Genomic DNA, 41,391 nt, shown 5'->3' with positions numbered 1-41,391 from the left:
TACGGTCCCGTCCTCCACCAGCTGCTCCCCCGTGTCCGCAACCCGTCCCGTCCTCCACCAGCTGCTCCCCCGTGTCCGCAACCCGTCCCGTCCTCCACCAGCTGCTCCCCCGTGTCCGCAACCCGTCCCGTCCTCCACCGACCTCCCCTTCCCCGATCGTCTTGCCCTCCGGCGGCCTCCCCTTCCCAGATCGTCTTGCCCTCCGGCGCCTGCGCCCCCCGCGGCGGGTCTCTCCGCCGCACGCGTCTCATCCTCCGCCGCTTTGCGGCCTCCAGCCGGGCCTCCCACCTCTTGAAGCAGACCTGTCCTCCACAAGCCGCTCCCGGCCTCTACACCTGTCCTGTCCTACACAGGGCCACGCCGGCCGTCATTTGTGCACATACGTCGAACACCTGTTCTACCCGAAGCTTGCGCTGCGTAGCGTTGAAGCATGGCAGCGGACCCGTTGGACGAGGCGCAGGAGCCGGAGGAACACTCCGGCTCCAAAGCCGCGCCCGACGGAGTGTCGAAAGTTGTGCACGGCGCCGAGCAGGAATCGGAGCATGACTCCGAGCCGGAGGCTGAGCTTGCCGCCGAGCCGGTCCCCAGTCCCGACGGAACCGCCCCTGCTCAATCTGCAGCCGATCCTGCCACAGCGGAGGACGGACTCCCATCAGAACTTGCTGCCTGTGGAACTGCCCCGGCAGCCGCCGATTCTCCGGTCGCCTCCGGCCCGGAAGGTGATATCCCGGAAGGGGTGCCGGCGGGGCGGGAGTTGTGGGAGGAGGACTGGCGGGAGCTGGAACCGGCGGAACTGGCCGGGCTGCTCGCCGGCACCGACCCCGAGGCCCTGGATGACTGGTCAGTCCTCGAATACCTCAAAGCCGTCCGCAAACACGAGGCCTGGACCCAGTCCCGCCGCACCCGCGGCCTGCACCGGATGGCCGTGCTCCGGCCCGCCACCGGCACCGATGCCGGGGCGCCGGACGGGATCTCCCGGCACGCCGCCCAGGAACTTGCCCCCATCCTCGCCCTGCCCTGCCGGCAGGCGGCCGCGGACCTGGCCGACGCGCACCAGATCGCCACCCACCTGCCCGCCACCCTGGCCGCCCTGGATTACGGCGCCATCGACCTGCCCCGCGCCGCGGCGATCGCCCGCAAAGGCGCCGACCTCCCGCCGGACAGCCTGGCCGAGTTCGAGCACACGGTCCTGGACGGCGCCGGGACCATCACCCTCGAATCCGTCCAGGCCCGCGCCCGCACCGCCCGCGACCGGCTCCACCCCCAACCCCTCGAGACCCGGCACCGGGCCGCGATGGAACGGCGCACCGTCCAATACCTCCCGCAGGACGACGGCATGGCCGACCTCTACATCCGCACCTCCGCGGACAAAGCCCTGCTCGCCTACAACCTGTTCCAAGCCCACGCCAGGAAACTGCAAACCGCCAAAGAGAACCGCACCCTCGGCCAACTCCGCGCCGACGTCTTCACCGACATGCTCCTGCGCTACCCCGACCACGCCTACCAACCCGCCCCCACCACCGGCAACGGCACCACCACCGCAGCGCAGACAACAACACCGGAAGCCGCAGCCACGCCCAAACCCGAAACCGCCGCCACGGAGACGGCCGCCCGGGACACTGCCACCGGCAACGGGGCCGCCGGCCAGGGCCACTGCACCTGCTGCGGCGCGAACACCACCGCCTCGGCCGCAGTCACCGCGCCGCTGACCACCCTGCTCCGGCTGGCCGAAGACCCCGGCGAACTCACCGGCTACGGACTCATCCCGCCCGAAATGACCCGCAACCTCACCGCGCTGGCCAAATCCTGGCTCCTCGTGCTCACCGACGACCACGGCCAAGCCATCGCCGCCGCCAAAGACCTGCGGATCCCGCCCGAATGGCTCAAACGCCTCGTCCGGCTACGCGACCGGCACTGCCGCGACTTCGGCTGCACCGTCCCCGCCGACCAATGCGAGATCGACCACACCATCGCCTGGGAAGACGGCGGCAAAACAGTGGCCGAAAACCTCGGCGCCCGGTGCAAACCCGGCCACAAAACCAAACACCACGGCGGCGGAACCGTCACCCAAGACAAGGACGGAACCCTTCACTTCACCACCCGCTCCGGCCACACCCACACCACCACCCCCGACGAAGGCTGGGCCATCACCTACCCCACAACCGAAGACCAAGCCGATACTCCAGCCGAGAACGAGCAGGGCGAACCACCATGCGACGAAACGCAGCCGCCCTTCTGAAAGCCGGATTCGAGATCACGCAGGAAAGGGACCGATAGTGAGTAGACGCAACCAACCTCAGCCGACCGTCGACGAAGTTCTCCGGGACTTCTTCGCACAGCAGCGTCGATCCCGACCGATTCGGGAGGATCGTTCTCAAAGGCTCGAGGCGCATTTACGGAGGTGCATCGAAGCCTGCGGCCCTGCCTACGTCTCCGAGGAATGGTGGTTGATGTTGCAGATTGAACAGTGCTTTGAGCCGAAGGACACGTTTGCCAGGCTTTTGCCAGCAGACTTTCTCCTGCCGCCAATGCACGATTTCTTGTCGCCGGAGTGGCTGCTGGACCATGGCACCGACCGGCTGGTGCAGGTGAATCACAGCTACCGCTTGGTCTGCTGGTTATGCAGCAGCGGCCTGGTCAATCTCCGTGCGCTGCGGCCGAGCATCATCCAATTCATGATCCGGCACGAAGAACTCGCCGCCCGCCCACGGGGCCGCAAAGTACCACAACGCCTGCTCCAACCGGCAGATGCCCCGATCACTCGCGAAGATCTGCCGTAAGAACCTATGCCAGAGGAGGAAGGGCTACCCCGACAGCCTCACACTGCTGGATGACGGCGTTAGAGGCTGCACCCGATCAACAGAGGCTCGGGCTGAAGCCGAATACCAAAGGCATGTTCAACTCCGTCCCGTACCGCACGGGCGATGGCCAGAATGTCTTCTGCGCTGGCTTCACCACGGTTGGTGATTGCCAGTGTGTGCTTGGTCGACAGGGACGCGCGTCCGCCGGCCAAAGCGTCCCCTCTGAGGTCACCGTTTGATGTGCCCTCGAGACCGAAGCCCTTGGAGAAGCCGGCTTGGTCGATGAGCCAGGCCGCGCTCAGCTTGATCTGGTCACCGGCCGGCCACCGCGGTGCACTCGCGGGAAGTCCTTGCGCGGTTGCGGCATCGACAATGGGATTGGTGAAGAAAGATCCCGTGCTGAATGTGTCCCTGTCGTCAGGATCGTGGACCATCCCCTTGGACGCTCGCAGTCGGAGTACTTCCCGTCGAACGTCCGAGGCCTTGGCTGTTCCACCGATCTCGACTCCCAGCACGCGGGCTAATTCGGCGTACCGGATCGGAAGGCTTTGCCGCCCCGCCGTCAGCCGGAACTCTACTTCCAGCACTACGAAGCGCGGCGAACCGTTGACGGTGCTTCGCTTCAAGACCGAGTCCCGATAGCCAAACGCGAGGTCGCTGTTGTCGAATTCCTGGATCGAACCAGCCCGCCGGTCCCATGTTCGGACCCGAGTGATGGTTTGCGATACGTCGGATCCGTAGGCGCCGACGTTCTGTACCGGCGTGGCACCCGTTAGCCCCGGGATACCGGAGAGCGCTTCCAGCCCGGCCCAGCCGTTGGCGACGGTCAGTGCCACGAGGTCGTCCCAGGGCTGGCCGGCTTGAACCGTCAGCGCCACGGTGCCGCCCTGTTCATGAACGGTGTAGCCGGTGTTGGCGACACGAATAACGCTTCCGGGGAAGCCGTCGTCGGAAATCACGAGGTTGGACCCGCCGCCGACGATCAGAAGGTCGTCGCCGGAGCCGTCGGCAGCCTTGACGGCATCGACAATCTGGGACTCGGAGCCGGCCTCGACATAACGCCGGGCCACGCCGCCCACACCAAGCGTTGTCAACGGAGCAAGAATCGTTTCTGTCACGGCGCCGGCCTCTCCGCTGCCGGGTTCAGGGCGAGTCACCAAACCTTGACGACCGCCTGGGCTTTGACCAGCACCTTCACACCCGCAGCGGTGACCGTCAGGTCCACTCGCGCCGTCCCGTTGTCTTCGTCGATGGCTCCGATGGAACCGCTGACTTCGATGTTGGCACCGGGGCCGTCAACATCCTCCACGAGGACTGGCTTAGTGAACCGTGTCTGGTAGTCGACGACGGCGGCCGGGTTGCCGATCCAGTCCGTCACCAATTGCACGGCAGCACCCATCGTGAACATGCCATGCGCTATGACGCCGGGAAGTCCCACCTGCTCGGCGAAGCGCCCGTTCCAATGGATTGGATTGAAGTCGCCCGAGGCACCGGCGTACCTGACCAAGTCTGCGCGGGAGACCTCAATGGCTCGTGAACCGATGTCCTGTCCAACAGTCAGTTCGTTCAGTTCAACGCTCACTGGCCTTCCCCTCTCACCAGGATTGACGACGTGGTGGTGGCCGTTTTCTCGCCGGCCACGGTGCTGATCTCGGCGCGGGTGGTGATCATGGCCCCGCCGCCCATGGCGCGAACTTGGTCCACATGGAGCTCAGCGACGAGCTCGTCGCCGGCGACGATCGGCCGGTGATGGACGAACCGCTGGTCGGCGTGGACGACGCGGGAGAAATCGATGCCGGAGTCCGAATCCTCGATCAGCTGAGCATCTGCCCGTTGGGCCACGATGATGGCGAAGGTAGGCGGCGCCACCAAATCGGCGTAGCCGAGTGCGCGCGCGGCTTCAACGTCGAAGTGCGCGGGGTGCGTGGCTTTCACCGCCGAGGCAAACTCCCTGATTTTCTCGCGGCCCACAGTGTAGGCAGCGCCGGCCGGGTACACGCGGCCGGCGAGGTCGGGGTTGACCCCGGCTTGCTCGGACATGGATCTCCTTCAGGTGGAGCGGGCGGGAATGGACTAACGTCGCTTGGACGGAGGGGTGCTGCGCGGATTTGCGGCCGCCTGCCTGGCACGGGCGTCGCGGAATCGAACCAACAGCCCCGCCAGATGGGTCAGCAGTCCCGTGGCGATGACCGCGATGGCCGCCCAGATCAGCCATTGGATGCTGGCCGAGGCGCCGATGACAGACAGCAGGATCCCGAGGCCGATGAGCGCCATGGCAGAGATCACCAGCTTGCGGTACAGCGGCGAGCCGAGGTCCCAAGGATTCATACTTCAAGGTTACCGGCCGCGCCGCTACCGGCCGAACCGTGGGGCTGTTGGCCGTGCATAGGCCTCGGTCCAGATGGTGGCTAGAACAGTTGTTCCTGCATGGCGGGCAGCTCGGAGACGAAGTCCCCCAGTTCGATCCGGCGGCCCTTGAGTCTCCCGAGGTCCGCCAGGAAGTGCGGGCCACCCTCCGTCAGCTGTGCCGCCGCGACGCTGCCCAGAATGCCCTGCACGGTGAGTCCATGGTCTCCTGAATCAAAGTTGCTCGGGTAGCTTCTCCTGATGCCATCCGCCAGCACCGGCGCCGCGAGCTGCGGCAACGGCCACTGCTCGTCGACGACGTCGAAGCCTTCCAGGTGAGCGGCAGGCAGCAACTTGCGGACAGTAGCGGCGTGGCTCGCGTTAATCCGCTCCAAGTCGTCCACAGGCAGCGGGGTCAGGAGCCCGGCATACTTGGCGGCGCCACGCACGGCTTGGGTCAGCTCAGTAGATCCCGAAACCATGTCCTCCAGCACCCGGACCACCCGCCCATCACGCGTCTTGGCGACGTAACGGGCGACCACGGCGCCTTGCTCGGCCAACCGCAGCGACTTTCGTATGTTGGCCGCCGTGCCCACCTTGCTGGCGCCGTTGGCGAACGTCGCCACGTAGAGCCAGTGTGGCTGCGCGAGGTACAGCAACAGCCCCTCAGGCGCACGGCCGCTTCGATGGCTGTCATGCAGGAAGCGCAAGTCGTCATTGAGGAAGCAGTTAACACACTGGTAGCCGCGCTCGGCCGGCGCCTGCAGCCGGCACGGCACATGTGTCCGCTCGTCTGCGGACTGCACCCGGTGGCTGCCCAGGCAGAAGACCTGTGGATCCAGCACGTGGAAGCCCAGACGCGTCCCGACTCTTACTGGAATGCCCTCCGGGGTGCCATTCGGGGAGGCCAGGCGCAGCTGGGGCCCTGCAGCGGTCCAGACGATGCCGTGGGCAAGATAGAGGGCGGGCATGGCGTCCACTCTAGTAAAGGGATGCGCAGCACGGCCCGGTGGACAGACGGCTGCAGCACGGCCCGGTGGACAGACGGCTGCAGCACGGACTAGCGGACCCCTTAACAAGCTGAAGGACCCGTACGAAACCGTAGTTTCGATCGGGCCCTTCAAGGCTTTGTAGCGGTGCCCGGACTCGATCCGGGGACCTCACGATTATGAGTCGTGCGCTCTAACCAGCTGAGCTACACCGCCACGAATGGGAGCGCCCGCGCTGCGTCTCGCGACGCAGACGCGGGCTTTACCATTCAGAGCCCCCCACCGGAATCGATCCGGTGACCTCGTTCTTACCAAGAACGCGCTCTACCACTGAGCTAGGGGGGCAACGGAGAAATACATTACCAGCAATTTGCCTCGGGATGAAATCGAATTGAGGCCCCGTGGTCAACGCCACACCGCAGACTCCGGACTGGGCTGCGAACGGGCCTCGGATGTACGGTCTTCGACCATGGTTCTCGCCCTTGGAGACGCCGAAAACGGAGCCGGAACCGTGCAGCGGAACGGAAACTGCCGATGCGGAACTCCGCCGGCAAATTGCAGCGAAGATCACATGAAATCAGGCGTGAACCGCGGGCTAGTGGGTAGTCTGGGGACACCATTCGAAAGGAACCCATGCAGGTTTCCCAGTCATCCGCGTGCCGGGATGGAATCGTCTCCCGGCTGCGTGCCGCAGGCTGCGTATTTGCTGAGGAAGAAGCGGACCTGCTGCTGGCCGACGACCGGCACCCGGAAGTCCTGGCTGCAAGGCTGGAACAGCGCGCTGCCGGCATGCCTTTGGAACAGGTCCTGGGTTGGGCTGAGTTCTGCGGCTTGCGTGTTGCCGTGGCTCCTGGGGTCTTCGTCCCGCGCCGGAGAACGGAGTTTTTGGTCCAGCGTGCAGCCGAGGTTGCCCCGGCGGGCACCGCCGTCGTCGTCGACCTGTGCTGCGGCTCCGGTGCCGTGGGAGCGGCACTGAACAAGCTGCTGGCACCGGCCGAACTGCATGCCGTTGATGTGGATCCGGCGGCGGTTACTTGTGCGCGCCAGAACCTGCCGGCCGCGCAGGTGCACGAGGGCGATCTCTTCGACGCGCTGCCCTCGGGGCTGCGGGGTCGGGTGGATGTGCTGGCCGCCAACGTGCCCTATGTGCCCACACGGGAGATCGCCCTGCTGCCGGCCGAGGCCCGCCTGCATGAAACGGCGTGGGCGCTCGACGGCGGTGCGGACGGTTTGGCGGTCATGCGCCGCGTTGGGGCGGGCGCACCGGAGTGGTTGGCACCGGGAGGGTCGGTCCTAGTGGAAACGAGCGAGCGCCAAGCGGAGGCTGCTGCCGGCGTCTTTGAGCGCTGCGGGCTGGCAGCCGCCGTGGCCTACTCCCCCGAACACGGGTCCGCGGTGGTCGCCGGTACCCGGAGGAGCTCCCGTAGCGCCCCCTGGAGCCCCTGCACGCGCTGATGTGAGGACGGCCCGATACCGGAACGCACGGAAGCCGGGACCGTCCGGCGTGCGCTGACTGAGCCGGCGTGCGCAGGCTGAGAGAGCGTGCGCGGGCTGAGCCGGCGTGCGCGGGCTGAGCCGGCGTGCGCGGGCTGAGGGAGGCCGGTCAGTCGTCCGGAAGGCGGGTTAAACGCCTCCGGGGCACCTGTCCATGACAGATGCCCCGGAGGGTGGCTAAGAGATCCGGTGGGGATCAGCCGCGGGTGTGGCGGGGCTTGCGCGGGCCGCCGAAGCTGCGCTCGCCGCCGAAGCCACCGCGGTCGCCGCTGAAGCTGCGTTCGCCGTCGTTCTTCTTGTACGGACGATCCCCGTCAAACTTCTTCTTGTAGGGGCGGTCGCCGTCGGACTTCTTGGTAAACGGCCGGTCTCCCCGGTCGCTGCGGAAGCCGCCGCGGTGGCCACCGCCAAAGTCGTCGCGGTCCCGGCGCGGCTTGCGTCCGGAGTCGAGCTCCAGGTGAATCAGCTCGCCGCCGATGCGGGTCTTGGACAGTGCGCGCAGCTGGTCCTTGCTCAGGTCCGCGGGCAGCTCGACCAGCGAGTGGTCCGAGCGGATGTCGATGCCGCCGATCTGCGCGGCCGACAGGCCGCCCTCGTTGGCGATGGCGCCGACGATGGAGCCGGGCATCACGCGGTTGCGGCGCCCGACGGCGATCCGGTAGGTGGCGTTGCCCTCGGTCAGGGTGCGGGACGGACCGCGGGAATTCATGCCGTCACGTCCGCCGCCGGCACGCTCGCGCTGGCCCTTCGGTGCTTCCGGCAGGTCCTGAACTAGCAGCGGGCGTCCGCCCTGGGCCATGACGGCCAGGGCAGCGGCAATTTCGGCTGCCGGAACGTCGTGCTCGGTCTCGTAGTTCGCGATCAGGTCGCGGAAGATCGAGACGTCTTCGGAGGCCAGGGTCTCGGTGATCTTTTCCGCGAACTTGCGCATCCGCAGGTTGTTGATGGTCTCGGCGGAGGGCAGGTGCATCTGCTCCACCGGCTGGCGGGTGGCCTTCTCAATGGCGCGCAGCAGGTACTTCTCGCGCGGCGTCATGAACAGGATGGCGTCGCCCGAGCGGCCGGCGCGGCCGGTGCGGCCGATGCGGTGCACGTAGGACTCGGTGTCGTGCGGGATGTCGTAGTTGACCACCAGGGTGATGCGCTCCACGTCCAGCCCGCGGGCGGCAACGTCGGTGGCGACCAGGATGTCGATCTTGCCGTCGCGCAGCGCCTCGACGGTGCGCTCACGCTGCTGCTGCGGGATGTCGCCGTTGATGGCGGCGGAGCGGTAGCCGCGGGCCTTGAGCTTGTCGGCCAGGTCTTCGGTGGCCATCTTGGTGCGCACGAAGGCGATCACGCCGTCGAAGTCTTCGGCTTCCAGGATCCGGGTCATCGCGTCGAGCTTGTGCGGGCCCATGACCTGCAGGTAGCGCTGGCGGGTGTTGGTGCCCGTGGTGGTCTTGGCCTTGACCGTGATTTCGGCCGGGTCCTTCAGGTACTTCTTGGCGATCCGGCGGATGGCGGTCGGCATGGTCGCCGAGAACAGCGCAACCTGCTTATCTTCGGGGGTCTTCGAGAGGATCTGGTCCACCTCTTCGGCGAAGCCCATGCGCAGCATCTCGTCGGCCTCGTCCAGCACCATGTACTGCAGTTCGGACAGGTCCAGGGAACCCTTTTCGATGTGGTCGATCACGCGGCCCGGGGTGCCGACAACAACCTGGGCGCCGCGGCGCAGTCCGGCCAGCTGCGGGCCGTAGGCGGAACCGCCGTAGACCGGCAGCACGGTGAAATCGTCCATGTGTGCGGCGTAGGACGAAAACGCCTCCGCCACCTGCAGGGCCAACTCGCGGGTGGGTGCCAGCACCAGGATCTGGGTCTTCTTGGTCGGCGGCAGTTCGGCCATCCGGGACAGCGCCGGAACGGCGAAGGCCGCGGTCTTGCCGGTGCCGGTCTGGGCCAGGCCCACCACGTCGCGGCCTTCAAGCAGCACTGGAATGGTGGCGGCCTGGATCGGCGAGGGCTTTTCGTAGCCGACGTCGGTCAGAGCCGCGAGCACGCGGCCATCGAGGCCGAAGTCGGTGAAGAGTACGGTGTTCTCGTCTTCGACGGCCGGAGCGGCGTCGGTGTTTTCGGGCAGAGTGTTAACAGTGTTTTCGGACACGGGGCAGTTCCTCGTATTCAGCTGGGGACCGGTGGCCGCGGCACATCAATGTCCGCGGTCCTCTGACTCAAAGCCCGGCGCTATTACAATCCCGTGGCAGGGCTTTCCGCCGCTTCGCTGGCTGCCCGCATTGTGCGGGGAACCTGGCGGCGTTTTCTTTAGCCGGCGCTCCCAAACATGAAACTGCCCGCCGTTTAGAGGCGGACCCACACACCAATCAGACGCTTCGACAAGACCATGAGTGGCATTATCGCGCAGAACTAAGGGAATACCGACAGTGGGGGATGCATCCAGTGTACGTCATGCGGGCGGCCCATTTCTGCGGGAAAGCACGACGACGGCCGGTGACGTTCGGCACAGCCGGTTACCTCGGGGCGCCGGTCGCTTGATCGGCCGCCGCTGCAGGCTGCAGCCCCAGGGTTTGTTCGGCCCACTCGATCCACGTCTGCTCGAACATGATCCCGGCCTGCAGCACGGCTCTCTGCAGACGGTTGGCGTCGTCCCAGGTGCCCCGTTGGTCCAGCTGTTGATAGGTGGCCAACTGGGCGCGGTGCAGGCCGAGATGCCGCTCCAGCTCGTCGGCGAGGGGGACATCGCCCAGCACCGAGGAGGCACGCAGCCGGATCATCAATTCCTCGCGGACTGGACGTGGCTCCTGCTGCTCCAGCGTCCAGCGGCTCAATTCTTTCCGGCCGGCGGCGAGCACGGTGTAGTCCTTGGCCCGGCCCCGGCTGGAGTCGCGGCCGCCGGATTTGACCAACCCGTTCAGTTCCAGCTTGGCCAGCTCGCGGTAGATCTGTTGGTGGGTGGCCGGCCAGAAGAAGCCGAAGGACTTATCGAACCGGCGGGCCAGTTCCGCCCCGGAGCCGGGTTGTTCCAGCAGCGCGGTGAGGATGGCGTGCGGCAGGGACATGGTCCAGTTCCTTCCGCTACAGCGCCGCGGCGAGCCGGGTCGCTTGGTTGATGGCGCGTTTGGCATCGAGTTCGGCGGCGACGTCCGCGCCGCCCACCAGATGGACCGGCAGGCCCAGGTCCTCCAGCGCCTCCAGCAATTCGCGCTGCGGTTCCTGCCCCGTGCAGAGCACCACATTGTCCACGGCGAGTATCGAGTCGGTGCCGTCGACTGTCAGGTGCAGTCCGTCGTCGTCGATTTTGCGGTAGGTAACGGCAGAGATCATGTGGACGCCGCGGCTCTTCAGCTCCGCCCGGTGGATCCACCCCGTGGTCTTGCCCAGCCCGGCGCCGATCTTGGCTTCCTTGCGCTGCAGCAGATGCACCGCCCGGGCCGGGCGTGCGGGCCTGGGTTCGGTGAGGCCGCCGCGGACGGCCGGGTCGTCGTCGATCCCCCAGTGCTCCCGGAACCGTTCCGGCTCAAGCGTGGCGCTGGGACCGGCCTGGGTGATGTACTCGCTGACGTCGAAACCGATGCCGCCCGCGCCCAGCACCGCCACCGTTGCGCCGAGCTCCCGGTGGTCGCGCAGCACGTCCTGATAGCCAAGCACGCTCGGGTGGTCCACGCCGTCCAGATCCGGGATCCGGGGCACCACACCGGTGGCCAGAATGATCTCGTCGAACTCTCCGTCGGCCAGTTCCGCTGCCGTCGCCCGGGACTTGAGCCGTACCTCGACGCCGAGCAGCTCCAGTTGGCGGCCGAAGTAGCGGATGGTTTCGTGGAACTCCTCCTTGCCGGGAATCTGCTTGGCCAGGTTGAACTGGCCACCGATTTCTTCCGCAGCCTCAAAGAGCGTGACCCGGTGTCCGCGCCCGGCAGCGGTCACCGCACAGGCCAGACCGGCGGGCCCGGCGCCGACCACCGCCAGCGACTTCGGCTCAGCCGCCGGCGCTATCACCAGTTCGGTTTCGTGGCAGGCGCGCGGATTGACCAGGCAGGAGGTGACCTTGCCGGCAAACGTGTGGTCCAGGCAGGCCTGATTGCAGGCGATGCAGGTATTGATTTCGTCCGCCTGTCCCCGCGATGCCTTGAGCATAAACGCCGGATCGGCGAGCAACGGCCTGGCCATGGAGACCATGTCCGCGGACCCGTCGGCCAGAAGCTGCTCGGCGGTGTCCGGGTTGTTGATCCTGTTGGTCGCCACCAAGGGAATCCCGACGGCGCCCATCAGCCGGCGGGTGACCCAGGAGAAACCCGCCCGGGGCACCGAGGTGGCGATGGTCGGCACCCGGGATTCGTGCCAGCCGATGCCGGTGTTAATGATGCTGGCCCCCGCCGCTTCCACACCGCGGGCAAGCTGGGCAACTTCCTCGAAGGTAGACCCGCCCTCCACCAGGTCCAGCATGGACAACCGGTAGATGATGATGAAATCCTCCCCCACGCGCTGGCGGGTGCGGCGGACGATTTCCAGCGGGAAGCGGATCCGGTTGGTGTAGCTGCCGCCCCAGCCGTCGGTGCGCTGGTTGGTCCTGGCCACGATGAACTCGTTGATCAGGTATCCCTCGGAGCCCATAATCTCCACGCCGTCGTACCCTGCGTCGCGGGCCAGCGCCGCAGCGCCGGCGAAGTCCTCGATGGTCTGCTCAATGTCATCCTCGCTCAGTTCGCGGGGACTGAACGGGCTGATCGGCGCCTGCACCGGACTGGGCGCCACCGGCTCCGGATGCGCGGCGTAGCGGCCCGCATGCAACAACTGCAGCGCGATGCGCCCGCCGTCGGCGTGGACCGCATCCGTGATGCTGCGGTGGCGGGCGGCCTCCTCCGCCGTCGTCATCATCGCCCCGCCGGGCTGCAGCCTGCCGTCGGCATTCGGGGAGATGCCACCGGTGACGATCAGCCCCACGCCACCGCGGGCTCGTTCGGCGTAGAAGGCGGCCATCCGCTCGAACCCGCCGGGCAGTTCCTCCAGCCCCACATGCATGGAGCCCATCAGCACCCGGTTGGGCAGGACGGTGAAGCCAAGGTCCAGCGGTTCGAACAGCTTCGTGTAGGCCACAGCCATACTGCACTCCTTTGCACAACAAGTTGCATAAAGACTACGGCTCGAAGGGTCGGTGAACAACCACTGGATGGCGGGAGATTCATTTGGTCCGGAACGCAACATTCATTTGGGCCCGCGTGGACCGGTGGTCGACCAAGCGAGCGCCAGCGAGCGCGTGGAGACCCGGGTGCAGAGCGAAGGCGGCTAAGCGCGGTCAGGCGTGGATCCGGCCTGGGTCCAGAGCCCTGCGGACCGCTTTGCTGACGTTGCCGTGCAGCACAATTTCGCCGTTGGCCTCGGACTCCCGGAGCGCCTGCGCTTGATCCGGGGCGAGACCCAGCGACGATTCCGCCACGCTGACGCCGTGTCCCGGCCGGAAGAGGATGTGGATTCCATCGCTGGCCGCAAGGGAGCCGGTCGCGATGACTTTGAGGTATGCGCCGGGCAGCCCCTTCTGCAGGAAGCGCTTGACCCACTGGGGCTCGTCCAAGTGCCGGGCGAAGGTGGCGCAGGGAATCCGCGGCATGGTCACTTCGACGACGACCTCCGGGCCGATTTGCCACCGCTCCCCCACCAGCGCGCCGCTGACCTGAACACCGGCGGTCCGCAGGTTTTCGCCGAACAGCCCCGGCGGGATGTCACGCCCGAGTTCGGCAGACCACGCGTCGGCATCTTCCTGGGCATAGGCGTAGAGGGCCTTCAGCTCGCCGCCGTGGTTCCTGCGGTCCGCTTGCACATCCGCGCGCAGCCCCAACGAGTGGACCGGGATCCGCCCGTCGACCGGCCGTTTGTCGATGCCCGTGATTCCTACCTTGCTGGCATCGGGTTTCAGGGCGTGCAGCCGGCAAAGGGCCAGCAGGGATCCGGGATTCATGCAGTGATCATATATTTCGCCGTATGCCTGCCTAGGCGTGGCCTTCATAGCTGACGTCCTGGTCCTTGGCGCCGTTCGAACCGGGCAGCGGCTGCCCGCGGTACTTGCCGAAGGCCCAGAGGTTACCGTCCGGATCGTTGATGGCGAAGCCGCGGTCCCCGTAATCGGTGTCCTGCAGGTCGCGGATGATGGAGGCGTCCGCCGCCTGCAACCGGGCATAGAGGTCATCAGGATCATGGGTGTACACATTCAACTGTGCCGAGCCCGGCTCACGGGCCCACAGTGTGCCTTCTGCGTGGCTGGAGACCATCACCATGCCGCCTTCAGGCCACAGCAGCTCCGCGTGGATCACCACACCGTGCTCCTCGAACCGGGCGTGTTCGACGAACCCGACGGTGCCGGTGAGGTAATCGATCAGTGCAGCCGCCTTGCGCGACTGCAGACCGGGGACAACGCTGGCCGGTAGGTACTGCTTGTTCGCATCCATGGGCACAGTATTCTCCTCCGCCCCGGGACACGCCAGAGGCCCACGGCCCGGTCGCCCGGAACCGCAGGCCTCTGCCCCTGGTCGAGTGTTTCGCCTAAATCGGCTCCGATCTGCCTTAGATCCGCCTAGAGCTGGGCGAAGGCCTGCTCCAGGTCGGCGATCAGGTCCTCGATGTCCTCGATGCCCACGGACAGCCGGATCAAGTTCTCCGGCACGGCCAGCTCGGTGCCCTTCACCGAGGCGTGGGTCATCTCCGAGGGGTAGTTGACCAGCGACTCGATGCCGCCGAGAGATTCGGCCAGCGTGAACACCGTAGTGGACTCGGCTACCTTCCGGGCCGCCGCCTCGCCGCCGGTGAAGGAGACCGAGACCATGCCGCCGAAGCCACGCATCTGCTTCTTGGCCAGCTCGTGGCCGGGGTGGTCCGGCAGCCCCGGGTAGAACACGGCCTCCACTTCGGGCCGGTCCCGCAGCCATTCGGCCACGGCCTGCGCGTTGGCGGAATGCCGGTCCATCCGCACGCCCAGCGTCTTGAGGCCGCGGGTGGTCAGGAAGGCATCCATCGGAGCGGACACTGCGCCCACGGCGAACTGCACGAAGCCGATCTTCTCGGCGAGCGCGTCGTCGTTGAGAACCACGGCACCGCCGATCACGTCCGAGTGCCCGCCGATGTACTTGGTGGTCGAGTGCACCACGACGTCGGCACCGAAGGCCAGCGGGTTCTGCAGGTACGGCGAGGCAAAGGTGTTGTCTACCACCAGCAGCGCACCGGCGGCGTGGGCCAGTTCGGCCAGCGCGGCGATATCGGTGACCTTCATCATCGGGTTGGAGGGAGTCTCCACCCAGAGGAACCGGGCCTTGTGCTCGTTGACGGCGGCGGCGACCCTCGAGGCGTCGGACATGTCCACCACGGTATGGCCGATGCCCCAGGCACCCAGTACCCGGTTGATCAGCCGGTAGGTTCCGCCGTACGCATCGTTGCCCAGCACAATGTGGTCGCCCGGGGCGAGCAGGGCGCGGATCAGCGCGTCTTCGGCCGCCAGGCCGGAGGCGAAGGAGAAGGCGTGCTTGCCGCCCTCCACCGCCGCCAACTGCACCTGCAGCGAGTCGCGGGTGGGGTTGGTGCCGCGGCCGTATTCGTAGCCGTTGCGCAGCCCGCCGATGCCGTCCTGGGCGAAGGTCGAAGACTGGTAGATCGCCGGCACCACCGCGCCGGTGGCTTCGTCCGGCACCTGGCCGGCGTGCACGGCCCGAGTGTTGAAGCCCTGGTTGTTCTCTGCGCTCATTCTTCTCTCCTTCAGCTCGTGAGGTAGGACAGCAGGTCGTGCCGGGTCAGCACGCCCACCGGCGCCCCGGCCAACGTGACCAGCACGCTGTCGGCAGCCTGCAGCTTCTCCCGGGCGGCGGACACCGTCTCCAGCGATCCGACCAGCGGCATCGGCGCTCCCAGATGGTCGCCGACCTTGTCGGTCAGCTTCGCTTCGTTCTTGAACAGCCTGGCAGTCAGATCCCGTTCGTTCACCGCGCCGACCACCTCGCCCATGACCACCGGCGGCTCCTGCGACAGGACCGGCAGCACGGAGACGCCGTATTCGTTCATGATCTCGATGACGTCGCGCACCGTCTCGTAGGGATGGGTGTGCACCAGATCCGGCAGCCGGCCGCTCTTGCCCTGCAGCACCTCGCCCACCGTGGTTTCTTCTCCGCCGGCGATGAAGCCGTAGGACTTCATCCATTCGTCGTTGAAGATCTTGCCCAGGTAGCCGCGTCCGGAATCCGGCAGGATCACCACCACAACGTCCTCCGGGCCCAGGTCCTTGGCCACGTTCAGCGCCGCCACCACGGCCATGCCGGAGGAGCCGCCCACCAGCAGTCCCTCTTCCTGCGCCAGCCGGCGGGTCATCGCGAACGCTTCCGCGTCGTTAACGGCCAGCACCTCGTCCGGAACGGACTTGTCATAGTTGTCCGGCCACATGTCCTCGCCGACGCCTTCGACGAAGTACGGCCGTCCGGTGCCGCCGGAGTAGACCGAGCCCGCCGGGTCGGCGCCGATGATCTTGACCGGACCGCTGGGCCGGTCGGCGGAAATTTCCTTCAGGTAGCGGCCGGTTCCCGTGATGGTACCGCCGGTGCCGGCGCCGATCACCACGTGCGTGACCTGGCCGTCGGTGTCGCGCCAGATCTCCGGGCCGGTTGTCTCGTAGTGACTGGCCGGGGCGGCGGGGTTGTTGAACTGATCCGGCTTGTACCCGCCGTCCACCTCGGTCACCAGCCGGTCGGAGACACCGTAGTAGGACTCCGGGCTGTCCGGGGCCACCGAGGTGGGGGTGACGACGACGTCGGCGCCGTAGGCCTTGAGCACGTCGCGTTTTTCCAGGCCTACCTTGTCCGGGGTCACGAAGATGGACTTATAGCCCTTCTGCTGGGCCACCAGGGCCAGACCCACACCGGTGTTGCCGCTGGTGGGTTCGATCACCGTGCCGCCGGGCTTGAGCCGCCCGTCCTTCTCGGCTTCCTCGATCATCTTCACCGCGATGCGGTCCTTGATCGACCCGCCCGGGTTGAAATACTCCACCTTGGCCAGGACGGTGGCAGCAATACCTTCGGTCACTTTGTTCAGCTTGACCAACGGAGTGTTGCCGATCAGGTCCAGAACAGAATTGGCATATTTCATGGGCCCAAATCTACCCGCCCGCCCAGACCGGGGCACATCCGGCGTAAGACGGGTTCACGCCGGCGCCCGCGACTGGCCTGCGGGCGACCGGTGGATGGCCTGTGGATAGCGGGTGGATAGCCTCGGGGAGCCGGCGGGCCGCAACCGTCCGCCCCGCGTGCGACGATTAATCCATGCTGTCCACTGCCTCTGCGTCCGGTGCCACCGGGCTCACCAGCGAGGTGGAGTTCCCGGAGCCCTACGACCTGCCCGGGACGTTGTCCATCCTGTCCCGCGGCAAGCAGGATCCCACCGCCCGGATTGACGACGCCGGTGCCTGGCTGGCGCTGAACACCTCCTCCGGCGGGGCGACCCTGCGGATCACCCGCCGGCCGCGGCGGGGAAACGAGACCCGCAGCGGGAACGCCGTCGGCCGGGGCAACGACTTCAGCGGGGCACGCGAAGCCACAGTCGAAGCCCAAGGCGCGGCCGAGGCAGGGAGCCGGGGCACCGCCGTCGTTCTGGGACAGGCTTGGGGGCCGGGCGCGGAGGAGGCACTGGCCGGGCTGCCGGCCCTGTTGGGTGCCGACGATGACTGGTCCGGCTTTGACGAACCGGCGTTCCACGCGGGCCTGCCGCGGCTGGTGAGCATACCGCGGCGTCGGCATCCCGGGCTGCGGCTGCCGGCTACCGGGCGGATGATCGATGAACTGGTACCGGTGATCCTGGAGCAGAAGATCACCACCATCGAGGCGCGCTACTCGTACAAATACCTGATCCGGCGGCACGGGACGCCCGCGCCCGGACCGGCACCGGACGGGCTCATGGTCCCGCCGACCGCCCACGGGTGGCGGCGCATTCCGTCGTGGGACTGGCACCGCGCCGGGGTGGACTCGAAGCGCTCGGCCACCATCATCCGCGCCTGTTCCTCCGCCGGCGCCTTGGAGCGCTTGGCGTCCCTGCCTGCCGGCGAGGAGCTGGCCAGCAAGCTGTGCACCATTCCGGGGATCGGCCCGTGGACGGCGGCGGAAACCGCGCAGCGCACGCACGGCGACCCGGACTCCGTGTCCGTGGGCGACTTCCATTTGGCGGCGTTTGTGGGCTACGCCCTTACTGGGCGCAAGACGGACGACGCCGGCATGCTCGAGCTCCTCGAACCGTGGCGGGGCCACCGGCAACGGGTGGTGCGGATGCTGGTGCTCAGCGGTTTCCGCAAGCCGACGTTCGGCCCGCGGCTGTCACCCCAGGACCACCGCCGGCACTGAACCTCCGGGTTACGCCCCGGACAAGCTGGCACAAAGGCACCGAGCGAGTGGACCTTAACGCACCGAGGGAGCAGGGCAGCTGCCCTGCTCCCTCGGGAGGCTCGTGACCGGTGTGACTACTCGGTTGCCGTGCCGTCCTGAGCGGACTGTTGCTGCGCGGCGACCTGAGCGTGGACTTCCTGCATGTCCAGTCCCTTGACCGCGTCCACCAACTGGGTGAACTGGCTGGAGTTCAGTGCGCCGGGCTGGGAGAACACCAGCACCTTTTCGCGAAACGCCATCAGAGTCGGGATCGAGGTGATTCCGGCGGCTGCCGCGAGGCTCTGCTCGGCTTCGGTGTCCACCTTCGCGAAGACGATGTCGCCGTGTTGCTCGGAAGCGGCGTCGTAGACGGGGGCGAATTGCTTGCAGGGGCCGCACCAGTCGGCCCAGAAGTCAACGAAGACAATGTCGTTCTCTTCAATGGTCTGCGGGAACTGGGCCTCGGTGATATCGATGGTTGCCATACCCCCCACGCTACGCGCCGGGCTTCCGGCTGTCGCCCCGTGTTCGCTCTGCGCATGAGCCTCCGGCGTGGCGCGGAGGCCCGCTGGGCTCGGCGGCGGCGGTGGGCCACGGCTGCCGCCGGGCATGACGTCGGGCATGGCGGCCCGCCGGGGATGGAGGGCTCCCCTCCCTTTATCCACAACCTGCGTTCGTGCCTTCCGACGAATGGGCCCGGCTACCTAAGGTCGATTCCACCAGACACCGCTACCGGAGGGAACGCCATGAACCGCTGCACCGTCCTGATTGTCACCGAAGGACTGGAACTCGACGCCGCCATCTCCCAGAGCATCGGTTTGATGGACGAGCTGAACGACAAGCTCCCGTTCGCCAATGATCCGTCGACGAACGAACTGTATGCCGTGGGCGATGGCGCCTCACTCAAGGACAGGATCGGCCTGCCCCACGGCAAGCCCGGCGCCGGCCCGGCGGCCACGTACGTGGGCGACCTGCACTACATCTGGAGCGACGGAAAGTGGTACACGCCGGCCGACTGCCCACCGGCTCCGGCCGACCATAACGACGCAACCGGCTGGCAATGGTTGTACTACAACGTCATGCACAACTCCGGGCCCAGCACGTACTGCTTCCTCTGGGACATCCATCCGCTGCCGCTGTCAGAGGCAGCGTGAGCTCGGGGTGGATGCGCCCCCGCCGCGCCGACGTGGGCAGCGGCTCAGTAGAACGGCTGGTGGCGGCGGCGCACGTAGAGTCCGCGGGCGATCTTCTCCCCCGCAGCCGACCAGAGCTTGTACTTAAGCGGGGAGATCACCTGGTCATAGCAGCCTACAAAGTCGGTGATGGTCTTGGTGAAGCTGGTCTTGAACAGCCCCAGGCCGTAGTACTCATGCTCGGGGTTCTTAAGTTCGGACGCCGGCGGAGTTCCGCACAGGTCGTAACTGGTGATGCCCAGCTCCTTGAGTTGGTTCATCGCGGTCCACTGGATCAGGTGTGAATCGCCGTACTGCTTGCGCCGCGGCAGCGATCCGCCGTCCTTGTAGGTGCCCTTGCGCCCGTAATTGACCACAAACGCGCCCACCGACGGCTTGCCGTCTTCGTAGGTGAACAGCAGCCTGCCCTGACCGGCGGCAATGAAGTTGCCCCAGAACGCCTTGAAGTAGTCGAAGGAGCGGACCTGCACGTTTTTCTGGCCCTGCTGCACCTGCCCCATCAGGTTGAACATGGCCCGGAAGTTCTCCTCCGTCGGCTCCGCCGTGACAACTTCGGCGCCTTCGCGGATCGCGCGGCGCACGGCGTTGCGGCCGCGGGAAGAGAAGCTCTTGAGCACCACCTCCGGATCCGGGGCAATGTCCACGATGGCGGTGTGATCGTTCGGCTGCAGGTCCGGCATCTTGACCAGGTTTTCGCGTGCCAGCAGGGCTCGCGTGTCATCCGTTGCCTCGACGTCGGGTTCGATCCGGATCGCGAAGACGCCGCGCGCCTGCTCTTGGCAGAAGCGCCGGTTCGCTTCGAAAATACCGGGCAGGTCATCGGGGGACGCAACGTCCGGGCCCTTGATCATGTACCAGTACTTGCCCAGCAGCGGAACCTGCTTTTCCAGCACCAGGTTGAAGCTGGTGTAGTCGGCGGTTTCATACGCGAGGTACAGCGGCTTCCACCCGTGCTCCGCTTTCACCGCGGCGTAGGCCTTGGCCTGCAGCATGTTGCCGCCGTTGGGGTTCGCCGTGACATGGCTGTCCCAGGCCTCGATTTCCTCCGGCGTTGCGAAGCGGGCGGTGAATTGTCGCAAGAGAACTCCTCGTTCTGGCGGCCAGTCGCCGCCGGTAACATCCGCGGTCAAGTCTATCGACGCCGGTCCCGGGGCCGTTGTCGCAGGGAGAACCAGCGGCGGCCGGTGAAACCGGCTAGTACGGAAAAACCCCGTCCGACCAGTAAGTCACTTGGTCAGACGGGGTTTCCCGTTCGGTGGCAGATGAGGGATTCGAACCCCCGTAGGCAATGCCAGCTGATTTACAGTCAGCCCCCTTTGGCCGCTCGGGTAATCTGCCGAACGCCTTCTTCAGTAGAAGACCGCTTCCCCGTGAGGAAGCAAGACAACTTTACACAAAGATCGGCCCAAGAATCGAATCGGCGTCCTCGGCCGCTACAAACCGCGCAGAATCCGCTCCTGGATCTGGTTCACAAAGCGGTCGGCCTGGTCCGCGGTGACCATCTTCAACTGCACCGCCTGGTCCATTTCCTGCCGGATGCCGTCCAACCGGGCCGCCGACTCGACGCCGAGGAGTTTGCCTGCATCGGCGGACGCATCGCCCGCGCTGAAGCGGTCGCCGCCCGGGCCATCGATGCCTCTCGTGTTGTCCGTCAGTCCTTGCCCCGGGTACCGCTCCAAGTCCTCTAAATCCCGCGGGAGCAAGGGAACAGCCCCGACGGCCCTGACCGGGGGCTGAACCGATGAGAGGGTGGCGGTGGCCGCCGTGGCCGGCGCGGAGCCCATCACAACCACCGTGGCGACGGCGGTGGCCGTCAGGAACGAACCCGCGGCAACTCTGATCGACGTGACTATGTACCGCGGGCGGGCTCCCATGTGCGCTTCTCCTGAGGATCGGTGATGGATACAACACAGTGATTCTGGCGGATCCGGATGAAGGAACGATGGACGAAAGCTGCGTGGAAGCTGGGAAATCTGCGCCGCCGCTACCCGATTCAGTAGGCTGGTGCCAAGCACAAACGCCCCGACCCAGGAGGAACCATGGCCAGCGAGTCTTCGTTCGACATTGTCAGCAAGGTGGACAAGCAGGAAGTTGCCAACGCTTTGAACCAGGCGCAGAAGGAAATTGCGCAGCGCTATGACTTCAAGGGAGTCGGCGCCGAAGTCGACTTCAGCGGCGAGAAGATCCTGATGAAGGCTAACTCCGAGGAGCGGGTGAAGGCCGTCTTGGACGTGCTGCAGTCCAAGCTGGTCAAGCGCGGCATCTCCTTGAAGTCCCTGGATGCCGGCGAGCCGTTCGCCTCGGGTAAGGAGTACCGAATCGAGGCCGGCATTAAGGAAGGCATCGCCCAGGACCAGGCCAAGAAGATCTCGAAGATCATCCGCGAAGAGGGCCCCAAGGCCGTGAAGGCCCAGATCCAGGGCGACGAACTGCGCGTCACGTCCAAGTCCCGCGACGATCTGCAGGAAGTCATTTCCCTACTCAAGGGCTCTGACCTGGAAGTCGACCTCCAGTTCATCAACTACCGCTGATTTATGTACGACGACGGTCGCGCACCTCAGGTTCGCGGCCGTCGTCGTACTTTGGCTGGGTCTTCTGCCGCTGCTACTGTGCGGCCCTGACGGCCCGCGGGCCGCGCGGCCAACTGTACGAGCCACTGCGCCGCCGCTCTCCCCTGATCCACGACAACGTCATCCGGCAGACCTGCTCCTTGACCAGTGCCCCCACCCGCCTGCTCAAGGCAAAACGACGCGGGGCATCGTCCGCCTGCACCGGTTGGACCAGCCCGGACCTGCGGCCCAGGCTGATGCAGCGCAGCATGAACCCGGCCGACAACTCCTGAGGACTCCGCTGCTGGATCCGGGCGACGACGTTGTCGGCGGCATGGGCACCCATGGGCATGGCGATCGCACAGCTCATCCGCAGGTGCGAGGCAACCGTGTCAGGGGCGTGGACGGCGTCGCCGGCGCCGAAGATTTCCGGGAACTCGGGGCAGGCCAGGGTTGAATCAACGAGCAGCCTGCCCTCGGCATCGGTAGCCAGCCCACTGGCCCGGGCGAGGCCGGGAGCGGTGAAGCCGGCCGCCCAGACGGTGCAGTCGGAGGCCAGGGAGGTGCCGTCCGACAGCGTGATGTGCTGTCCGTCCGACCGGTCCACGCGCTCCCCCTCCATGACCTGCACCCCGAGGCATTGGAGTTGGGCGAGCAAGGCGCGGCGGCCGCCGTCGGAAAGGTCCTCCCCCACCGGACCGCGCGAGACCAGCCGCACCGTCAGCCGCGGCTTCGCCTCGGCAATTTCAGCCGCTGCCTCAATGCCGGTCAGGCCACCGCCGATTACGCTGACGACGGCGCCCGGCGCCAACTCCTCCAACGCCGGGCGAAGACGCTTGGCAGACTCGGCGTCCTGCAGTGCGTAGCCGACGGATCCCGAGGGTGCGGGCTGGCTGGCGCTGCCGGGAGCGTAGACCAGGAAGTCATAGGGCAGCGGGGCGCGGCCGTCGTCGAACTGGACGGTGTGTGCGCGCGGATCGATCCGCGAGGCCTGGCCGACCACCAGCGTGGCGGCCGGGTGCAGCACCGATTCCATCGGAACGGAGGCTGACTCCCGGCTACCCGCCGCCACCTGGTGCAACCGGATCCGCTCCACGAAATCCGCCGCCGGGTTGATCACGGTCACGCCGATCTGGCCTGCCAGTTCCTTGCAGCCGGCCAGCCGGTTCGCGGCCATGACTCCGGCATAACCTGCCCCAATAACGACGATCCGTTGACGTGTAGTCACCGCGAGCTCCCTTGTTTAGTGGTTACAACATAGGACACCGCGGAGTGCTGAACTGTGACATATGGGCGGAAACGGGCCACAGCCGCCGGCGAGGCCCCTCAGCCCGCAGGCCAGGCTCCTCAGCCGAGGAAGGCCCGGGCAGCGAAGGGCGCGTCGTCAGTCCCGGGAATCAGTGGGGATGCGGGCCGGATTGATCGGATCGGCGGTGGGACCGTCGGCGAGCGGGGCGGCCAGTTCGGGCCCGCCCACGGCTTGGCCCATCCAGGTGAGCGCCTCCCAGCCGTCCGTGCCGCCGTCGAGGACCACCACCCCGGTGTTGCTCAACTGATTCTGTGCCACGAACGGGATCGAAAGGTTCGAGGCCCGCGCGCCGGCCCAGCTGCGGATCATGGCTCCGTGGCTGACCACGGCCAGGGTGCCGATGCCGGCGGCGCGGGCCTCGTCGATGACGGCATCGAAGCGGCCGAATGTTTCGTGCCCGTCCGGGCCGCCGGGCATCCGCCGGTCCAGGTCGCCCGATGCCCAGGCGAAGACCGTGGTCATGTAGGCAATGATGGCGTCGCGGTCGCCTCGCATTTCCAGCTCGCCTGCCGAGATTTCGCGCAGCCCGTCGCGGACATCCGTCTCGAGCTTGCGGGCGGCGGCCAGCGGGGAGGCGGTGAGCTGGGTGCGGACGAGCGTGGAGACCAGGAGCGCGTCGATCGGTTCGCCGTCGAGCGCCGTCGGCAGGGCACGGGCCTGCTCCTCGCCCAACTGGGTCAGTTCGGCACCGGGCGCACCAGTATCCAGCAGCCCGCGGACGTTGGAGGGTGTCTGCCCGTGCCGGATCAGCAGCAGTCGCATGTGGGCCTCAGTAGCCCAGCGGCCGTCCGGCCATCCGTTCCAGCCGCGCCACGCGGTCGTCCATCGGCGGGTGGGTGCTGAACATCTTCTTGACGCCGCCGCCCTTGAACGGGTTGGCAATCATCAGGTGGCTGGTGTTGACCAGCTTCTGGTCCTGCGGCAGCGGTGCCTGCTGTGTGCCGTACTGCAGCTTGCGCAGCGCGGAAGCGAGCGCCAGCGGGTCGTCGGTCAGGGTGGCGCCGTCCTCGTCCGCGTCGTATTCGCGGGTGCGGCTGACTGCCATCTGGATCAGCATGGCCGCGATCGGGGCCAGCAGGGACATGGCGATCAGGGCGAGCGGGTTGGCGTTGCGGTCGCGGCCGCCGAAGAACAGCAGGAACTGGGCCACCGAGGTGATGACACCCGCCACGGCCGCGGCGACGGAGGAGGTCAGGATGTCCCGGTTGTAAACGTGCATCAGTTCATGGCCCAGCACGCCGCGCAGTTCGCGCTCGTCCAGCAGGCGCAGGATGCCCTCGGTGCAGCAGACCGCCGAGTTCTTCGGGTTGCGCCCGGTGGCGAACGCGTTCGGAGCCATGGTCGGGGAAACGTAGAGCCGGGGCATCGGCTGGTTGGCCCGCGTGGATAGTTCGCGGACGATTCGGTACATTCCGGGCTGATCCGCTTCGGTGACCGGGTAGGCCTGCATGCTGCGGATGGCCAGCTTGTCGCTGTTCCAGTAACTGTAGGCCGTGGTGGCCACGCCGATCAGGGCCATGATCCAGATCCAGTTGGCGCTGCCGGTCCCGCTGGCCAACAGCGCGCCGATCGCCAGCAGCAGGGCGAAGAGACCGCCCAGCAATCCTGCCGTTTTCAGTCCGTTGAAGTGGTTGTGCACAGCCTGTAAGTCCTCTCCCGCGCCGATGCGGCCCTCTGCCGCTGCGGGCGCAGCATGTCCGGTTTCAGTGTATCTACCGCACACTTAGTCCAACGCCGGATTCCGGCGGCAGGTTCCCAGCGTCCCGGCGGCAGCTATGGCTCCGGGTGCCTATCGTCGTAGCGGGCGAATCTGGGCTGCAACCGGTGCAGCAGCCCGACCAGACAGACGCAGGCGATACCGCCGGCCACGGCTGCGAAACCCTCGCCCAGCCATTCGCCGCCTCCGCCGGCGACGGCATCGCCCAGCCGCGGGCCGCCGGCCACCACCACAATAAAGATGCCCTGCAGCCGCCCGCGCATGGCGTCGGGCGTGGCCGCTTGCAGGATGGTGTTGCGGAAGACGCCGCTGACCGTGTCCGCGCCACCGGCAACGGCAAGGCAGAGGGCCGCGGGCAGCAGCCACTCACTGACATCGCCGGCAGCCGCGGCGTCGGCACGGCCCGCTATCACGACGACGGCGCCGAACCCGGCAACCGCGATCCCCCAGACCACCACGCACCACAGCACCGCGAGCCCTTGCCTCCGGACGCCTCCCAACGGCCCGGAGAACACCGCCGCGAAGAACGAACCGGCTGCCACCGCGGCCAGCAGGATGCCCGCGGTCGCCTCGCCGCCGCCGATGATTACCGCTCCGATGGCCGGCATCAGCGCACGCGGCTGGGCCAGCACCATCGCAGCCATGTCCACCAGGAACGTCATCCGGATGTTCGGACGGGTACGCAGGAACTGCAGTCCTTCCACCACTGATTGCAGGCCGGCCTTGCGTACGTCCCCCTCGGGCGGGATCGGCGGCAGCTTGAGCACCGCCCAAATGGCCGCCGTGAATGTCAGAACGTCCAACGTATAGGTCCAGCCGAAGCCCACATTGGCCACCAGCACGCCCGCGGCCAGCGGCCCGATGGTCATGCCCAGACCGAACGTCATCATGGTCAGCGCATTGGCGGCCGGCAACATCTCCCGCCGCACCAGCCGCGGCACAATCGCACTGCGAGCCGGCTGGTTGATCCCGGCCGCCGCCGAGTGCACCGCAATCACCAGATACAACAACCACACCTGTTCCAGCTGGAACCACGCCTGCAGGGCAAACACCGCGGTGCAGGCCCAGAGCACCAGACCGGAATAGAGCGCTACCTTCCGGCGGTCGTGGGCGTCCACCACCGAGCCGCCGTAGAGCCCGGCCAGCACCAGCGGAATCAAGCCAACGACGCCGACCGCGCCGACCGCCCACGTCGATCCGGTGAGCTGGTAAACCTCCAGACTCACTGCCACCGCGGTCAACTGTGCGCCGATCGCAGAGAGCGACGTGCCGATCCACAACCTGCGGAATTCCGGGCTCTCCGTCAGCGGCGCCGTGTCGGCAAACAGTTTGGGCATGGCGGAAATTCTAGTTGCCCGCGGCACCTTTCCTCGGCTGGCGGGGCGCAGGCGCGGAGCGTGGCGTCCCAAACGCCACGGCGGGTCGATGTGCCGGTCGCTTGCGGCCAGGCCCTGCCGATAGACCAGGGGCGAGCACCGCCGTCGTGCTTGTTCGACACCTCCGGTTCACCGACTATTCTGGACTCGTTCCAGAACATATTCTGGACTGAGTCCAGAAAAGCTGCCAGAATGGCTGTCATGGTCGATATGAGGGAACCCGAGGACATGTTGCGCGAGGCTTCGCTGCGCGTCACCCGTCCGCGGACCGCGGTGCTGGAAGCAGTCCGCGCGCACCCGCATGCCGACGCCGATGCCATCACCGGCATGGTGCGGGACGAGCTGGGCGGGGTTTCGAAGCAGGCCGTGTACGACGTGCTTGCCGCGTTGACCGATGCCCGGTTGCTGCGCCGGATCGAGCCGTCAGGCTCCCCGGCGCGCTACGAGGCCCGGGTTGGCGACAACCACCACCACGTGGTGTGCCGGCGGTGCGGCGACATTGCCGACATCGACTGCACCGTAGGCGAGGCACCGTGCCTCACGGTGGGCGATAACCACGGCTTCTCGATTGACGAAGCCGAGGTAACGTTCTGGGGCATATGTCCCGCCTGCAGTGCCACGAAAGACCTTCAATTGGAAGATCCGACAAGGAGCGATACATAAATGGCTGATAACACCAAGCCGTTGACAACCGTTGCGGGCGCGCCCGTAGCGGACAACCAGGACAGCCTGACCGCTGGTCCCCGCGGCCCGATGCTGCTGCAGGACGTCTGGTTCCTGGAGAAGATGGCGCACTTCGACCGCGAGGTCATCCCCGAGCGCCGCATGCACGCCAAGGGCTCCGGTGCGTTCGGCACCTTCACGGTGACCAACGACATCACCAAGTACACCAAGGCCAAGATCTTCTCCGAGGTCGGCAAGAAGACCGAGCTGTTCGCCCGTTTCTCCACCGTTGCCGGCGAGCGCGGCGCAGCCGACGCCGAGCGTGACATCCGCGGCTTCTCGGTGAAGTTCTACACCGAAGAGGGCAACTGGGACCTGGTGGGCAACAACACCCCGGTGTTCTTCTTCCGCGACCCGCTGAAGTTCCCCGACCTCAACCACGCGGTGAAGCGTGATCCCCGCACCAACCTGCGCAGCGCCGAGAACAACTGGGACTTCTGGACCAACCTGCCGGAGGCCCTGCACCAGGTCACCATCGTCATGTCCGACCGCGGCATCCCGGCGTCCTACCGCCACATGCACGGCTTCGGCTCGCACACCTACAGCTTCATCAACGACGCCGGCGAGCGTTTCTGGGTGAAGTTCCACCACCGCACGCAGCAGGGCATCAAGAACCTCACCGATGCCGACGCCGCTGCTCTGGTCGGCGAAGACCGCGAGTCGCACCAGCGCGACCTGCTCGACTCGATCGACAAGGGCGACTTCCCGAAGTGGAAGCTCATGGTCCAGATCATGCCCGAGGCCGATGCTGAGACCTACAAGTACCACCCGTTCGACCTGACCAAGGTCTGGTCCAAGAAGGACTACCCGCTGATCGAGGTTGGCGAGTGGGAGCTGAACCGTAATCCGGAGAACTACTTCGCCGACGTGGAGCAGGCTGCCTTCACCCCGGCCAACGTGGTGCCGGGCATCAGCTTCTCCCCGGACCGCATGCTGCAGGGCCGCCTGTTCTCCTACGGTGATGCGCAGCGCTACCGTCTGGGTGTCAACCACCACCAGATCCCGGTGAACTACCCGCGCGGCGCCGGCCTGGTCAACTCCTTCCACCGTGACGGCTCCATGCGCGTGGACGGCAACCAGGGCGCAACCCCGGGCATCGAGCCGAACGGCTACGGACGCTGGCAGGAACAGCCGGCGTACCGCGACCCGGCCCAGGCCGTGGGCGCCGTGGCCGACCGGTTCAACTTCCGCGAGGACGACGACAACTACTTCGAGCAGCCCGGCATCCTCTTCCGCGAGAAGATGACCGCCGAGCAGCGCCAGGTGCTGTTCGAGAACACCGCCCGCGCCATCGACGGGGCTTCCGAAGCCACCATCGAACGCCACATCGCCAACTGCACCAAGGCCGACCCGGCCTACGGCGAAGGCGTGCGCAAGGCCATCGAGGCCCTGCAGGCCGGCAAGATCTCCGCGGTGGATGTGAACACCGACTCGGCGTAATCCCCTCGCCTGACGGCATAAAACTGCCCGGGACCAGCCATTGCGGCCGGACCCGGGCAGTTTTTTCGTTGTTAGGATCGATGCCTACTTCTCCAGCAGGTGCTCGCGGCCGAACATCTTGGCCGCATCGCGCGCGGACGGCGTGCCGGCATCCACGTCCGCGCCGGCCGCCAGCAGCTTGGCCACGACCGCGTCCTCACCCTTGAATAGGGCACCGGCAATCGGGGACTGGTCGCGGACGTTGCGGATGTCCGGGTTGGCGCCCCGGGCCAGCAGCATATCCAGGGTCTCTTCCTGCCCATGGTAGGAGGCCAGCATCAACAGGGTGTTGCGGTCCGGGTCCAGCGCATCCACGGGCAGGCCGTGGTCGAGGAACTCAGCCAGCTCGCCGGTTTTGCCCTCGCGGGCCAAATCCATGGCGATGCCAACAATCCGTTGGGTCTGTTCTTCACTGAGCGGCTTTTCGTTGGTCACTCCCCCAGACTATGCGAGCCTGTACCAAACCACGACGGCGGAGCCCGGCTTCTGCCGCTGCGGCACCTTTTGAGGTGGGCGGCGCGCCAGTTCACTTGTCGCGGGCGTCAGGGGGCTGCCTGCAGGAGGCGCTCCAACAACAAGTGGAACGCTGCCGTGGTCCCCTCCGGCGGCTGGGCAGCTGCGACCTGTCCGAACCACAAGCCGCACAGTCCGGCGGCGAAGAGCGTTCCCTCGGCTGCCGATGTCTGCTCGTCTGCCCCGCGTGCGCTGAGCCAGCCTGCAGCGGCTTCGCGCCACATGGAAAAACCCGCCGCCCGGAGTGCGGATCCGTCCGGCGCGGACTGTGCGGCGGCCGCCCGCTGGATGGCCGCCTCAAATCCCAGCCGCTGGAGCACGCGGCTCTGCGGAGTCTGTGAACATTCCCAGACCAGCAGCAACTGCCGGCGCAGTGCAGGGGCGTCCAGGCCCGCCAACTGCTCCGGCGACGGCGCCGAGAGCTGCTCCTGGACCCGGTGCACAATCTCCTCGAGCAGCTGTTCGCGGTGCCCGAAATGGTAGACCAGCATGTAGCTGCTGATGCCCAGGGCTTCGGCCAGCGGGCGGAAGGACAGCTCGGCCAGATTCTTGTCCTGCAGGTAGTCCAGGATGTCTTCGAGCAGCTGGGGCTTGCGCTGCGGGTTCTGCGGTCTGGCCATGCGGTGCGCTTCCTCCTGCTGCTCGGACCTGTGCTGGTACGACGCCGATCGGTTCGCTCCGCGAGCGGTCGTATCCGGCCGGGTCTCAGCTTAGCCGCTGGGTTTGTGTGCGCGCCGGAACGCGCGAATCACAGGCTCTTCCGCGACTTGCCGGAACACCTCGCGCATTTACGGCCCGCGGCTCCCATACTTGGTGAAAGGGCCGACCCAGGGGAATCGGACCGGCCGGCCGCCGGCAGTGAAGCAAGCAAGGAAGCGGGCAACAAGGCGATGGTGGTCCCAGCACAGTCTCGATTGCAGCGGTTCGGAGGGCGGTTCCGGGCCTTACTCAACCGCCAGGCCGCGGAAATTCAATCCGGGACGGAACTTCCGCCCGCGGATCCGTATCAAACGCTGCTCAACAGCCTGCGTTCCACCTACCCCGGTGCGCGCCTCAGTCTAGCCGGCAACGGCAAGGTCCGGGTGGAACTGCCCGGCGGAGACGTGCTGCGCTTCTACGTCAAGGGTTAGGACTCCGCCACCGGCAGGCCGTTCGGGTCTCTACTCGGCGCTGGCGCGCCTCCATCGACCACCGCACTCGGCGCTGGCGCCCCCATCGACCACCGACGGCCCGGCCAGCTTGTCTCAGCGGTGCGAGATGTTGATCATGTCTTCGCGCGCAACTACCTTGACGCGCTCGCGCTCGACGGCGGGAGCACCGCCGTCGTTGTTGTTGTCCGCGACGAAGGAAGCGCCAAGCTCCCGCTCATGGGCGTCCAGCTTCAGCCAGCCTTCCCAGGTCGTGTACGCAACGCCGCGCTCTTCGAGCAGCTTGATGATGGCGTCCTCGTCAGGTTCTTCGGCGGCCGGCAGGTCCAGTCGGTCCTCGAGCAGGAAGCCGATGGTCTCCAGCGCATCGCCCTTGGTGTGACCGATCAGGCCGACGGGGCCGCGCTTGATCCAGCCCGTGGCGTAGATGCCGGGGACGGGGCTTCCGCCCTCGTCGATCACGCGCCCGCCCTCGTTGGGGATCACGCCGCGGCGGGCATCGAAGCCGACCTCGGGCAGTTCGGAGCCGAAGTAGCCGATGGCCCGGTAGACGGCCTGGACCGGGTACTCGACGATTTCGCCGGTGCCGCGGACATTGCCGGTGCCGTCCAGTTCGTTGCGCTCGAACTTGATCGCGGCAACATGGCCGGCGCCGTCCCCGGTGCCCTCGACGATTTCCAGCGGCGTGTGCAGGAAGTGCAGGTGCAGCCGACGCGAGGCACCGGTGTCCTGTTCCTCCACCAGCCAGTTGGTGAGCGTGTTGACCATGGTCTTGGTCTGGTTGTTGGTGCGGATGGCCTCGTCGGATCCCTCGTCGAAGTCGAAGTCCTCCGGGTAGAGCACAATGTCCACGTCGCGGGAATGCGAGAGTTCGCGCAGTTCCAGCGGCGTGAACTTCACCTGGGCGGGGCCACGCCGGCCGAAGATATGCACGTCGGTGACCGGCGAGCTCTTCAGCCCGCGGTAGACGTTATCCGGGATCTCGGTGCTGAGCAGGTCCTCGGCGTGCTTGGACAGGATGCGGGCCACGTCCAGTGCCACGTTGCCGTTGCCGATGACCGCGATCTCCTTGGCGTCCAGCGGCCACTCCCGCGGCACATCCGGGTGGCCGTCGTACCATGAGACGAACTCGGCGGCACCGTAGGACCCGTCCAGCTCAACCCCCGGGATGTCCAGGGCCGCATCCTTGATGGCGCCGGTGGCGAAGATGACGGCGTCGTAAAAGTGCCGGAAGTCGCTCAGGGTCAGATCCTGGCCGTAGTCGACGTTGCCCAAGAAGCGGATGTCGCCGCGGTCCAGCACCTTGTGCAGCGCGTTGACGATGCCCTTGATCCGGGGGTGGTCCGGCGCCACGCCGTAGCGGATCAGGCCGTACGGAGCGGGATAGCGGTCGAAGAGGTCGATGCTGACCTCGAAGTCCCGCTCAGCCTTGGTGAGGATGTCAGCGGCGTAGACGCCGGCTGGTCCGGCGCCGATGATAGCCACCCTGAGGGGACGCTGGGTGATGGCCTCGGCAGAGTTAGACACGGGCAGTCCTTCTTCTTGTGGAATCCTCCTGCGCAATAAGCGCACAGTTTCCTATTCTAAATGCCCGCGGGTTTGCCGCCTAACAGTGTGCCGGGCGTCTCACCGGTCAGCGCATCCGGAGCAGAGCTTCCTAGCTGCCCGCTCCCGGCAGGCCGGCCAGCCGGTTCTGCACGAACTGCAGATCCTGAACGTCGTCCTCGGCAGCAATGGTCCGGTAGACGCCGGCATCGGCCTTATCGAGCTGCAGGCCCTCGGCGAAGTCTGCGTTGTGACCGGTGTAGGAGAGCCGGAAGATGCGCCGGCTGCCATCCATCGCGGTATCGAGGACCCGGAAAGGAAGCCCGTTGAAGGTGCAGGAGACGTTCAGTTCGTAGAGGTCGGTGATGTCCGACAGCGGAACTTTCGCCCGCCAGACCCCGCGCGGGGTCTCCTCGAAACCGGAAACTTCCGCCGGCGGCTCACCGGGCGATGAGAGCACCACGGTGTTGCCGTCATCGACCACGTCGGCAACGAATTCTGCCCCCCGCCATTCGGCACGCCAGCCCAGCAACGACGACGGCGGTACCGGCTTCGGCTCCATCTTCACTGCAGCGGCGACCACCGCCCAGCCCCGGGCTACATCGACATAGACCGCGAGCAGATCCTCCGACCCGTTCCGGCCGATGCGCCAGAGTTCCGCTCCGGCCGGCAGCCGCACTTCATCGAGATAGAACAACGGCGCCCGCCCACCGTCCCAGGAAGTGAATCCGGTTCCGGTAAACGGCTCACGGTCCACAAACTCCGGCGCAAGCGCGTCGTGCAGGTAGTTACCAACCGGGGACTGGAATCGGATCACATCGATGGTTTCCGAATCCCGCTGCCACGGAGACCCTGAAAACCCCAAACCGTGGGCGTCGAACAACAGGTCCGGGGTCCGTGCGTCCAGGACGTCAGCCGCCCGCAACACGTAGCCGGCGACCGTGTCCGCGGAGTTAGCCAGATAGCTATGGCCCAGGGCCGGGCTTACAGCTTTCTGCAGGATTATCCCGTTCATGCTTTTCGCTCCACTCTTGATCACGCTGTGTGCGCCCGCTCGGTGCGTTCGATGTTCAGGTCCTGCAGGGCATGTGGCTCGACCCAGCCGAACACGAAGGCATTCTCATAGCGTTCGAACCCAAACTGATCCATGTACCGCTGCATCGTTGCAAAGGCCATCTGCCCCAAAGTATGCACGGCGAGGCGTCCCTCGTCGTTCTCAGCCAAAAGCTCAACGGAGGCGCTATCCAGCTTCGCCGTCGCCCGCACGGTATGGACTTCGGAGACGGCGGCCGCATCGACATCCTTGTAGTAACGGACTGGTGTCCGGGCGAACCTGTTGGGATAATCCAAGCGCTTCCAGCCCTGCCCTGGTTGCTCTCCTCCATCCTGAACCAGAGTCAGGTTCCCGCGATCACTAGCAGAACTCCACAGCTCACATTCGTGCCCCTGCCAGGTCCCATAAGTACCAGTTAGCTTCGAGCCATCGTTACGCCACATAATCCGATCTCCCCTCCAGTCGTCCTCTAGCCCGTGGTCAGGATCTCGTGCACACCGGCGATTTCGACTTCCGGAACGCGGAAACGATAGCGCACAGGAGTCCGAGCAAACCTGTTTGGAAAGGTGTCCCGCTTCCATTCTGGCCCGGGCTGTTCTCCCCCATCCTGAATAAGGGTGTACTCGCCTTTGAACGAGACCGGAGAGCGCAGTTCCAGTTCACCATTCCGCCACGTACCGTAACAGCCAGTCAGTTTCGTTCCATCAGGCATCCACATGGCCTTGACCCTAACCTAGACTCCCCTGACACCCTGACGAAGATCGACTGGACACTCTGCATTGTGGGACAGTCATCCATCACGCTCTGTACGCTCGATGGTGATATCGACGAGGGCGTGCCGGGGAACCCATCCGAAAACAAAGGCATTCTCGTAGCGCTCAAACCCGAATTCCTCCACGAACCCGTTCATGAAGTTCGGCGCGGCCCCGCCCAAAGTCTGTACAGCGAGGCGCCCTTTGTCATCCTCCGCCAGCAGTTCGACCGACACCCGGTCCAGCTTGGCCGTGGCACGAATGGAATGTAAGTCCGACACTTCGTTCGCGTCTACGATGCGTCGGAAGTGAACCGGGGTCCGGGCAAACCGGTTCGGAAAATGATGCTCAGCCCACTCCGGCCCCGGACTGTCGCCCCCATCCTGGATCAGGACGAGCTTCCCCCTGAGCGGGCGGGTGCTGTCCAACTCGAGCTCTTCACCCCGCCAAGTGCCGTATGATCCCGAAAGCTTGGTTCCGTCACTCATCCACATTTGTTAGACCCTGGCCCATCGGTTGTTAAGCGCATCGTAGACACCCACCAGCGTTTCCTCGCCCGCGCTGTTGATGCGCCACATCTCTGCGCCGTCACGAAGATTCGTTCCACCATTGACTTTGAGTTCTGGTAGGACCGGGGTGCCGTCCACCCGGCTGCTGGTGAAGCCGTGGCCGGTGTTGGGCCAGCTGGCTGCATCCGGTTCGATTGTGTCTCCGCGGGCATTCGCTAGCTCGGCTTTGGCCCGTTCTAGATCCTGGGGCAGTTCCGGCTGATTGGTCTGGCGCGCGTGTGCCCGGTCGTAGCGGAGCTCCCCAACCCGCTCACGGTTGGACCAGTCGGGGATCCCTATGTTTTCCCAAGCCGCATCGTCTCGTGCCTGGAATCGGATGGCCACCACCTCGTCGACCTTGTCGGCCTGGTAGGCGAGCCGACGGCCAGCCGCATCATCAAGCCAGTAGTCGAGCCTAAGCCCGTTGACGATATCCCCGGAGGAGGCCAACCGTGCCGTATCTGCCGCCTGGCTGATGAAGCCGCCCACGGACCCGGGGTAGCTGTCCGTGCGGGCGAGGACCTGGGCGGCATCGTCTACCGACATGACCTTCTGGTAGAGAGTCTCCACATCGCCGGTTCCCATCGCATGGCGCAAGTCGTGGATGAGCGCCGCCTGGTTGTCGGTCAGGTCGTAGTAGTAGCGGTTAGTGAACGGGGCAAGTGCACGCTCGACGGCGCTGGCATTCTCTGGTGGTTTGGGCCAGTTGCCGTCCGGGGCACCGAATTCGCGTTCGATCAGGCCTGCCAATTGGTTGTCGATGACCTCGTTTGGCAGCTTGCCGTCTGGTCCCCGCAGGTCGTCGAGGCGGGCGAGGTCGCTCTCCGGCAGGTGCCGCTGCAGGACAGATTCTGCATCAGCCCAGTTGGCGGGCGTAGTGGAACGCGGGAGCTGGGCGATCTGGTCGGAGCGGGTCGACACCGTGTGGGTCTCGCCATCGATGATGACTTCAGTCGGCTGGCCCGACTCGTCACGGCGGACGATGACTTCGGGCTCGTGTGCCCCCTCCACGGCGGCACCCTCGCTATCGGGAGTGGTCTGCGCGTTGTCCGGCTCCCGTGCCGTCTGGGGAGCTTCGGCATCCGGAGTCTGATGCGGCGCTTCGGCGTCCGGGGCAGTCCGCGGTGCCTCGGCGTCCGGGGCAGTCCGCGGTGCCTCGGCGTCCGGAGCGGTCCGCGGAGCCTCCGCATCGGGGGCAGTCCGCGTCGCCTCGGTTTCCGGCGCGGACCCCCGTCCGGCGTTGGCTTCTGGGGTCTCGATCCGCTGGCCGTACTGCGGCGGTGCGGAGCGGTCCGGGACGGTGTAGCCGGACTGGCCGGAGGGCGGCTTGGGTCCGTCGGCGTCGAAGTTCATGGTGCTGTTGGAGTTCCGGCTGGAGGGCATCTCCGCGTCGAACCGGTGCGGCGTGGTGAAGCCGCCGCCGGCGGTAGCCACACGCGGGCCGCCCAGCGCGTTGGCGAAGTTGTCAGCGCTGGTGCGCACCGACGTCGTGAGGTTATCCAACCCGGTGCGCAGTCCGGTGGAAGCATGCCGGAGCCCGTCGGTGATGGTGTGTCCGGCGGTGCTGACGTACGGGCGGACGGTGTTGCTGACCGTCTTGAAACCGCTGGTGGTGACGTCGATGGCGGTGAACTTGAGGTTGCTGGAAAAGTCGAGGGCCCGCGTGGTGACGCCCGCCGTCTTGGTCAGGCCCGAGAAGTCCAGCACCTTGGAGGCCACGCCGCCGGCCCTGCTGACGGCCGTGACCTTGTTGGCCACGCCACCGACCTTCGCGGCAGCTCCGCCGCCGGCGGTGAGCAGGATGGCGGAGAGATCGAACGCCGTGGCGCCGGCGGCGTAGGCCGGATCGCGCTGCCAGTCGTCCCAGTGGATGGCTGCCTTGCCGACGGCGAGCAGTTCCTCGCCGGCCTTCTTGACCGTGCCCGGTCCGCCGATCTTCTCGGCCACCACCGCCGTGATCGGGCTGGAGACGATGGCAACGTTCAGGGCGATCTGGCCGATGCCCTTCCAAGTGGCCGCAAAGGTTTCCCCGTCGGTGAAGTTGACCATGTTCCACAGGCCGGTCACCGTGCCGGTTATGCCGCTCCAGACGCCTTTGCCAAAGGACACCACTCCGTCCCAGGCATCCCGGTACCAGGGCTTGTCCCACTCCGTGGGCTTGCCCCACGGGATGTGGCCTTCCCCGGTGGCGGAATCCAGCTGTTCGGCCGAGTAACCGTAGGCTTGCTGGCCGGTGCCCGGGCCATCCTGCGTGGTCTCAACCAGGGTGATGCCGCCGTACAGCGCGGTAATGGCATTGTGGCATGCGCGTTCGGCCGCCATGTGCTCTGCCGCCAGTGAATTGGCGTCCTTGAGGAGCTGGTTGTCGTCGTTGACCAGGTCCTCTTCCTTGCGCCAGTCGTCGCCTTCGCTGGCGATCCGCGAACGTATGCCGTGCCAACGGACCACCAGCGCGTCATAGCGGGCCTTGAAGGTGTCGGCCCAGTCGGCAAACGTTTCGATGGCCGATTTGATGGCGGCGGTGTCGGCCTTGATCTCCTCGGCGGTGGTCTTGACCGGTTTGACCGCAACATAGGCTTGGGGCGCTTCCGGCGACTTGTAAACCGCTTCCAGTCCGCTCCAGTCGCCCTCGATCAGCTCGACCGCGTCGACAATGCCCTCGGCCGTCTTATCCAGCGCCCTGGCGTGGGTGCGCAGAAGTTCGGCGTCGGGCCGCGGCGGGTATGCCTCGGCATACGGATCCCAGGCCGTCATGAATTCCCCTTATGTGGTGCGAGCTGTGGTGCGAGAGACGTGTAGTGGTTCGAGCGACTGTGGTGCGGGTTACCGCGCCTAGTGGGTTGGAGACTGCAGCGTCCAGCGCGCCCGGTTCAAAGTGCTTGCGGAACCGGACCGTGCGGGCTGTGCGGGCGCACGGCCTGCTCCTCCTCCGGCAGGGTACCGATCAGGTCCTGCGCGTCGCCGGCCATCCTGGCGTCGCCGAGGACGTAGGCGTTGACCGCGTCCATGGTCCCCTGGAACGTGGTCTGCAAGCGTCCGCCGACACTCTCCAGGCCCGGCTGGACCGTCTTCTCCGCCCAGCCGTTCAGCGCTTCCATCACCGGGCCGGATTTGGAGGCGGTGGCCATCTCGGACAATTCCGTGCCGAGCGCCGGGAAGTCCTTCTCGAAGCCCTCGGTCCGCCCGCTGGCGGTTCTGACGATCGCCTGGACCTTGGTGGGGTCGATATCCCAGCCGTCGAGTGCCACTGCTGTCCGCCTTCCGTACTAGATGTTGCCCTGTGCCCCTGGATGTTGACCGCGCCTTGGTTCTGCGGGCGGTGTTAGATGTTGGCGATCTTTCCGCCGGCGGTCTTGATGGTGCTTCCCGCGGTGCTCTTGGCGTCTTCCAGCAGCTTGTGTACATCGGCCATGATGCCCGCGAAAGCTATACCGGCGTCGGCCCATGCCTGCTCCACACGGTCGTACTGCTCGGCGATGTCAGTGGCCTGGAACTTTGCCTGCAGGTCCGCGGCGTCCTTCTTGCGGGTCTCCACCAGCGCGTTGAGCTTCTTCTTCACCCGGTCCAGGTTGTCCTGGGCCTGCGATGCTCCGCCGTCGGAAAAGGCGAATGAATTCTGGTCTGCCATGATGTTTCCTCCCTCATGCCCGGCCTTCGCCGGAAAGTCTCTGATCGGTGCGTGCGTCTGTTGGCCGCTGCTGCCGGCCGGTTGCCGCTTCACGCGGCGGGAGCGCTAGCCGCGGTTGCGGAAGACGGCGTCGTCCCAGGCTGCCTTGCCCTCGGTGGCGTCGGCGTCGTCGGCCTGCTGCTGCTCGCCCTGCTGCATGGTGGTGTTGACCTCGGACTGGCCCTGCTGGATGGAAACCAGCGACTTCTGCAGTCCCGAAGCCACCATGTTGGCCCGGCCCATGATGCCCTTGAACTTCTCCCAGAAATCACCCGCCGTGTTGCTGCGCATCGGCTCCGGGACCGCCTCGAGTTCCTTCATCAGTGCCTGCAGCTCGGTGTCGGCCGCCGCGCTGGCCTTGCCGGCGTCGACGAACGCGCTCTTCTCCATTTTGATGAACTGGTTGCCGCTCATTGCTCCACCTCCGTGCCCCATCGGGGCTGTAGCTGCCGCTGTCCCGGCGGGCATGGCCCGTCCGCCGAATGCCGGGTTGCCGCCCGGCCGGTTGTCGTGAGGCGGTTCCCCGCCTTTACCATGGAACGCGCTGGCCCATGCCTGCGTCAATCGGCGTTAATGGGTACATCTCCCCATCCTGCGCGGGACAGCAGCGAGTTTGTCCATCAATTGGAACGATAAGCTCGAGAAGCGACACACCGTATTTCGCACCGCTTGGGAGGAGAGGGATGGCACACGATTACGACAATCAGCTCATCGAATCCGTGGCTGTCCGGCGGACCCGCCTGGCCACCGCCCTGCTGTACGGCAACAACCCGTTGCAGCGACGGTGGAAGTCGAGCGTGCGCACTTTCTTCTTCAGCGTGGCTATGGCCGCGGTGATTGCCGCAGTCTGCGTCGGCTATTCGTTTGTGACCAACCTGCTCGAAGACCTGCGTGCGCAACAGCAGCAGCGCGCCCAATCCGCCGTCGTCCTTCAGATCACTGGTGATTTAGCGGACGACGACGACGGCGGCGGCGGTTTCCGTCTCACGCTTACCCCCCATTCAGGAGCCGCCTGACCATGGCCGAAACCTTTACCCGAGTCACCGTGGCCGGGCCGCAGCGCCACGTTGATGTGCTGCTGCCTTCGCAGACCCCTGCCGGCCTGCTGCTGCCCCAGATCCTGGAGCTGCTGGACGACCAGCCGACGTCCGCCGTCTCGGTCAAGACGCTGATTACTCCGGCCGGTGAGCCGGTGCGCGAGGACGCCTCGCTCAGCGACGCCGGGATCGCCGACGGCGCCATGCTGCGGCTGGTGAACGTGTCCGAGGCGCCGCCCGCGCCCGTGGTGTACGACATCACCGACGCCGTGGTGGAGCAGACCGACGACATCAGCGGCCGCTGGACGGAGAAGGTCCGCCGGGCCACGGGGGCCGTCTTCGCTGGCGCGGGACTGTACCTGGGCGTGCACTTGCTGCTCGACGGCGCAGCCACGGGTCTGGCGGCCTCGGTCTTTTTCGGCCTGGCCGCGGTGCTGCTGGGCACGGGCATCTATCTGGGCCGGGCAACAGCCACCGTGCTGGGCCCGCTGCTGGTGGGCACCGGCTGGCTGCTGGCCGTGGGCGGCGTGCTGCGGCTTCCGGCCGGTCCCGGGACGCATGTGCTGCTGGCCGCGGCGGTGAGCGCGGTGGTGCTGGTCTGCGCGGGCCTGATCTCGCAGCGCCCGCGGGCGTTGATGTCCGCCGCCGGGCTGTTGGCCCTGCTCACTCTTTTCTGGGCCGCGTCGCTGGCCTTGTTCAGCACTCCGGTGCAGGCCGCCAGCGTGGCAGCACTGCTCAGCTGCGCCACCTTGGGCCTGCTGCCGCAGATCGCCCTGTCCGTCTCCGGCCTGGCCACGTTGGACGACCGCCGGGCCAAGGGCGGCCGGATCGGACGCACGGACGTGCATGTGGCGATCGGCTCCGCGCACCGCGGGCTCAGCCTCGCCACCGCGCTGGTGGCGCTCTCGGTGGCCGCCGGCTTGTGGATCCTGGGCACGGACATGGCCGGGCAAGTCTGGACCATGCCGCTGGTCGGCTGCCTGGCCCTGGCCACCGGGCTGCGGGCGCGCGCCTTCCCACTGGCGCCGGACCGGATTGCGCTCTACCTGGCCGCGGCAGTGGGCACGCTGGCGCTGGCCCGGTCGGTGTTGGCCTTCGCCCCTGCGCAGGGCTGGCTGGTGGCGGCCGGCCTGTTGGTGCTGGCCGTCGCCGTCGTGATTTCGCTGACCGTGACGCTGCCGGACCATTCCGCCGCGAAACTGCGCCTGCTGGCCAACCGGTTCGAGACGCTGGCCATCCTGGCCTCGGTCCCGCTGGTCATCGGCCTGTTCGGCGTCTTCGCATCGCTGCTGACCACCTTCGACTGACTCAGGCTGGGACCGACTCTATGGAACCGATTTCGCGCAGGGACTTGATTGCCCGGGAGCAGGCCGCCACCGGCCATCTCACCGCGGGCCACGCCCATCCGGGCAGCGTGCCGCCGGGTGCCCCGTCGGGGGCCGGCCGCGCGGGTGCGGCGGCAGCGGCCGATCCGTGGAGCTCACCGGCACCGGCCGCCGGACCGGTGGCAGGCGGACCGTTCGAGTCCGATGCCGAACAGCGCCGCCGCCGGCTGCGCAGCCGCCCGGGCGAGCCGTGGCTGGTCCGCACCGCGCGCGCCGCGAAGGGCCTGGTGTCCTCCGACGACTACCCGCAGCGGCTGGTCGCCGCCACCGCCGGGGCGCAGGCCGCGGTGAGCACCGGGCGCCGGCTGGCCGTGATCGGCAGCCGGGGCGGCGCCGGCAAGACCACGACGGCGGCGCTGCTGGCCTCGCTCTATGCCGCGGCCCGGCAGGACACCATTGCCGCCGTGGACCTGGCCCCCGCGGGCGGCACCCTGGCGCTGCGCCTGGGCGTGCCGGATGCGCCGGCCATCGACGAGGCCGCGGCCGTACTCCAACAGGTACCCGCTGCCAGTGCCGACGAGCTGCGCCGGCAGCTGGCTTCCGCCGGCGCCAACCTGTGGGTGGCCGGTGAGCGGGCGCTCGGCGGCCATGCCGGAAGCGCGGCGCTGTCTGCGGCCGGCCAGAGCATCTCCCGGTACTGCCCGGTGGCGGTCTACGACTGCGCCACCGGGCCGGGCGAGAACCCGGACACCAACTGGGCCATCGGTGCCGCCCAAATGGCCGTGCTGGTGGCGCCCGCGTCGGTGGCCGGGGTCCAGGACGTGCGTCGGACAGCCGCGGCGTGGGCGGCCACCCCGGAGCTGGCCGGCACCGGGCTGCTGGCCGTGCTGACCCAGACCGATGCCGATGCCCCGCTAAACCCGATGTCCGAAGCCAAGGCGCTGGCCCGGGACGGACTCGCCGTGCTGCCGCTGGGCTACGACCGGCATCTGGCCAGCGGCGTGGAGTTCGAACCCGGACTGATGTCCCGCGCCGTCCGGCTGCAGGCGGCGGAGCTGGCCTCCACCGCCTTGGCCCTGGCGATGGAGCACACCGGCCGATGAGCGTGAAGATCATCCACCGGCCGGCCCGCACCACCGCACCGGCCCGCGAGGCTGCCCCGTTCAGCTTGGAAGCACCGCCGCCGATGGCGGAGAAGTCCGGCCGGATGAACGCCATGGCGCTGATTCCCCTGCTGGGCGCCGGCCTGTCCATGACCGTGATGATGCTCTTCCGCGGCAACAGTCTGGCCGCCGTCGGCGCCATCGCGATGATCGTGACCGTGGTGGCATCCATCATCATGATGCTGGGCCAGCGCGGCCGGGCGGCCCGCACCCGGGCCGAGGAACGCGACCGCTATCTGGAGTATCTGGAGGAATCCCGGGCGACGCTGCGCACCGACGAGCAGCGG

General features: G+C 66.8%; 42 protein-coding genes and 3 tRNA genes (1 of these 45 cut by a window edge). 13 read left to right on the top strand and 32 right to left on the bottom strand.

The window, feature by feature from the left end:
* Positions 1 to 430: 430 nt before the first annotated feature.
* The gene (locus tag AB0N75_RS01555; protein WP_364644102.1) at positions 431 to 2,239 is read left to right on the top strand and encodes an HNH endonuclease; all 1,809 of its coding nucleotides are present in this window, start codon (positions 431 to 433) and stop codon (positions 2,237 to 2,239) included.
* A gap of 211 nt (positions 2,240 to 2,450) precedes the next feature.
* A complete protein-coding gene (locus AB0N75_RS01550) occupies positions 2,451 to 2,780 on the top strand; it encodes a hypothetical protein (protein WP_364644099.1) in 330 nt (109 codons plus the stop codon).
* Positions 2,781 to 2,839: 59 nt separating this feature from the next.
* On the opposite strand, the gene AB0N75_RS01545 is transcribed toward AB0N75_RS01550, so the two are convergent.
* From AB0N75_RS01545 to AB0N75_RS01515, 7 genes are all read right to left on the bottom strand, one after another.
* Positions 2,840 to 3,919, bottom strand: coding sequence for a UDP-N-acetylmuramate dehydrogenase (locus AB0N75_RS01545; RefSeq protein WP_364644097.1), 1,080 nt, complete (start codon positions 3,917 to 3,919; stop codon positions 2,840 to 2,842).
* Between the two features lie 35 nt (positions 3,920 to 3,954).
* Positions 3,955 to 4,383 (bottom strand): MaoC family dehydratase, encoded by a 429-nt coding sequence (locus AB0N75_RS01540; RefSeq protein ID WP_364644094.1) that lies wholly within the window; start codon positions 4,381 to 4,383, stop codon positions 3,955 to 3,957.
* Complete coding sequence (locus AB0N75_RS01535) at positions 4,380 to 4,841, bottom strand: MaoC family dehydratase N-terminal domain-containing protein (RefSeq protein WP_364644091.1); 462 nt, start codon at positions 4,839 to 4,841, stop codon at positions 4,380 to 4,382. Before AB0N75_RS01535 ends, AB0N75_RS01540 begins: the two co-directional genes overlap by 4 nt.
* 33 nt (positions 4,842 to 4,874) lie before the next feature.
* Positions 4,875 to 5,129, bottom strand: coding sequence for a hypothetical protein (locus tag AB0N75_RS01530; protein WP_364644088.1), 255 nt, complete (start codon positions 5,127 to 5,129; stop codon positions 4,875 to 4,877).
* A gap of 80 nt (positions 5,130 to 5,209) precedes the next feature.
* Positions 5,210 to 6,118 (bottom strand): DUF2797 domain-containing protein, encoded by a 909-nt coding sequence (locus tag AB0N75_RS01525; RefSeq protein ID WP_364644085.1) that lies wholly within the window; start codon positions 6,116 to 6,118, stop codon positions 5,210 to 5,212.
* A gap of 160 nt (positions 6,119 to 6,278) precedes the next feature.
* Positions 6,279 to 6,352, bottom strand: a tRNA-Met gene (locus tag AB0N75_RS01520).
* 57 nt (positions 6,353 to 6,409) lie between these two features.
* Positions 6,410 to 6,481: transfer RNA gene (locus tag AB0N75_RS01515), tRNA-Thr, on the bottom strand.
* Between the two features lie 288 nt (positions 6,482 to 6,769).
* Between AB0N75_RS01515 and AB0N75_RS01510 the strand changes: the two genes are divergently transcribed.
* Entirely contained in the window at positions 6,770 to 7,591 is an 822-nt protein-coding gene (locus AB0N75_RS01510; RefSeq protein ID WP_364644082.1) for a putative protein N(5)-glutamine methyltransferase, read from the top strand.
* Between the two features lie 235 nt (positions 7,592 to 7,826).
* Here AB0N75_RS01510 and AB0N75_RS01505 read toward each other — a convergent pair whose 3' ends face one another.
* From AB0N75_RS01505 to AB0N75_RS01475, 7 genes are all read right to left on the bottom strand, one after another.
* Positions 7,827 to 9,773 (bottom strand): DEAD/DEAH box helicase, encoded by a 1,947-nt coding sequence (locus tag AB0N75_RS01505; RefSeq protein WP_364644079.1) that lies wholly within the window; start codon positions 9,771 to 9,773, stop codon positions 7,827 to 7,829.
* A 364-nt stretch (positions 9,774 to 10,137) separates the two neighbouring features.
* Complete coding sequence (locus AB0N75_RS01500; RefSeq protein ID WP_364644076.1) at positions 10,138 to 10,686, bottom strand: helix-turn-helix transcriptional regulator; 549 nt, start codon at positions 10,684 to 10,686, stop codon at positions 10,138 to 10,140.
* Between the two features lie 16 nt (positions 10,687 to 10,702).
* Positions 10,703 to 12,727 (bottom strand): NADPH-dependent 2,4-dienoyl-CoA reductase, encoded by a 2,025-nt coding sequence (locus tag AB0N75_RS01495; protein WP_364644073.1) that lies wholly within the window; start codon positions 12,725 to 12,727, stop codon positions 10,703 to 10,705.
* Positions 12,728 to 12,920: 193 nt separating this feature from the next.
* The gene (locus tag AB0N75_RS01490) at positions 12,921 to 13,580 is read right to left on the bottom strand and encodes an MOSC domain-containing protein (RefSeq protein ID WP_364644070.1); all 660 of its coding nucleotides are present in this window, start codon (positions 13,578 to 13,580) and stop codon (positions 12,921 to 12,923) included.
* A gap of 31 nt (positions 13,581 to 13,611) precedes the next feature.
* Positions 13,612 to 14,067 (bottom strand): VOC family protein, encoded by a 456-nt coding sequence (locus tag AB0N75_RS01485; protein WP_364644067.1) that lies wholly within the window; start codon positions 14,065 to 14,067, stop codon positions 13,612 to 13,614.
* A gap of 125 nt (positions 14,068 to 14,192) precedes the next feature.
* Positions 14,193 to 15,353 carry a cystathionine gamma-synthase gene (locus AB0N75_RS01480; RefSeq protein WP_364644064.1) on the bottom strand — a complete coding sequence of 387 codons (1,161 nt, stop codon included), beginning with the start codon at positions 15,351 to 15,353 and terminating at the stop codon, positions 14,193 to 14,195.
* An 11-nt stretch (positions 15,354 to 15,364) separates the two neighbouring features.
* The gene (locus AB0N75_RS01475; protein ID WP_364644061.1) at positions 15,365 to 16,741 is read right to left on the bottom strand and encodes a cystathionine beta-synthase; all 1,377 of its coding nucleotides are present in this window, start codon (positions 16,739 to 16,741) and stop codon (positions 15,365 to 15,367) included.
* 173 nt (positions 16,742 to 16,914) lie between these two features.
* Between AB0N75_RS01475 and AB0N75_RS01470 the strand changes: the two genes are divergently transcribed.
* Positions 16,915 to 17,985 carry a 3-methyladenine DNA glycosylase gene (locus AB0N75_RS01470; RefSeq protein ID WP_364644059.1) on the top strand — a complete coding sequence of 357 codons (1,071 nt, stop codon included), beginning with the start codon at positions 16,915 to 16,917 and terminating at the stop codon, positions 17,983 to 17,985.
* Positions 17,986 to 18,101: 116 nt separating this feature from the next.
* Here AB0N75_RS01470 and trxA read toward each other — a convergent pair whose 3' ends face one another.
* Positions 18,102 to 18,491 carry a thioredoxin gene (trxA, locus tag AB0N75_RS01465; RefSeq protein WP_364644056.1) on the bottom strand — a complete coding sequence of 130 codons (390 nt, stop codon included), beginning with the start codon at positions 18,489 to 18,491 and terminating at the stop codon, positions 18,102 to 18,104.
* A gap of 261 nt (positions 18,492 to 18,752) precedes the next feature.
* Between trxA and AB0N75_RS01460 the strand changes: the two genes are divergently transcribed.
* On the top strand, positions 18,753 to 19,160 hold the full coding sequence (locus AB0N75_RS01460) for a hypothetical protein (RefSeq protein ID WP_364644053.1): 408 nt from the start codon (positions 18,753 to 18,755) through the stop codon (positions 19,158 to 19,160).
* A gap of 44 nt (positions 19,161 to 19,204) precedes the next feature.
* Here the strand turns inward: AB0N75_RS01460 and AB0N75_RS01455 are convergent, their stop codons facing one another.
* The 3 genes from AB0N75_RS01455 to AB0N75_RS01445 all read right to left on the bottom strand — a co-directional run bounded on the left by AB0N75_RS01455 (position 19,205) and on the right by AB0N75_RS01445 (position 21,073).
* Positions 19,205 to 20,278, bottom strand: coding sequence for a peptidoglycan bridge formation glycyltransferase FemA/FemB family protein (locus tag AB0N75_RS01455; RefSeq protein ID WP_364644050.1), 1,074 nt, complete (start codon positions 20,276 to 20,278; stop codon positions 19,205 to 19,207).
* Between the two features lie 177 nt (positions 20,279 to 20,455).
* Positions 20,456 to 20,537 (bottom strand) — tRNA-Tyr (locus AB0N75_RS01450).
* Between the two features lie 95 nt (positions 20,538 to 20,632).
* A complete protein-coding gene (locus tag AB0N75_RS01445) occupies positions 20,633 to 21,073 on the bottom strand; it encodes a hypothetical protein (protein WP_364644047.1) in 441 nt (146 codons plus the stop codon).
* Positions 21,074 to 21,238: 165 nt separating this feature from the next.
* Here AB0N75_RS01445 and AB0N75_RS01440 point away from each other — a divergent pair, with 165 nt between their 5' ends.
* Complete coding sequence (locus AB0N75_RS01440) at positions 21,239 to 21,730, top strand: YajQ family cyclic di-GMP-binding protein (protein WP_364644045.1); 492 nt, start codon at positions 21,239 to 21,241, stop codon at positions 21,728 to 21,730.
* A 73-nt stretch (positions 21,731 to 21,803) separates the two neighbouring features.
* Here the strand turns inward: AB0N75_RS01440 and AB0N75_RS01435 are convergent, their stop codons facing one another.
* The 4 genes from AB0N75_RS01435 to AB0N75_RS01420 form a co-directional block, all read right to left on the bottom strand.
* Positions 21,804 to 22,976: an FAD-dependent oxidoreductase gene (locus AB0N75_RS01435; RefSeq protein ID WP_364644042.1), complete on the bottom strand. Its 1,173-nt coding sequence runs from the start codon at positions 22,974 to 22,976 to the stop codon at positions 21,804 to 21,806.
* Between the two features lie 156 nt (positions 22,977 to 23,132).
* Complete coding sequence (locus AB0N75_RS01430) at positions 23,133 to 23,819, bottom strand: histidine phosphatase family protein (protein ID WP_364644039.1); 687 nt, start codon at positions 23,817 to 23,819, stop codon at positions 23,133 to 23,135.
* Between the two features lie 7 nt (positions 23,820 to 23,826).
* A complete protein-coding gene (gene htpX, locus AB0N75_RS01425) occupies positions 23,827 to 24,696 on the bottom strand; it encodes a zinc metalloprotease HtpX (RefSeq protein WP_364644036.1) in 870 nt (289 codons plus the stop codon).
* Between the two features lie 134 nt (positions 24,697 to 24,830).
* Positions 24,831 to 26,111, bottom strand: coding sequence for an MFS transporter (locus AB0N75_RS01420; protein ID WP_364644033.1), 1,281 nt, complete (start codon positions 26,109 to 26,111; stop codon positions 24,831 to 24,833).
* 240 nt (positions 26,112 to 26,351) lie between these two features.
* On the opposite strand from AB0N75_RS01420, the gene AB0N75_RS01415 reads away from it, so the two are divergent.
* Together AB0N75_RS01415 and AB0N75_RS01410 are read left to right on the top strand one after the other, a co-directional pair.
* Entirely contained in the window at positions 26,352 to 26,813 is a 462-nt protein-coding gene (locus tag AB0N75_RS01415) for a Fur family transcriptional regulator (protein WP_364644030.1), read from the top strand.
* On the top strand, positions 26,814 to 28,313 hold the full coding sequence (locus AB0N75_RS01410) for a catalase (protein WP_364644027.1): 1,500 nt from the start codon (positions 26,814 to 26,816) through the stop codon (positions 28,311 to 28,313).
* A gap of 84 nt (positions 28,314 to 28,397) precedes the next feature.
* Here AB0N75_RS01410 and AB0N75_RS01405 read toward each other — a convergent pair whose 3' ends face one another.
* Together AB0N75_RS01405 and AB0N75_RS01400 are read right to left on the bottom strand one after the other, a co-directional pair.
* The gene (locus AB0N75_RS01405; RefSeq protein WP_364644024.1) at positions 28,398 to 28,787 is read right to left on the bottom strand and encodes an ankyrin repeat domain-containing protein; all 390 of its coding nucleotides are present in this window, start codon (positions 28,785 to 28,787) and stop codon (positions 28,398 to 28,400) included.
* 107 nt (positions 28,788 to 28,894) lie between these two features.
* The gene (locus AB0N75_RS01400; protein WP_364644021.1) at positions 28,895 to 29,485 is read right to left on the bottom strand and encodes a TetR/AcrR family transcriptional regulator; all 591 of its coding nucleotides are present in this window, start codon (positions 29,483 to 29,485) and stop codon (positions 28,895 to 28,897) included.
* 147 nt (positions 29,486 to 29,632) lie between these two features.
* On the opposite strand from AB0N75_RS01400, the gene AB0N75_RS01395 reads away from it, so the two are divergent.
* Positions 29,633 to 29,995: a hypothetical protein gene (locus tag AB0N75_RS01395; protein ID WP_364644018.1), complete on the top strand. Its 363-nt coding sequence runs from the start codon at positions 29,633 to 29,635 to the stop codon at positions 29,993 to 29,995.
* 114 nt (positions 29,996 to 30,109) lie between these two features.
* Here AB0N75_RS01395 and AB0N75_RS01390 read toward each other — a convergent pair whose 3' ends face one another.
* The 8 genes from AB0N75_RS01390 to AB0N75_RS01355 form a co-directional block, all read right to left on the bottom strand.
* A complete protein-coding gene (locus tag AB0N75_RS01390; protein WP_364644015.1) occupies positions 30,110 to 31,540 on the bottom strand; it encodes an FAD-dependent oxidoreductase in 1,431 nt (476 codons plus the stop codon).
* A gap of 130 nt (positions 31,541 to 31,670) precedes the next feature.
* On the bottom strand, positions 31,671 to 32,573 hold the full coding sequence (locus tag AB0N75_RS01385; RefSeq protein WP_364644012.1) for a hypothetical protein: 903 nt from the start codon (positions 32,571 to 32,573) through the stop codon (positions 31,671 to 31,673).
* Between the two features lie 20 nt (positions 32,574 to 32,593).
* Complete coding sequence (locus AB0N75_RS01380) at positions 32,594 to 32,908, bottom strand: hypothetical protein (RefSeq protein ID WP_364644009.1); 315 nt, start codon at positions 32,906 to 32,908, stop codon at positions 32,594 to 32,596.
* A 494-nt stretch (positions 32,909 to 33,402) separates the two neighbouring features.
* Entirely contained in the window at positions 33,403 to 33,852 is a 450-nt protein-coding gene (locus AB0N75_RS01375) for a hypothetical protein (RefSeq protein WP_364644006.1), read from the bottom strand.
* Positions 33,853 to 33,861: 9 nt separating this feature from the next.
* Complete coding sequence (locus AB0N75_RS01370; RefSeq protein WP_364644004.1) at positions 33,862 to 36,666, bottom strand: hypothetical protein; 2,805 nt, start codon at positions 36,664 to 36,666, stop codon at positions 33,862 to 33,864.
* A 116-nt stretch (positions 36,667 to 36,782) separates the two neighbouring features.
* A complete protein-coding gene (locus AB0N75_RS01365) occupies positions 36,783 to 37,160 on the bottom strand; it encodes a DUF6507 family protein (protein ID WP_364644001.1) in 378 nt (125 codons plus the stop codon).
* Between the two features lie 74 nt (positions 37,161 to 37,234).
* On the bottom strand, positions 37,235 to 37,540 hold the full coding sequence (locus tag AB0N75_RS01360) for a hypothetical protein (RefSeq protein WP_127512819.1): 306 nt from the start codon (positions 37,538 to 37,540) through the stop codon (positions 37,235 to 37,237).
* 105 nt (positions 37,541 to 37,645) lie between these two features.
* Entirely contained in the window at positions 37,646 to 37,993 is a 348-nt protein-coding gene (locus AB0N75_RS01355; RefSeq protein WP_364643998.1) for a hypothetical protein, read from the bottom strand.
* Between the two features lie 269 nt (positions 37,994 to 38,262).
* On the opposite strand from AB0N75_RS01355, the gene AB0N75_RS01350 reads away from it, so the two are divergent.
* The 4 genes in view from AB0N75_RS01350 to eccCa are tightly spaced (at most 20 nt apart) and all read left to right on the top strand, a layout consistent with a single transcriptional unit that may run on beyond the window.
* The gene (locus tag AB0N75_RS01350) at positions 38,263 to 38,595 is read left to right on the top strand and encodes a hypothetical protein (RefSeq protein WP_364643995.1); all 333 of its coding nucleotides are present in this window, start codon (positions 38,263 to 38,265) and stop codon (positions 38,593 to 38,595) included.
* Positions 38,596 to 38,597: 2 nt separating this feature from the next.
* Positions 38,598 to 39,923 carry a type VII secretion integral membrane protein EccD gene (eccD, locus tag AB0N75_RS01345; RefSeq protein ID WP_364643992.1) on the top strand — a complete coding sequence of 442 codons (1,326 nt, stop codon included), beginning with the start codon at positions 38,598 to 38,600 and terminating at the stop codon, positions 39,921 to 39,923.
* A 20-nt stretch (positions 39,924 to 39,943) separates the two neighbouring features.
* The gene (locus tag AB0N75_RS01340; RefSeq protein ID WP_364643989.1) at positions 39,944 to 41,044 is read left to right on the top strand and encodes a hypothetical protein; all 1,101 of its coding nucleotides are present in this window, start codon (positions 39,944 to 39,946) and stop codon (positions 41,042 to 41,044) included.
* Positions 41,041 to 41,391: the 5' portion of a type VII secretion protein EccCa gene (eccCa, locus tag AB0N75_RS01335; protein ID WP_364643986.1), read on the top strand. The gene runs 3,798 nt beyond the window's last position; only the first 351 of its 4,149 coding nucleotides appear in the window; its start codon is at positions 41,041 to 41,043; the stop codon falls past the right edge of the window. Before AB0N75_RS01340 ends, eccCa begins: the two co-directional genes overlap by 4 nt.

Source organism: Arthrobacter sp. NPDC089319 (assembly GCF_040684925.1).
Taxonomy (GTDB): Bacteria; Actinomycetota; Actinomycetes; order Actinomycetales; family Micrococcaceae; genus Crystallibacter.
This window is presented reverse-complemented; position numbering and strand designations above follow the sequence as displayed.

Bases quoted from the DNA above. Each gene is read 5' to 3' on its own strand.
- AB0N75_RS01555 (WP_364644102.1), top strand. From the start codon at position 431: ATGGCAGCGGACCCGTTGGACGAGGCGCAGGAGCCGGAGGAACACTCC.
- AB0N75_RS01550 (WP_364644099.1), top strand. From the start codon at position 2,451: ATGTTGCAGATTGAACAGTGCTTTGAGCCGAAGGACACGTTTGCCAGG.
- AB0N75_RS01535 (WP_364644091.1), bottom strand. From the start codon at position 4,841: ATGTCCGAGCAAGCCGGGGTCAACCCCGACCTCGCCGGCCGCGTGTAC.
- AB0N75_RS01530 (WP_364644088.1), bottom strand. From the start codon at position 5,129: ATGAATCCTTGGGACCTCGGCTCGCCGCTGTACCGCAAGCTGGTGATC.
- AB0N75_RS01525 (WP_364644085.1), bottom strand. From the start codon at position 6,118: ATGCCCGCCCTCTATCTTGCCCACGGCATCGTCTGGACCGCTGCAGGG.
- AB0N75_RS01510 (WP_364644082.1), top strand. From the start codon at position 6,770: ATGCAGGTTTCCCAGTCATCCGCGTGCCGGGATGGAATCGTCTCCCGG.
- AB0N75_RS01500 (WP_364644076.1), bottom strand. From the start codon at position 10,686: ATGTCCCTGCCGCACGCCATCCTCACCGCGCTGCTGGAACAACCCGGC.
- AB0N75_RS01495 (WP_364644073.1), bottom strand. From the start codon at position 12,727: ATGGCTGTGGCCTACACGAAGCTGTTCGAACCGCTGGACCTTGGCTTC.
- AB0N75_RS01490 (WP_364644070.1), bottom strand. From the start codon at position 13,580: ATGAATCCCGGATCCCTGCTGGCCCTTTGCCGGCTGCACGCCCTGAAA.
- AB0N75_RS01485 (WP_364644067.1), bottom strand. From the start codon at position 14,067: ATGGATGCGAACAAGCAGTACCTACCGGCCAGCGTTGTCCCCGGTCTG.
- AB0N75_RS01480 (WP_364644064.1), bottom strand. From the start codon at position 15,353: ATGAGCGCAGAGAACAACCAGGGCTTCAACACTCGGGCCGTGCACGCC.
- AB0N75_RS01475 (WP_364644061.1), bottom strand. From the start codon at position 16,741: ATGAAATATGCCAATTCTGTTCTGGACCTGATCGGCAACACTCCGTTG.
- AB0N75_RS01470 (WP_364644059.1), top strand. From the start codon at position 16,915: ATGCTGTCCACTGCCTCTGCGTCCGGTGCCACCGGGCTCACCAGCGAG.
- trxA (WP_364644056.1), bottom strand. From the start codon at position 18,491: ATGGCAACCATCGATATCACCGAGGCCCAGTTCCCGCAGACCATTGAA.
- AB0N75_RS01460 (WP_364644053.1), top strand. From the start codon at position 18,753: ATGAACCGCTGCACCGTCCTGATTGTCACCGAAGGACTGGAACTCGAC.
- AB0N75_RS01445 (WP_364644047.1), bottom strand. From the start codon at position 21,073: ATGGGAGCCCGCCCGCGGTACATAGTCACGTCGATCAGAGTTGCCGCG.
- AB0N75_RS01440 (WP_364644045.1), top strand. From the start codon at position 21,239: ATGGCCAGCGAGTCTTCGTTCGACATTGTCAGCAAGGTGGACAAGCAG.
- AB0N75_RS01430 (WP_364644039.1), bottom strand. From the start codon at position 23,819: ATGCGACTGCTGCTGATCCGGCACGGGCAGACACCCTCCAACGTCCGC.
- AB0N75_RS01420 (WP_364644033.1), bottom strand. From the start codon at position 26,111: ATGCCCAAACTGTTTGCCGACACGGCGCCGCTGACGGAGAGCCCGGAA.
- AB0N75_RS01415 (WP_364644030.1), top strand. From the start codon at position 26,352: ATGGTCGATATGAGGGAACCCGAGGACATGTTGCGCGAGGCTTCGCTG.
- AB0N75_RS01410 (WP_364644027.1), top strand. From the start codon at position 26,814: ATGGCTGATAACACCAAGCCGTTGACAACCGTTGCGGGCGCGCCCGTA.
- AB0N75_RS01400 (WP_364644021.1), bottom strand. From the start codon at position 29,485: ATGGCCAGACCGCAGAACCCGCAGCGCAAGCCCCAGCTGCTCGAAGAC.
- AB0N75_RS01385 (WP_364644012.1), bottom strand. From the start codon at position 32,573: ATGAACGGGATAATCCTGCAGAAAGCTGTAAGCCCGGCCCTGGGCCAT.
- AB0N75_RS01375 (WP_364644006.1), bottom strand. From the start codon at position 33,852: ATGAGTGACGGAACCAAGCTTTCGGGATCATACGGCACTTGGCGGGGT.
- AB0N75_RS01370 (WP_364644004.1), bottom strand. From the start codon at position 36,666: ATGACGGCCTGGGATCCGTATGCCGAGGCATACCCGCCGCGGCCCGAC.
- AB0N75_RS01360 (WP_127512819.1), bottom strand. From the start codon at position 37,540: ATGGCAGACCAGAATTCATTCGCCTTTTCCGACGGCGGAGCATCGCAG.
- AB0N75_RS01355 (WP_364643998.1), bottom strand. From the start codon at position 37,993: ATGAGCGGCAACCAGTTCATCAAAATGGAGAAGAGCGCGTTCGTCGAC.
- AB0N75_RS01350 (WP_364643995.1), top strand. From the start codon at position 38,263: ATGGCACACGATTACGACAATCAGCTCATCGAATCCGTGGCTGTCCGG.
- eccD (WP_364643992.1), top strand. From the start codon at position 38,598: ATGGCCGAAACCTTTACCCGAGTCACCGTGGCCGGGCCGCAGCGCCAC.
- AB0N75_RS01340 (WP_364643989.1), top strand. From the start codon at position 39,944: ATGGAACCGATTTCGCGCAGGGACTTGATTGCCCGGGAGCAGGCCGCC.